General features: G+C 59.7%; 48 protein-coding genes (1 of these 48 running past the window's edge). 24 read left to right on the forward strand and 24 right to left on the reverse strand.

Translation table 11 applies throughout. From position 1 onward, the window contains the following. The coding region (locus tag Q0K10_RS01105; RefSeq protein WP_294502034.1) for a hypothetical protein at window positions 1-181 on the forward strand (181 nt) is incomplete at its 5' end. A gap of 99 nt (window positions 182-280) precedes the next feature. Further along, a complete protein-coding gene (locus tag Q0K10_RS01110; RefSeq protein ID WP_294502036.1) occupies window positions 281-883 on the forward strand; it encodes a DUF1559 domain-containing protein in 603 nt (200 codons plus the stop codon). 78 nt (window positions 884-961) lie between these two features. Here the strand turns inward: Q0K10_RS01110 and Q0K10_RS01115 are convergent, their stop codons facing one another. From Q0K10_RS01115 to Q0K10_RS01140, 6 genes are all read right to left on the reverse strand, one after another. Next, a complete protein-coding gene (locus Q0K10_RS01115; protein WP_294502039.1) occupies window positions 962-2,605 on the reverse strand; it encodes a glycosyl hydrolase family 28-related protein in 1,644 nt (547 codons plus the stop codon). Next, window positions 2,602-4,047, reverse strand: coding sequence for a glycosyl hydrolase family 28-related protein (locus Q0K10_RS01120; protein ID WP_294502042.1), 1,446 nt, complete (start codon window positions 4,045-4,047; stop codon window positions 2,602-2,604). The genes Q0K10_RS01115 and Q0K10_RS01120 overlap by 4 nt, the downstream gene beginning before the upstream one ends. A 47-nt stretch (window positions 4,048-4,094) precedes the next feature. Beyond that, window positions 4,095-5,006: a DUF1559 domain-containing protein gene (locus Q0K10_RS01125; protein WP_294502044.1), complete on the reverse strand. Its 912-nt coding sequence runs from the start codon at window positions 5,004-5,006 to the stop codon at window positions 4,095-4,097. Window positions 5,007-5,152: 146 nt separating this feature from the next. Continuing rightward, complete coding sequence (locus Q0K10_RS01130) at window positions 5,153-6,259, reverse strand: LacI family DNA-binding transcriptional regulator (protein WP_294502047.1); 1,107 nt, start codon at window positions 6,257-6,259, stop codon at window positions 5,153-5,155. Between the two features lie 153 nt (window positions 6,260-6,412). Beyond that, window positions 6,413-8,026 carry a HAMP domain-containing sensor histidine kinase gene (locus Q0K10_RS01135; RefSeq protein ID WP_294502050.1) on the reverse strand — a complete coding sequence of 538 codons (1,614 nt, stop codon included), beginning with the start codon at window positions 8,024-8,026 and terminating at the stop codon, window positions 6,413-6,415. Further along, a complete protein-coding gene (locus tag Q0K10_RS01140; RefSeq protein ID WP_294502054.1) occupies window positions 8,013-8,681 on the reverse strand; it encodes a response regulator transcription factor in 669 nt (222 codons plus the stop codon). The genes Q0K10_RS01135 and Q0K10_RS01140 overlap by 14 nt, the downstream gene beginning before the upstream one ends. A gap of 190 nt (window positions 8,682-8,871) precedes the next feature. Between Q0K10_RS01140 and Q0K10_RS01145 the strand changes: the two genes are divergently transcribed. Further along, window positions 8,872-9,261, forward strand: coding sequence for a helix-turn-helix transcriptional regulator (locus tag Q0K10_RS01145; RefSeq protein ID WP_294502057.1), 390 nt, complete (start codon window positions 8,872-8,874; stop codon window positions 9,259-9,261). Window positions 9,262-9,464: 203 nt separating this feature from the next. Here the strand turns inward: Q0K10_RS01145 and Q0K10_RS01150 are convergent, their stop codons facing one another. The 3 genes from Q0K10_RS01150 to Q0K10_RS01160 form a co-directional block, all read right to left on the reverse strand. Continuing rightward, window positions 9,465-13,199, reverse strand: coding sequence for a glycoside hydrolase family 2 protein (locus tag Q0K10_RS01150; protein WP_294502060.1), 3,735 nt, complete (start codon window positions 13,197-13,199; stop codon window positions 9,465-9,467). A gap of 118 nt (window positions 13,200-13,317) precedes the next feature. Beyond that, on the reverse strand, window positions 13,318-14,079 hold the full coding sequence (locus tag Q0K10_RS01155) for an AraC family transcriptional regulator (protein WP_294502063.1): 762 nt from the start codon (window positions 14,077-14,079) through the stop codon (window positions 13,318-13,320). A gap of 48 nt (window positions 14,080-14,127) precedes the next feature. Then, on the reverse strand, window positions 14,128-15,423 hold the full coding sequence (locus Q0K10_RS01160; RefSeq protein ID WP_294502067.1) for a S41 family peptidase: 1,296 nt from the start codon (window positions 15,421-15,423) through the stop codon (window positions 14,128-14,130). A 134-nt stretch (window positions 15,424-15,557) separates the two neighbouring features. Here Q0K10_RS01160 and Q0K10_RS01165 point away from each other — a divergent pair, with 134 nt between their 5' ends. Genes Q0K10_RS01165 through gatA form a run of 3 tightly spaced genes read left to right on the forward strand, consistent with a single transcriptional unit; the run spans window position 15,558 to window position 18,974 of the window. Further along, complete coding sequence (locus Q0K10_RS01165; protein WP_294502069.1) at window positions 15,558-17,207, forward strand: diphosphate--fructose-6-phosphate 1-phosphotransferase; 1,650 nt, start codon at window positions 15,558-15,560, stop codon at window positions 17,205-17,207. A gap of 13 nt (window positions 17,208-17,220) precedes the next feature. Then, the gene (gatC, locus tag Q0K10_RS01170) at window positions 17,221-17,526 is read left to right on the forward strand and encodes an Asp-tRNA(Asn)/Glu-tRNA(Gln) amidotransferase subunit GatC (protein ID WP_294502072.1); all 306 of its coding nucleotides are present in this window, start codon (window positions 17,221-17,223) and stop codon (window positions 17,524-17,526) included. Between the two features lie 2 nt (window positions 17,527-17,528). Then, a complete protein-coding gene (gatA, locus tag Q0K10_RS01175) occupies window positions 17,529-18,974 on the forward strand; it encodes an Asp-tRNA(Asn)/Glu-tRNA(Gln) amidotransferase subunit GatA (RefSeq protein WP_294502076.1) in 1,446 nt (481 codons plus the stop codon). A gap of 84 nt (window positions 18,975-19,058) precedes the next feature. Here the strand turns inward: gatA and Q0K10_RS01180 are convergent, their stop codons facing one another. The 3 genes from Q0K10_RS01180 to Q0K10_RS01190 form a co-directional block, all read right to left on the reverse strand. Continuing rightward, window positions 19,059-20,018 (reverse strand): alpha/beta hydrolase, encoded by a 960-nt coding sequence (locus Q0K10_RS01180; protein ID WP_294502078.1) that lies wholly within the window; start codon window positions 20,016-20,018, stop codon window positions 19,059-19,061. Between the two features lie 152 nt (window positions 20,019-20,170). Further along, window positions 20,171-20,710 carry a flavodoxin family protein gene (locus Q0K10_RS01185; protein WP_294502080.1) on the reverse strand — a complete coding sequence of 180 codons (540 nt, stop codon included), beginning with the start codon at window positions 20,708-20,710 and terminating at the stop codon, window positions 20,171-20,173. A gap of 17 nt (window positions 20,711-20,727) precedes the next feature. Next, window positions 20,728-21,501 (reverse strand): SDR family oxidoreductase, encoded by a 774-nt coding sequence (locus Q0K10_RS01190; RefSeq protein WP_294502084.1) that lies wholly within the window; start codon window positions 21,499-21,501, stop codon window positions 20,728-20,730. 248 nt (window positions 21,502-21,749) lie between these two features. Here Q0K10_RS01190 and Q0K10_RS01195 point away from each other — a divergent pair, with 248 nt between their 5' ends. After that, window positions 21,750-22,676: a LysR family transcriptional regulator gene (locus tag Q0K10_RS01195; protein WP_294502087.1), complete on the forward strand. Its 927-nt coding sequence runs from the start codon at window positions 21,750-21,752 to the stop codon at window positions 22,674-22,676. Here the strand turns inward: Q0K10_RS01195 and Q0K10_RS01200 are convergent. Genes Q0K10_RS01200 through Q0K10_RS01210 form a run of 3 tightly spaced genes read right to left on the reverse strand, consistent with a single transcriptional unit; the run spans window position 22,658 to window position 26,480 of the window. After that, the gene (locus Q0K10_RS01200; RefSeq protein ID WP_294502090.1) at window positions 22,658-24,751 is read right to left on the reverse strand and encodes a hypothetical protein; all 2,094 of its coding nucleotides are present in this window, start codon (window positions 24,749-24,751) and stop codon (window positions 22,658-22,660) included. The genes Q0K10_RS01195 and Q0K10_RS01200 overlap by 19 nt on opposite strands. A gap of 8 nt (window positions 24,752-24,759) precedes the next feature. Further along, window positions 24,760-25,476, reverse strand: coding sequence for a type II secretion system protein (locus Q0K10_RS01205; RefSeq protein WP_294502092.1), 717 nt, complete (start codon window positions 25,474-25,476; stop codon window positions 24,760-24,762). After that, entirely contained in the window at window positions 25,473-26,480 is a 1,008-nt protein-coding gene (locus Q0K10_RS01210; protein WP_294502094.1) for a LacI family DNA-binding transcriptional regulator, read from the reverse strand. Before Q0K10_RS01210 ends, Q0K10_RS01205 begins: the two co-directional genes overlap by 4 nt. 279 nt (window positions 26,481-26,759) lie before the next feature. Between Q0K10_RS01210 and pyrR the strand changes: the two genes are divergently transcribed. Genes pyrR through Q0K10_RS01230 form a run of 4 tightly spaced genes read left to right on the forward strand, consistent with a single transcriptional unit; the run spans window position 26,760 to window position 30,674 of the window. Beyond that, window positions 26,760-27,320 (forward strand): bifunctional pyr operon transcriptional regulator/uracil phosphoribosyltransferase PyrR, encoded by a 561-nt coding sequence (gene pyrR, locus Q0K10_RS01215; RefSeq protein WP_294502096.1) that lies wholly within the window; start codon window positions 26,760-26,762, stop codon window positions 27,318-27,320. An 8-nt stretch (window positions 27,321-27,328) separates the two neighbouring features. Continuing rightward, a complete protein-coding gene (locus Q0K10_RS01220; RefSeq protein ID WP_294502099.1) occupies window positions 27,329-28,255 on the forward strand; it encodes an aspartate carbamoyltransferase catalytic subunit in 927 nt (308 codons plus the stop codon). After that, a complete protein-coding gene (locus tag Q0K10_RS01225; RefSeq protein WP_294502102.1) occupies window positions 28,252-29,529 on the forward strand; it encodes a dihydroorotase in 1,278 nt (425 codons plus the stop codon). The genes Q0K10_RS01220 and Q0K10_RS01225 overlap by 4 nt, the downstream gene beginning before the upstream one ends. Next, on the forward strand, window positions 29,526-30,674 hold the full coding sequence (locus Q0K10_RS01230) for a M20 family metallopeptidase (RefSeq protein ID WP_294502105.1): 1,149 nt from the start codon (window positions 29,526-29,528) through the stop codon (window positions 30,672-30,674). Before Q0K10_RS01225 ends, Q0K10_RS01230 begins: the two co-directional genes overlap by 4 nt. On the opposite strand, the gene Q0K10_RS01235 is transcribed toward Q0K10_RS01230, so the two are convergent. Next, window positions 30,646-31,995 (reverse strand): Na+/H+ antiporter NhaC family protein, encoded by a 1,350-nt coding sequence (locus Q0K10_RS01235; protein ID WP_294502108.1) that lies wholly within the window; start codon window positions 31,993-31,995, stop codon window positions 30,646-30,648. The two genes, Q0K10_RS01230 and Q0K10_RS01235, sit on opposite strands and share 29 nt — an antisense overlap. A 2-nt stretch (window positions 31,996-31,997) precedes the next feature. After that, window positions 31,998-33,896, reverse strand: coding sequence for a helix-hairpin-helix domain-containing protein (locus tag Q0K10_RS01240; protein ID WP_294502110.1), 1,899 nt, complete (start codon window positions 33,894-33,896; stop codon window positions 31,998-32,000). Between the two features lie 159 nt (window positions 33,897-34,055). Between Q0K10_RS01240 and Q0K10_RS01245 the strand changes: the two genes are divergently transcribed. Then, window positions 34,056-35,060: an aspartate-semialdehyde dehydrogenase gene (locus tag Q0K10_RS01245; RefSeq protein WP_294502112.1), complete on the forward strand. Its 1,005-nt coding sequence runs from the start codon at window positions 34,056-34,058 to the stop codon at window positions 35,058-35,060. A gap of 83 nt (window positions 35,061-35,143) precedes the next feature. Here the strand turns inward: Q0K10_RS01245 and Q0K10_RS01250 are convergent, their stop codons facing one another. The 7 genes from Q0K10_RS01250 to Q0K10_RS01280 form a co-directional block, all read right to left on the reverse strand. Further along, window positions 35,144-35,488: a hypothetical protein gene (locus Q0K10_RS01250; protein WP_294502115.1), complete on the reverse strand. Its 345-nt coding sequence runs from the start codon at window positions 35,486-35,488 to the stop codon at window positions 35,144-35,146. A 30-nt stretch (window positions 35,489-35,518) separates the two neighbouring features. Next, a complete protein-coding gene (locus Q0K10_RS01255; RefSeq protein ID WP_366942925.1) occupies window positions 35,519-37,615 on the reverse strand; it encodes a glutamine synthetase III in 2,097 nt (698 codons plus the stop codon). A gap of 43 nt (window positions 37,616-37,658) precedes the next feature. Further along, the gene (locus Q0K10_RS01260; protein WP_294502121.1) at window positions 37,659-38,102 is read right to left on the reverse strand and encodes a DUF2752 domain-containing protein; all 444 of its coding nucleotides are present in this window, start codon (window positions 38,100-38,102) and stop codon (window positions 37,659-37,661) included. A gap of 18 nt (window positions 38,103-38,120) precedes the next feature. After that, window positions 38,121-38,474, reverse strand: coding sequence for a hypothetical protein (locus Q0K10_RS01265; RefSeq protein ID WP_294502124.1), 354 nt, complete (start codon window positions 38,472-38,474; stop codon window positions 38,121-38,123). Window positions 38,475-38,613: 139 nt separating this feature from the next. Then, entirely contained in the window at window positions 38,614-39,261 is a 648-nt protein-coding gene (locus Q0K10_RS01270) for a hypothetical protein (RefSeq protein WP_294502127.1), read from the reverse strand. After that, window positions 39,258-41,099 carry a hypothetical protein gene (locus Q0K10_RS01275; protein WP_294502129.1) on the reverse strand — a complete coding sequence of 614 codons (1,842 nt, stop codon included), beginning with the start codon at window positions 41,097-41,099 and terminating at the stop codon, window positions 39,258-39,260. The genes Q0K10_RS01270 and Q0K10_RS01275 overlap by 4 nt, the downstream gene beginning before the upstream one ends. Window positions 41,100-41,168: 69 nt before the next feature. Beyond that, entirely contained in the window at window positions 41,169-42,443 is a 1,275-nt protein-coding gene (locus Q0K10_RS01280) for a sn-glycerol-1-phosphate dehydrogenase (protein ID WP_294502132.1), read from the reverse strand. Window positions 42,444-42,652: 209 nt separating this feature from the next. Between Q0K10_RS01280 and Q0K10_RS01285 the strand changes: the two genes are divergently transcribed. The 12 genes from Q0K10_RS01285 to tyrS all read left to right on the forward strand — a co-directional run. Continuing rightward, window positions 42,653-44,590: an aconitate hydratase gene (locus Q0K10_RS01285; protein WP_294502135.1), complete on the forward strand. Its 1,938-nt coding sequence runs from the start codon at window positions 42,653-42,655 to the stop codon at window positions 44,588-44,590. 15 nt (window positions 44,591-44,605) lie between these two features. Beyond that, window positions 44,606-45,265, forward strand: a complete 660-nt coding sequence (gene ung / locus Q0K10_RS01290) for a uracil-DNA glycosylase (protein ID WP_294502137.1) — start codon at window positions 44,606-44,608, stop codon at window positions 45,263-45,265. An 89-nt stretch (window positions 45,266-45,354) separates the two neighbouring features. Next, complete coding sequence (gene hisA / locus Q0K10_RS01295; RefSeq protein ID WP_294502139.1) at window positions 45,355-46,125, forward strand: phosphoribosylformimino-5-aminoimidazole carboxamide ribotide isomerase; 771 nt, start codon at window positions 45,355-45,357, stop codon at window positions 46,123-46,125. A 228-nt stretch (window positions 46,126-46,353) separates the two neighbouring features. Next, complete coding sequence (gene gyrA / locus Q0K10_RS01300; protein ID WP_294502142.1) at window positions 46,354-49,050, forward strand: DNA gyrase subunit A; 2,697 nt, start codon at window positions 46,354-46,356, stop codon at window positions 49,048-49,050. Then, complete coding sequence (gene folP / locus Q0K10_RS01305) at window positions 49,050-49,880, forward strand: dihydropteroate synthase (protein WP_294502144.1); 831 nt, start codon at window positions 49,050-49,052, stop codon at window positions 49,878-49,880. The genes gyrA and folP overlap by 1 nt, the downstream gene beginning before the upstream one ends. 33 nt (window positions 49,881-49,913) lie before the next feature. Continuing rightward, entirely contained in the window at window positions 49,914-50,777 is an 864-nt protein-coding gene (cdaA, locus tag Q0K10_RS01310) for a diadenylate cyclase CdaA (protein ID WP_294502145.1), read from the forward strand. Continuing rightward, window positions 50,774-51,742 carry a YbbR-like domain-containing protein gene (locus Q0K10_RS01315; protein ID WP_294502146.1) on the forward strand — a complete coding sequence of 323 codons (969 nt, stop codon included), beginning with the start codon at window positions 50,774-50,776 and terminating at the stop codon, window positions 51,740-51,742. The genes cdaA and Q0K10_RS01315 overlap by 4 nt, the downstream gene beginning before the upstream one ends. Before the next feature lie 45 nt (window positions 51,743-51,787). Further along, the gene (locus Q0K10_RS01320) at window positions 51,788-53,422 is read left to right on the forward strand and encodes a SurA N-terminal domain-containing protein (protein WP_294502148.1); all 1,635 of its coding nucleotides are present in this window, start codon (window positions 51,788-51,790) and stop codon (window positions 53,420-53,422) included. A 23-nt stretch (window positions 53,423-53,445) separates the two neighbouring features. Continuing rightward, window positions 53,446-54,279 (forward strand): adenosylmethionine decarboxylase, encoded by an 834-nt coding sequence (gene speD, locus Q0K10_RS01325; RefSeq protein WP_294502151.1) that lies wholly within the window; start codon window positions 53,446-53,448, stop codon window positions 54,277-54,279. Between the two features lie 56 nt (window positions 54,280-54,335). Continuing rightward, window positions 54,336-55,433, forward strand: a complete 1,098-nt coding sequence (rdgC, locus tag Q0K10_RS01330; RefSeq protein WP_294502154.1) for a recombination-associated protein RdgC — start codon at window positions 54,336-54,338, stop codon at window positions 55,431-55,433. Continuing rightward, window positions 55,423-56,064, forward strand: a complete 642-nt coding sequence (locus Q0K10_RS01335) for a methyltransferase domain-containing protein (protein ID WP_294502157.1) — start codon at window positions 55,423-55,425, stop codon at window positions 56,062-56,064. Before rdgC ends, Q0K10_RS01335 begins: the two co-directional genes overlap by 11 nt. A 61-nt stretch (window positions 56,065-56,125) precedes the next feature. Then, window positions 56,126-57,068, forward strand: the 5' portion of a protein-coding gene (gene tyrS / locus Q0K10_RS01340) for a tyrosine--tRNA ligase (protein WP_294502160.1). It continues 341 nt past the right edge of the window; the window shows 943 of its 1,284 coding nt (coding positions 1-943); its start codon is at window positions 56,126-56,128; its stop codon lies off the right edge, out of view.

The raw sequence follows: 57,068 nt of genomic DNA on the forward strand, positions 1-57,068 counted from the left end.
CCGCGACTTGCGCCAATGGCTGGATCAACCATTTACCAAACCACCGGAGCCGGAATCATTTCAACCAGAGTTCGCTTCTGCAATTTTCTGCAATTTTTGTGACGTATCAATGAATAAGGGAGGCAAACTGAGCTCAAATCATGAAAAAAGATCAGTCTGGCAAGATTGCAACTCGGCATAAATATAAACAGAGGATATGTGTTGATGATAAAGAAAATATGATATAAAATTTGTTTATTGCATCATCATTACTATAGCGATCATCGCGATACTGGCGGGGATGCTGCTGCCGGCGCTGAATCGGGCGCGGGAGCGGGCGAGGAGTACGAGCTGCCTCAACAATCTCCGGCAGACGGGATTGGCGCTTTCGATGTATGCGGACGGGTTTGGTGGAGTTTATCCGGTGGTGCACCGTGGAACATACGATCATCACCATGAGCTTGAACCGGCGGTGGAATGGTTTCAGCCGCTGACGGAGGTGGATTATGATCTCGATTATCTGCATTGTCCGTCGGACATGGGATTCGATGACGAAAACGCACGGCAGAGTTACATCATGAACAGCATGCTGACATTCGGTCGGAAGATCGCGACGCTGCGTCGGGCGAGTTTCTACATTGTTCTGTCGGAACGGGGCGGGGAGACGAAGGAGAGTGCGGTGGAGCACCAGTGTTACGATGCGATGTGTGAACCGCACGCGTGGGAACAGAATCTGGCGCAGACGCGTCACGGAGGTTCTTCGAACTACCTTTTTGCGGACGGTCATGCGGAACAACTGGCGTTTCGGGAGACGGTCGGAGGCGAAGCGATCGAGGAGAACCATCATTATGTGTTCGAGTGGGGGAACGGCGGCTATTACGCCGCTGGCGAACACGAACATTGAAACTGACACCGGGCGGGCGACATCATTCTGCCGTCCGCCCGTGAGAAGAGAATATATGCCACACGCCTGTCGGCCGGCCTACCTGCCGGCCTTTGTGAGGATGGAACAGTTTTCCGGAGCGTATGGGCCGCCCTGCATGAGGACGGGGGAGAGGTTCGGCGCGTTGAGCTTCTTCACGGAGATGTTGCCGCTGCGGAGTTTTTCCGTGCCGCCGCCGATTTCGAAGACGGCGGTGAGCGGGTGAGCGGCGGAAACATTGACATTCTCCCAGTCCAGAGAACGGCTCTGAAGCAGCTGGATGGCGAAAGCGCGCGGTTTGTTCTGCCAGTTGACGTTGTTGAGTTTGATGTCCGCAAAGCTGCTGTTGAAGGTCATGTGAAGGAAGAACGCTTCGGCAGGGGAATTGTGGATCGTGATGTCGTCGAATTCGACGTCACGGCATTTCTGGATTTCAATTTTCCCGTCGGAGAGGGTGATTTCTTCGAATTCGGAACGGTTGGCGGTGACACGGTCGGGATCGGCTTCGAGCTTGGCGTCGTCACCGATCACGAGGAAGGAGGCGTTGTAGATCGAAGCGTTCTTCACGGAGCAGTTGCGGAAAGTGCGGAAACGCCAGCGGCAGCCGTCGGTGACGAATTTTTCAAGTTCGACGCCGGAGACTCCGCTCAGGTGGACGCTGTCGTTGGTGCATCCGGTGATGGAGAAGTTTTCGCATTCGACGTCAAACTCCGCGAATGCCGGAGTGTTCAGCGAGGAGTTGAACTGCCAGACATAAAATCCGGTGTCGCATTTGCGGAGGGAGGCATTTTTGATTTTGATGTCGCGACTGGCCAGATACTGCCAGCCGTGGTTGGGTCCGACAAGTCCGGCGTCGACGATGATGCCGCAGCTTTTGCCTTCGACTTCGACGTTGGAAATTTCGAGATCCCAGGCCCCGGCGATGCGGATGCCGTTGGCGCCGCCGCCGATGGCGCTGATGCCGCTTGCGATCGAATTGGAGTTGTTCCACTTTCCGAGATCAGGCAACGAGAAGACGCCGCCGACTTTACCGGTGAATTCCGGCGAATAGTAGGTGACGAATGCAAGCGTGTCGTCGCCGGTCCGGATTCCTTTGACGCCTTCGACGGAGATGTTGCAGCAGGCGTTGAAGTGAAGTCCGTCGGCCCAGCTGTTCTCGATGGTGAAATTCTTGACCGTGATGTCGGAACAGCCCATGAGGACGGCCCCGGTCTGGGCGCTGGCTTCCACGCGGCAGCCGTCTATGAGGATGTTGCGGATGGTTTTGTCCTCCTGCGGAAATCCTTCGAATCGGATTCCGTCGCCCATGCTGCGCTGCCGGGGTTTGTTTTTCCAGACCACGTTGACGTTGTGGAGTTCAATGTTTTCGGCGGGGGCGCGGAAGGTGAATCCATGGCCGCCGCCGTTGCCGTTCGGCTCAAGGTTGTCCATGAGCAGAACCGCGCCGGAGGCGAAATTGATTTTGACGTTGCTGATTCCGTCGAACACGGGGCCGCCGTTCCGGGTGGCGATGCGGTAAGTTCCCGCGGGAAAGTCGAGGGTTCCGCCGCCGTCGGCCTTCAATTGAGAGACGGCTTTCTGAATGGCGGCGGAGTCATCGGCGACGCCGTCGCCGACGGCGCCGAAGGTTTTGACGTCCAGCCCGGAGAGCGGCAGAGAGACCGCCAGCAGAGCGGGGAAAAGAGCAAAACTGATGCGTTTCATTTGAGAAGGTTCCCGTTGAGTTGAATGGTTTCACTGTTGCTGACTGCCGGTGCGGAGGCGGCTTTTACATTGCGCAGCTCCAGATCGCGGCAGGTCCGGATGGTGACGGTCGAGTCGGTGCGGCTGTCGACGAGAGAAAGTCCGGAGAAGCGGTCGATCGAAAGCGGGGCGTTTCGCAGGTCGAGTCCGGTCAGGAAAAGGTTGCCTTCCGCCAGCTCGGCGGGGGAGGCCGCTTCGATCGGGCGGGGTTCCATGTTGCGTTCGAATCCGAAGAATTTCGCACCTTGGATTCCGAGGAGTTCGAGCGGGGCATTGCTCTGGGAGTAATTCGCGATGGAGACTCTGCCGCGCAGATTCTGCAGCTTGACCCGGCTGTCGGAGCGAACTCCGGTGAGCGTCACTCCGCCGACACTCTGTATGTCGATGCCCAGAACCTTGATTTTGCTGACATTCAGGTTGCTTACGTTGAGTCCGAACTCCCAGAACCCGGCGTCGGCGTCGGGAAGGATGTTCAAACTGCGCACGATGAGCCCCATGTCGCAGTCGCGGATCGTGGCATTGGAGATGTTGATGTTCCGGGATGCGAGATAGGACCAGCCGACGGCCCGGGTTTCCGTGGTGGCGATTGCGGAGTCGAGCTGGATGCCCGCCCACTTGCCGGAAACCGCGATGTTCGAAACATTGATGTTGAGTCCGCCCGAGATGCGCATCCCGTCCGCGCGGCCGTTGTGCGAAGTGATGTTGACCGCGTTGCTGTCGGAGTTGCACCACTCGTTCAGCTCCGGGAAGGAGAATACCGTGCCGATCTTTCCCGAGAATTTTTCGGTGAAATACGTGACGAATGCGAGCGTGTCGTCGCCGTTGCCGATGCCGCGCACGCCGTTGACGTTGACCCTGCGGCAGGCGTTGAAGTGCAGGCCGTCCGCGAGCGTGTTCACCGGGCTGAAGTTATTGACGAAAATGTCGGAACACCCCATGAAGACCGCTCCGGTCTGGGGACTGTTCTCGCCGATGCAGTTCAACAGATAGATGCGCGAGAGGGTCTTGGCATCGTCGGGAAATCCTTCGAACCGGAACGCATCGCCGTGGCTGCGGTTTTTGGCCCGGACCGGCCACTGGACATGGATGTTTTCCAACCGGATATTGCTTGCCGGTCCACGGACCACGATGCCGTGTCCTCCCCCGTTCCCGTCCTCCTGCAGGTTTTCCATGAGCAGAACCGCTCCCGGAGCAAAACGGATTCCGACATTGGAAATCCCATCCAGAAAAATCGCCGCATTGCGGCGGGTCGTGATGCGATACTTCCCCGCCGGAAAGTAGAGTTCTCCGCCGTTCTGTGTTTTGAGTTCCCGGACGGCCGCGTCGAAAGCGGCGGCATTATCGCCGGTTCCGTCGTTTTTCGCGCCGAATTTCGTGACGTCGACCACCGCGGCATGCAACATGGTTCCTCCCAGAAGTAAGGCCGTGAGCCAGAAAGAGCATTTCATTCTTATTCGATTCCTTTGCAAAAGTTGTTGGTGAGCGGATTCTGGCTGGGTTGCGTCGCATGCCCGTCGAAGAATAGCACTCCGGCCTTCTTCTGGTGCGGATAATCGACCCGGCTGATCCAGGCGTAGGTGAATTCAAAATTGTCCGCTCCGTCGACCAGCAGAGGCGCCGCGGAAGGACGAGTCAGCTTCGTGACCTTGAAGTTCCAGCCTTTTGTCTGGCTGGTTCCGGTTTGTGTGGGCGCGATCATGAGTTCGACGATAACGGTGTTGTAGATGTAGGTCACCGCCTGATAAAGACCGCCGTCTTTTGTGTAGGCGCGGTTCCCGGCCGGGCACTTGAGCACATTTCTGACTGCGGATGCCAGGGCCGCGCCGTTGCCGTTCGTTCCGTCATCGTTGAAATTGTAGTTGCCGCCGTTGGTGGTGGTGTTGATGGAGCCCAGATACCGGGTGAGTGCAGTGTGCCAGCGTCCGCTGCCCCAGCTCCCGGCCCGCGGACCGGTGGTGTAATCCTCGTTGTCCTGGACATAGCTGGCGTGCGCGAGACCGAGCTGCTTGAGGTTGCTTGTACAGTTGATGCCGCGTGCACGCTCCCGGGCCTGATTCAAGGCGGGCATGAGCATTGCCGCCAGAATCGCGATGATCGCAATTACGACGAGGAGCTCTATCAAGGTAAACGCCGCTTTGACCGTTGCATGGCTGTGGGAGGCAGGGGGCGTTTCCGCCGCCCCCCGCACCCCCTGCGTCCGGCAAGGTGCCGGTGCCGGGTACGGAGCGGTTCCGGACGTGGCCGCGGTCGGCCGACGAGAGGGGAAAGAGCCGCTTGCCGAGCGGAGACTTTGTTGCGGGGCGATGACTGGCCGATGGGGAGTTTGATGGTTGTTCGGTACGGGGAGAGACGCGGCTGCCATAGCCGCTTTCTCTCCCCCGAACCCCTCTCTTGACTGCCGGGTGCAAACAAGGAAAGAATGGTATATTTGACAAGTTTTCACCACAAGAAGTTCGATCAATGTAAATTTTCCCGACTTCCGGATATGCCTGTGCGTAAAGGGATGATTTACTGGCATGTCATGCTCCTTTCGGTTGATGTTCTTTCCCGTGGGTTCAAGGTTGAAATCTGTTTTCCCGAGATGGTTTTGTTCCACGATTTTCGGGAACAGGGATTCCGGTCGGCGACGGAGTTGCGGATTACCAGCGGCATTTCCAGGGAGATTTGCCCGGGCGGGAGAGTTTCGTTGCGCAGCTTGGCGATCAGCAGCTTCACCGTATGCGCGACGATTTCCTGCACCGGGAAACGAACCGTGGTCATCGGGGGGATGAGGGTCGCTGCCTGCGGGACGTCATCGAATCCGATTACGGAAAGATCGTCCGGGATTTGAACCCCGTTCAAATATGCCCATCGGTAGATTCCGAAGGCGGTCTGATCGTTTCCCGCGAAGATCGCGGTAACGTCTCCATGATTCATGATCTGTTCGGTCCCGGAAACGCCTCCTTCGATGGAGTCATCCCCCTCCACGACCAGGCGCGGATCGAATTCTTCGCCGTATTTCTGCAGGAATTCGGCCATGATCTGGCGCGTCGCTTCGGAGTCGGGCCGCCGGGGATCACGGGTCGGCGAGGAGATGTAACCGATTCTGCGGTGGCCAAGATCGCGGAGATAATGGAGGATTGTCCACGTCAGTTTATCGTAATCGAGACGAATCGGAATCGACCGGTCGCGGATGTTCGTTACGACCGGCGTCGAGCCGCAGAGAACTTGCGCTTCTTCCGGCGTGATCTGCGGCAGCAGATTGAAAACTCCGTCTACGAGCCCGGCCGAGAAATGGCGGAGCAGTTCCGCTCCCTTCCGGTGGTTCAGCCCGGCCAGTCCGACCACGATTTTGTAGGAGTATTTTTCCAGTTCTGCCGCAAGGGAGTCGATGAACAGCGAAGTCCCCGGATTGCGGCACTCATTGACCACCACCCCGATCATGCCCGTGGAGTTGCTCTTCATCGCCTGCGCATAGAAGGAGGGGCGGTAATCGAGTTCCCGGATCTTTTCAAAGATCCGTTCCTTCACCGGTCTGCTGATTTCGCGTTTACCGCTCAGCGCATGGGAAACCGTGCTCGGAGAAACCCCGGCCGCTTTTGCCACATCCACGATTGTCACTGCCTGTTTGCCCATTCTCCGGAATCTTCATCCTGTTATCGCAGGTTTTCTGCGCAATCAAAACGTTTTGACGGTTGTTTATAATTATGGTTGAATTTTGATTGTTTGTCAAGATACGGAAATGAAAAAAACGTTTTTTTTCGTGTTTTTCCGGTTTTTTGCGGGGATTTACGGCGCGATTTCACCGGATTCCGGCGGGAAAATAACCGAGAAACAGCTTCCTTTCCCGGGGGTGCTGTCGAGTTCGATTCTGGCGCGGTGGGCGTTGGCGATCGCCTGCACCATCGCGAGGCCGAGACCGTTTCCGGGAAGTGTGCGGCTCGCGTCGCAGCGGTAGAAACGTTTGAAGATCTTCTCCGCGTCCTCCGGGGCGATTCCGCAGCCCGAGTCGCGGACCGCGATGACGGCGGCCGCGCCGTCCCGCTCCGAGAGCGACAGGGTGACCGTTCCGCCGGCGGGAGTGAATTTCAGCGCATTGTCGAGCAGATTCGCCACGAGACGCTGGATCTTGACCTTGTCCGCCCGGATCCTGATCTCGTGATCCGCCGGAAGCCGGGTTTCCAGCCGGATCTTCCGGTCTTCCGCGAGCTCGCTGAAGAGTGTGCCCGCCTGCCGGATCAGTTCCGTCAGAGAGAATTCACTCCGTTCGAGCCGGTTGATGGAAGATTCGGTCCGGGTGATTTCGAGCATCTCGTTGATGAGCTGCATCATCGAATCGCACTCCTCTGCGACCGCGCCGCACATTTCGCGGAAACTCTCGATGTCCGGCTTCCCGGCCGCCGTGACCTCCGCAAGTCCGCGCATGCGCGTGAGCGGCGTGCGCAGATCGTGCGCGATGTCGTCGGTGACGGTGCGCAATTCGGTGACCAGCGCCTCATTGTTTTCGCTCATCGCATTGAAGGCGTTCACCAGCTGGTCGACTTCGTCCGCCTCATGGCGGAGTTTGACCCGCAGGGAAAGATCGCCGCCGGCAATGCGCCGCGCGGCATCGCTGACGCGCTCGATTCCCGCTGTCAATTTCCAGGCGATCAGGTAGCCGGCCGCCGTTCCGAAAAGGAGAACCCCGGCGAGAAACAGCAGAAAAATCCGCGTATAAGCGGTCAGCCTCTCATCGATCTCCTGAAGCGAACGGCCCGCTTCGATCACCGACCCGTCGAAGAGCGGCTGCCGCATGACCCGGAATTTCCGGCCGTTCTCCGTGATGGTCGAGAGTCCTGCGGAAGCTCCGCCGCCGTTGCCCCGGCGCAACTCGTTGCTCTCGAAGCCGGTTCCATCCGCCGCCCGGAAACGGAAATAGATGTTGTCGGAGCCAAACGATTGGAGCTTGTCGGAGAACTCCTTGCGCAGAAACGGCAGATTCTGTTCCGGATGCAGCAGCCGGCTGTACGCCCGCCCGTCCGAGCCGAGCCGGAATTCATACAGCTCCTTCCCCCGGCTGCCGAACAGCGTGTAGAATTCCTGATCCCCCAGGGTGCTGCGGTAGGCCGCGAGCAGCTGCCCCCCCGTCAGATGGGATTGGAACGCGGCGACATCCAGCTGTGGAACTTCCGAAAAGGGAACCTGCTGCCCGTAACGGGCGGTATTTTTTCCGGTCAGGTAGGAGGCCGTGAAATCGCGTACGGTTGACTCCAGCAGCCAGTCTGTGATCCGGAACATATCGTTGGCCACGTAGTGTGAGACAAGGAAAAACAGCAGCACCGAAGAGGCCGCAAACAGCACCAGAAACCAGAATGCCGCCTTGAAGCGGAGCTTGAAAAAGATCCGTCCCTTATTCCAGAACATATCCGAACCCCCGGACGGTCCGGATCAGTTTTCTGGGGAAAGGTTTGTCCACCTTGTCGCGCAGACGGCAGATCCGGGTCTCCACGATATTGGTCTGAGGGTCGAAATTGTACTCCCAGACATGTTCCATGATCATCGTTTTGGAAACCACCCGCCCCGCGTTGCGCATCAGAAACTCCAGAAGTGAAAACTCCTGCGGCTGGAGATCGAGACGCACTCCGCCCCTGTTTGCCTTGCGGCTCAAAAGATCGAGCGTCAGATCCTCATAAGTCAGCACGGTCGGCTCGGCAGCGGCGGAGGCCCGGCGCAACAGCGCATGAATCCGGGCCAGCAGTTCGACGAAGGCGAACGGTTTGGTGACATAATCGTCGCTGCCGCACTGCAATCCCTTGACCCGGTCTTCGACCGCGTCGCGTGCGCTCAGAATGATGACCGGAACCGTGGGTTTGGTCTCCCGGAGTTTCCTGACCACGCTGAATCCGTCAAGGCGCGGAAGCATCACATCGAAAATCCCGAGATCGAACTCCTCCTCCTGCGCCATCACGAGCCCGGATTTCCCGTCACTTGAATGCGCTACGGTAAACCCCGCCTGCTCAAGTCCCTTTCGGATGAACGCAGCTGTCTGCAAATCATCTTCCAACAGCAGTATCTTCATAATGCGGCAGCCTTTTGATTTGTGTTTCTTCAATGTATCCCGAAAAAGCCTTCTTTTCAAGCGGCAGGAACAATAAAATTGTAATTTGTCAATCAATGGATATAACATTTCCGCCGCAGCACTTGACTTCGTCAATAAACATATTATATTGCCTTTCAAAAGGACGGCATTTTACAGAGGAACAAAAAACATGTCACCATATCTGGACAAACGGCGGGAACTGGGTGTCTGGCTGAAGGTGCTGCTGGCGAAGTACGGCATCCGTCAGACGCAGATCGCTTCACGGCTCGGGATCACGCGGCAGTATGTCTGCCAGATCTGCGGCGGGAAGAGTCCGCTTGCTCCGGAACATTTCAAGACGATCTATGAGATGCTTCTGGAGATGCACGCGGCCGAGGCGGATCTCCGTCGTTTTGTGCAGCTTCACGTCGATTCGAAGATCATGATCCCGTACATCGTCGGCGCCGACCTTGCCGACATCGAGATCACGCTGCTGCGGAAATTCCGCAAGCTCCCGCCCGCCCGGAAAGATCAGGTCATCATCTACATCGAAAACTGCCTTGAATCCGATGAACCCTGATTTCACGGTTTTCCGCTGTCTGGAATCAGGTCGCTGCAATGATCCCGCTCTTTCCTCCGGTTTGAAGAGATTCTTGTTCTCGCTCCGGAAAAGGTGACGTTTTCGGGCGACGGGATAAGGGGTCGGGCTGGGTGCCGCCACTTTTCCGCGGAACTTCGGAACGGGGGCGTGCTTCATCGAGATGATTCATCGTGGCCGGCAACTCAATCAGCATGAATGTGGCCGCACTCTTTATGATCGAACTCCCTGTCGGAAATGATGGATGAGGGGATGGAAATATCGGGAAGCTGTTTTCTGTCGGACCGGATCCGAACCGTTGCGGCATCGGTACAGCCGATTCCGATTTCGATTCCGTTGAAGAGAGTGACGCCGTTGTTGCCGGGAACCCGTACAACCATCCCGATACGGAACTCTTTTCCAGTCAGAAGTTCCGGCATTCCCTCCTCCTCCGTATCAAGCTCAAGCCGATAGAGCTGAAGTGCTTCCGTTGGAGAGTGGAAGATCGAAAGCCGGTGCCCCCGGGTACGCAACCCCGCCGGGAATTCTCCCGAGCCGCGCCGCAGAAAGATCTGCGGCCCATCCACCGTCTGTGCGAGCGAGTAATCCCGGAATACCGAGTTGTCCGAATAGCCGAGCAGAAGCTCCACGCAGCTGTCCTGAAATACCGCCTCTCCGGAAAAACGCTGCCGGAACGGCACCCCCGTGACAAACAGATCCAGGTAAAACCGCCGTTCGCGGTAGAAGAGGAAGAGCAGAAGCTCTCCGTTTGATTCCCCGCCCCGGAACAGCCACGGCGCCTCCGGAGATCCCATCCGGAAAGAGATTCCCGATCCCTCCAAAACCGGTTCCGGAATGCTGCCGGAGAAGGGGAACGCTTCAAGCTCCCTGCCGCCGGAAGCGAAGTGCAGTTTTTTCCGGAACTCCGAAAACGGCATGGCATCCTCCCAGAATGAAAACAGCCGCTCCCGTCCCCGGCGGAGTTCGCTCCGGTAGGGAATCAGGTCGGGAGGAACGGAAAAATCCATGACCGGGGAGGGGGCTGCATTCGCGTCTTCCGGCCGGACTTTCCGCTCAAACTCCATTCCGTTGCAATGAACGCCATGATAGGTGACGGCGTCCGGATTGGAAAACGAAACGCCGGAATGGTACGCCCCCCTTGTCATCACGCCGGGGAAAAGGCCGGAACACCCTTCCCGGATCACCTCTCCGCCGATCCGCAGATCGACAGGTGACCGGAACGGATAATCGTGGAGCGGTTCCGGCGACACGGCCAGCTCAAACGTCGCGACCGATTCCGGAGGCAGTTCGAGCGCGGAGGGCTTCGAAACCCGACAGAGCGCCGATTCCGCTTCCGGCACGACCGTCCGGGCGTCGGGTGCGGGATTGTACAGTGTGACAAACCAGCGCTCCTCCTCCGTACCGGAACAACACTTCTCTTTTCGAAATCCGCAGACGTAAGGCTCCCGCCCCGGCGGATTTTTCCACTCCGCCGTCGGAGCAGTGACGGGGCCGGTAAAGCGGACCCGCTTCGGAATGCCCGGATAGAGGTCGAATCCGTTGTCGTCCGGATAACACCCCGCCTCCCATGGTGAAAGCACAACTCCCGCGGCAAAACGGGAGCTCTCCAGAATGAATGTCCCCGGATTCTCCGGCTCCGGCCGCAGCGAGAGCCGCGCCTCGGGCAGCCGCAGTTCACGCGGGGAGACGAGAAAGCGATGATTCCGAACCGTCTCCTCCCCGAAAATGGCAAGCTCTGCCAGGATAAAGCATTCCGCGGGATCCACTCCCGCGCATTCGCCGCGATCGACGCAGAGGAGCTGTGCGGTCGCTCCCGCCGGAATTTCCACTTCGATTTCCCGGCGGAACACCGTCTCCCCGGTGAATCGGATGCAGCCGGCGCGCAGTTTTCCCCGCCTCATCCGGGCCGTGTCGTTCGAGACGTGAAAAACGATCTTCTCATCGTAAACGGCGATGATCGGCAGCACTGCCCGGCAGGAGCGTTTCAGCGCGTACCAGGCGGCTTTGGGAGTGCCGTAATAGTCGACCACGCCCCATCCCATCATCGGATAGGCGTTGTTGTACATCCAGAAAGCCGCGCCGCCGCAGAGTTCCCGTTTCCGGCGCAGAAACTCGAGATAGCGCCGGATCAGTTCGCAGTGCGCTTCCGCGAAAAACGCAAGACTCTGCCGGACAGGATATTCGAAGCCGCGCTCCCGGAGCCCGAATGTCAGGTGGCGGAAGAACAATCCCCATTCGTCGTTGCGTTGAAGATCGAGAACGTGGTGATCGCGCAGCACCGGATTCTCCCAGCTGTCCAGATCGCCGTCGGCCAGATATCGGTGCAGACTCGACGCCGGATCCCCGGAAACGCCGTACAGTTCGTTGTCGAACGCGGGGACTGCCGCTTCCGCGTCGAACTCGGCGTCGGAAGCGTATTGATGTGCGGCCGGATTGCCATGGAAGGTTCCGACTCCCGGCGCATTCGGCCTCCCTCCGCACTTCCCCGGTGACGGGCAGGAGGGCAAATAGAGCGCGTCCGGCGCAAATTTGCGGACAATCTCCGGAAAATCACGGTGGAAGAGCCGCCAGCCGGCATAATGGTTCGGCCGCCGGCGCGGACAGACGTCTGCGTAGAATCCGTCCGTTTCATTCGATCCGCACCACAGAATGATGCAGGGGTGGTTCCGCAGACGTTTCAGAACGGTTTCACACTCGAGCCGGCACTCCGCCCGGAACGCCGGGTCGAAATCCGGCACTTCCGGTCCGCCGAACATGAAATCCTGCCACACCATGATGCCGAACTCATCGCACAATTCGTAGAAAAGCTCCTGCTCGTAACAGCCTCCGCCCCAGATCCGCAGATAGTTCATCTCTGCGGCGGCGGCGAGTTCCAGCAGGGTGCGCAGGTGATCGCGCGTGACCCGTCCCGGGATGATGTCCGCGGGAATCCAGTTTGCCCCTTTTGCAAACACCCTCACCCCGTTGACGAGGAAACGGAACACGTCCTGTTCCGGCGCGATGTTCCGCCAGTCGAGCTCCACCTTCCGGAACGCGAACCGCACATTCCGGCTGGTCTCTTCCCCGCCGTGTGAAATCGAGATTTCGAGTTCATACATCGGCTGTTCCCCGTATCCGCGCGGATACCAGAGCGCCGGGTTGTCGATCCGGAGAGTCTGTTCATACTCCCAGCAGCCCGGTCCGAGCACGGCCGGAACTTCTTTTTGCGCGGCGATCTGCCCCCCGTGCCGCACGGTCAGACGCAACATTCCGTCGACCAGCTTCGTCAGAACCGATTCCAGCGTAAACATGCAGCGCACCGTTCCGTCGATGCCGGCCTGAATGTGCGGGTCGCGAATCCGGGCGAACCGGAGAATCTCCAGCCCGCAGTCGCGCCAGATTCCGCAGACCGGCAGCCCCTGCGCCCAGTCCCAGCCGTAGGTGTAGTCGGCTTTCCGCCCGGCGCCGCGTTTCCGGCAGAGTGTCCGGTCGTAAATCGCGTCCGACCAGCCGGTCAGATGAAAGTCGACCAGCGGAACTGCCTTGATCCCGGAATCGAACGGATTCAGCCGCACTTCCAGATGATTTTCTCCGTCCCGCAGCAGAGCGGTGATGTCGAGGCGGCAGGGGCGGTGCATGCTTTTGTGATGCCCGGCCGGAGTGCCGTTGACCAGGATTTCCGCGACATAAGCCAGCCCGTCAAACCACAGAATATATCGCGTTCCGGGATGGAGCCGGAGAGAAAAATCCTTCTCGTAACTCCAGATATGTTCCCCGAGTTCTCGGCATTCGCGGAAGTTGTCGCGGATGTTCGGATCCGAAACCGCGCCGGCGCGCATCAGATCGAGAATGACATCACCGGGAACGGTCGCAGGAAACGTGCGGCCGTCGTCGCACGTCAGTCGCCATTGCCCATTCAAAGAGAGATCGTTGCTGTTCATTGCTTTTCCTGTTCCGGATGGTTGCATTTGCTATAATTATACCGGAACGGAATGGAAATCGCAATGGGTAAAAGTGACTTTTTTAGATTGTGAAAATACAAAAAAGCCAATATGGAATTCAGCGGGATTCACTCTTCTGCCGATTTCCCGTGCGGTACTCCCCCGGGGTCATGCCGGTGTGTTTGCGGAACATGCGGTAAAAATTTTTCAGGTCGTGAAACTTTGTTTTCTCCGCGATTTCCGCAATCGGCGCGCCGGTTTCCCGCAGGAGTCGGCAGGCTGTGTCAAGCCGGAACAAAAGCCGGTAACGGCCCGGAGAAACGCCGAATTCCCGTCGGAAAAAATGGCGCAGATAGGAGGGGCTGTAACCGGCGTAGGCGGAAAAATCCTGCCAGTTCTGCGGCCGGTCAAACCGTTCGAGCTCCTTGCGTGCGATGTAGACCTCCTTCGCGATCAGCGGATCCTGCTGTTCCGGCAGCTCGGAGAGATTCAGCCGCAGAGCGGAGAAAAGATATTCCGAGAGCAGTTTCCGGTCGGCGGCCAGATGGAAATCCTCCAGTGCGTCGTGCACGAACTGGTCGAGCATCTCCAGATGCCGCCAGATGCCGATATGCGGGAGCTGCCAGCGCGATTTGCGGTAGTTGTTGAAAAGCAGCATCAGAACCCGATAGGGATTCTCCTCCGGAAAATCATGGAGGGTCGTGTCCCCGCACGTGTGGCAGAAAACCGTTCCCCGCTGATACTTCCCCCCTTCGTAAAAGACGGTCCCTCCTGTCATGATCTCGACGTAAAGGAGATTTTTTCCGACCAGGGTCGGGCGAAACGGACGTTTCGCCGAAGCGCGGAAATAGTAGATTTCAACGATTTCTGGATTCGCCATGCCGTTGGCCCTTTTCTCTTTTCATTCTGTTCCGGAAGATCAGTTGATTTACGGACAGGGCGTACGAAGGGCTTCCGGCTGTGGTGTTGAGTCCGGCGCGTCGTCCCGCGCGGAGAAGAGTTTCAGCGCGGCCTCCAGCTGGGTGTCGCGCACGGCATCTTTTCCCGTTGGAAGAACAACACCGGGAGTGCGCTGAAGTTGCGCGTTGAGTTTCCACTGGGTCGGCAGGTCGAGTTCGACCGGTTCGTCCGGGTTGAGTCCGCTGCCCTCGATCGCGCGCCCGGATGGCGTCAGATAGCGTCCCGCCGCGAAACGCAGCGCTCCGCCGTTGTCGAGCGGCAGAATTTGCAGCAGCGTACCCTTGCCGAACGTTTTCGCCCCGACGAGTTTCGCCCGGTTGTGGTCGCGGAGCGCCCCCGCGAAGAGTTCGGCGGCGCTTGCGGTGTAAGCGTTCGTCAGAATCACGACCGGGAGCGTCTCCTCCCGCAGTTCGCCCGCGACTGAGCGGACGACTTCCGCTTCCGGAGAATTGCGATGTTTCGCCGAGAAGAGAACGCTCCCCTCCGGCAGGAACAGAGAAGCGGTTTTCGCGGCGCCGTCGACGAGACCGCCGGGGTTGTTGCGCAGGTCGATCACGAGCCCGCGGCTCATTCCGGCCGCGCGGAGTTTCCGCAAAACCTTTTCGACTTCATCCGGCGTATGGGCGTTGAAACTGCTGATCCGGAGATAGCCGATGTCGCCGTCGATCAGATGAGCCGCCTCCGGCGGAACGGAGCTGCGCACGACTTTTTCGCGCCGGAGTTTCACGCTGCGGCTGCTTTTCCCGTCCGATGCGAGCAGTTCGAGTTCGAGTTCGCCGCCTGCCGGGCCGTGAAGAAGTTTCATGCACTCTTCGAGCGGCAGCGTCTCGATCTGCCGTCCGTCGATGCGGTGGATCTGTTCGCCGGGCAGGATGCCCGCTTTGTCCGCAGGACCGCCGGGAAGCACCGCCGTGATCAGCACCGGAGCGTTTTCCACTTTGACCGCGTCGATGCCGATGCCGGACTGTTCGCCGGTGCGGGCCTCCTCGTTGACGGTGAATTCCGCGGGCGGCTCGTACCCGGAATAGGGGTCGAGCTCACGCATCATGCCGCGCAGCGCGGCTTCGAGCAGCCGGTCGTAGCCGGCTTTGCTCTCATCGACATAGTTCCGGTTCAGGAACTCCATGACCTGCCCGAGCCGTCCGGCCTTTTCGTAGGTCGAAGCAGTGTGAAGCGGTTCCGGTTTTGACCGCTGCCCGCCGGCTGCGCATCCGGCCAGCGCCGCAGCAAGACAGGAAATGAAAAAAAACTCCGATCTCATCATATGGTGTTTCTTCCTCCTTTTGTGGAATATAGTGCTTCTCCAGATAAAATCCAGCTTGATAAATCAGCTTTTAAGGATTATTTTATAGAGAGTGTCGCAACCGGACAATATATGAACTTAACAGGATGGATATTATGAGCATCTCTCCGCTGCAGAAGGCGCGTGCCGCCTACGCCCCGAAACTCCCCCCCGCTCTTGCGAAAGGCGCGAAAGTCAAAGTCCATGAAGGCGCGCCGACCACGGCCGTCGCCGATGTCGACAAGATCAAGGCGATCTTCAAAACCACGTTCGGCAGCCCCGTGCTGACCTTCGAAGCTGCCGACGGGGGCGAACTTCCCGCAGTCAACGTCGGAGTGATCCTCTCCGGCGGCCAGGCCCCCGGCGGGCACAATGTCATCGCCGGGCTCTACGACGGACTCAAGTCGCTGAACAAGGGGTGCCGCCTCTACGGCTTCCTCAAGGGACCCGACGGGCTTGTCAAGGATGAGTACGTGGAACTCACCGATGCGATCATCGACGCTCACCGCAACACCGGCGGTTTCGACATGATCGGCTCCGGCCGCACGAAACTCGAGACCGACGAACAGTTCGAGGCTGCCCGCAAACATTGCGAAGCGCTGAAGATCTCCGCGCTGGTCATCATCGGCGGTGACGACTCCAACACGAATGCCTGCATGCTCGCGGAATACTTCAAGTCGCACAATATTCCGATCCAGGTCATCGGCTGCCCGAAGACCATCGACGGCGACCTCAAGAACGAGTGGATCGAAGCGAGCTTCGGCTTCGACACGGCCTGCCGCGTCTACAGCGAACTCATCGGCAACATCGGCCGCGACGCGAACTCCGCCAAGAAATACTGGCACTTCATCAAACTGATGGGCCGTTCCGCTTCGCACATCGCGCTGGAGTGCGCGCTGCAGACTCAGCCGAACATCGCGATCATCTCCGAAGAGGTCGCCGCGAAGAAGATGACCCTCGGTCAGATCGTCGACGAGATCGCGTCGGTCGTCGCGGCCCGTTCCGCCGCCGGGATGAACTTCGGCGTGGCGCTGATTCCGGAAGGGCTCATCGAGTTCATTCCGGAGATCAAGGTTCTGATTGCCGAGCTGAACGAACTCCTGGCCGCCAATGCGGAGAAGGTCGACGCGATGGAGAAGGCCGACAAGGTCAAGTTTGCGCTTGAGAACCTCTCGAAGGAGTCCGCCGCCGTCTTCGCGACGCTTCCGGCCGGAATCCAGATGCAGCTCTGCAACGACCGCGATCCGCACGGCAACGTCCAGGTCTCTCTCATCGAGACCGAGAAGATGCTCGCCGAAATGGTCGCCACGAAGCTCAAGGCGATGAAGGCCGAGGGGAAATACAACGGCAAGTTCAGCACGCAGGTTCACTTCTTCGGCTACGAAGGACGCTGCGCAGCTCCATCGAATTACGACGCCGACTACTGCTACAGCCTCGGCTACAACGCCGCGGCGCTGATCGGCGCGGGTCGCACCGGCTACATGTCGAGCGTTCGCAATACGACGAAGCCCGCCTCCGAGTGGATCGCCGGCGGCATTCCGATCACGATGATGATGAACATCGAGCGGCGTCATGGCCACGACAAGCCGGTCATCCGCAAGGCGCTCGTCGAGCTCGACGGCAAGCCGTTCCTCTACTTCGCCTCGAAGCGCGGCGAGTGGGCGAAAGAGACCGCCTACGTCTATCCCGGTCCGATTCAGTATTTCGGGCCGTCGGAGGTGTGTGATCTCGTCACCAAGACGCTGATGCTTGAGCAGGGCAAATAATCCGGGCTGAACGATGGAAGAGGCCCGAATCGACATCGGATATGTGGCGGCTCTCGCCCGGCTGGAGATTTCGGAGGAACAACTCCCGAAGCTCCAGAAGGATCTCGACAACATCGTCGGTTACATCGCTTCGCTGAGCGAGCTTGATCTGACCGGCGTGGAGCCGACCGCGCACGCGGCCGCGTTGACGAACGTCTGGCGCGAGGATGAAGCGAAGCCGTCTTATGACCGCGACCGGATGCTCGCAAATGCTCCGGCGCTGATCGACGGGGATTTGATCCGGGTGCCGCAGGTGCTGCCCGGCGAAGGGAGCAACTGACCATGGCGATTCCGGAAACGAAGGAGCGGCCGATCCATGTGCTTGCGCAGGAGCTCGCCTCGGGCGGCTGCACGGCGGTCGAACTTGTGTCGTCCTATCTTTCGCGCATCGACGCGGAGGACGGCGTAATCAAAGCGTTTTTGAAACTCGACCGGGAGCGCGTTCTGCGCGCCGCGGAAGAGTCCGACCGCCGTCGCGCGGCGGGGAAAACTCTGAGCGCTTACGACGGCATTCCGATCGGAATCAAGGACTGCATCGTTGCGGAGGGGGAGACCTGCTCCTGCGCGTCGAAGATTCTTGAACCGGTCGTTTCGCCGTATGACTCGACGGCGGTGGCGCGACTGCGTGCGCAGGGATTCATCCCGTTCGGCCGTTTGAACATGGATGAGTTCGCAATGGGCTCCTCCTGCGAGAACAGCGCGTTTCAGAAGACTGCGAATCCGCGCGATCCGCAGCGGGTTCCGGGCGGTTCTTCGGGCGGCTCGGCGGCCTGCGTGGCCGCGAGTTTCGCGGCGGGAGCGCTCGGAAGTGACACCGGCGGGTCGATCCGCCAGCCGGCCGCGTTCTGCGGCATTGTCGGATTGAAGCCGACCTACGGGCGTGTGTCGCGCAGCGGACTCGTGGCGTTTGCATCGAGTCTCGACCAGATCGGGCCGATGACGCACGACGTGGAAGACGCGGGAATTCTGCTCGATGCGATCGCCGGGCACGATCCGATGGATGCAACTTCGCTGCCGGATCCGGCGGGCGGTTTTGCCAAGGCGGCGCGGAATGCTCCGGAGTCGTTCCGCGGCGTGAAAATCGGGCTGCCGAAGGAGTATTTCGCCGAAGGCGGTCTCGCTTCCGGCGTAGAGAAAGTTGTGCGCGAGAGCATCGAGAAGGCGAAGTCGCTCGGAGCGGAACTCGTCGAAGTTTCGCTGCCGCACACAAAGTACGCGGTTGCGGTCTACTACATCATCGCAACCGCCGAGGCGAGTGCGAATCTTGCGCGCTTCGACGGCATGCGCTACGGGAAACGCGTCGATGGAAAAGATCTCGTCGACACCTATTTCAAGTCCCGCGGCGAGGGATTCGGCGACGAGGTCAAGCGGCGGATTCTGCTCGGCACCTACGTGCTTTCGAGCGGATATTACGATGCGTATTACCTGCGGGCGCAGAAGGTGCGCACGCTGATCCGGCGCGACTTCGAGGAGGCGTTCAGGCAGTGCGATGTATTGCTGACTCCGGTCACGCCGACGGTGGCGTTCAAATTCGGGGAAAAAAGCGATCCGTTGCAGATGTATCTTTCGGACATCTTCACCATTGCGCTGAATCTCTCCGGAAACTGCGGAATCAGTGTGCCCGCCGGGATCGATGCGGAAAGCGGCATGCCGGTCGGCGTGCAGCTGCTCGCACCGGCCTTGGGCGAGGCGAAACTGCTCAGCGCCGCGCAGACGCTCATGCGCTGAGTTTGGGTTCCGAAGGAAAAACAAAACAGGGGGAGGACGACGGCTTCGTCCTCCCCCCTGTTTCTGTGCCCGGCGGCTGCCTTTTCAGAGTTTTTGAAAAAACGCGTCGATTTTATCGAAGGGAATCTTTTCGAAATTATCGTAGAGATCCACATGACTGGCGCCGGGAACGATGAGCAGTTCCTTGTTGTTTCCGGTCAGTTTTTGAAACGCATCTTCGCTGAAATAGCGGGAGTGTGCCTTTTCTCCGTGAATCAGCAGACACGCGGAACGGATTTCACTGCTGTATGTCATCAGCGGCGTGTTGAGAAACGACAGGGTTGAAGTTTTGTTCCAGCCCTGATTTGAGTTCAGCGAACGGGCGTGGTAGCCGCGGGGAGTCTTGTAATAAGCGAAATAATCTCTGACGAACTGCGGTGCATCTTCCGGCAGTACGTCCGGAACTCCGCCGGCGGTTTCATACTTTCCGTTTTTCGCGTCGACCAGGCGTTGGGCGTTGAGCTGTTTGCGCAGTTCATAACGGCCGTCGGCATCCATGGAGTCGAAATAGCCGTTGGCGCTGACCCGGCTCATGTCGTACATGGTGACCGCCACGGTTCCCTTGATGCGCGGGTCGTTGGCTGCGGCATTGAGGGCCAGCCCGCCCCAGCCGCAGATGCCGAGGATGCCGATCCGGTCGGCATTCACGAAGGGCAGGAGGGAGAGGCAGTCGACTGCGGCGGAGAAATCCTCCGTATTGATGTCGGGCGAGGCGACATACCGTGGTTCTCCGGAACTCTCCCCCGTGTAGGAGGGGTCGAATGCGAGTGCAACATAGCCGCGTGCCGCGAGTTCCTGGGCATAAAGTCCCGAGGATTGCTCCTTGACCGCGCCGAACGGCCCGCATACGGCCACGGCGGCATATCGTTTCGCCGGATCGAATCCTTTCGGCAGATAGAGATGGCCTGCCAGTTCGATCCCGAACCGGTTTTTGAAGCGGATGTCCCCGGCCCGGATCTCCGGATTGATCCGGAATATGCGGGTGTCATTTGCGATGGTGTTCATACGGGAGTCTCCTTCTTTTGTATTGTCCGCTCCGGCCGTTCCGGCAGCGGAGAGCAAAGCGCATACTGCAGCTGTGAAAATCCACTTTTTCATACGAATCCTCCAGAATTGGATTGTTTTCTTTCCCCGCGGCCGGTGGCCGGAAGGGGGCGTCAGATGTGTTGTCCCATCTCGCAGGCTTCCTGGTAGACCGGCGTACCCATCACCTCTCCCTTGTCCATGACTCCGAGGCCGAGGAGGACTCCTTTTTCCCGAGAGCCTTCAAGACAATCCTCGGTGAAGCCGCGAAGGCTTTCCAGGGTCCGGGTCATCGCGGCACGGTTGGAATCCGCCGCAGTCAGGATAAAGTAGAACTCCTTGTTTGAGATTGCCGTGTAACGCGGACAGCTGCGGTCGATCAGGGTTTTGAGCTGGGCGCACATCGTGTAAAAATAAACCGGCGTTGCCAGCACAATGACATCGGCCTCCACCATTTTTTCGAGGATTTCCGCAACGTCGTCATTCTGGACACAGGGGCGTGTCCCATTCGCGCAGGCGCCGCATCCGGTGCAGTAATGAACTTTCTTTGCCGCCAGAAAAATCTTTTCCGCCTGATGTCCGGCATTGATTGCGCCCTTCATGAACTGATCGCAGAGAAGATCTGAATTCCCCGCTCTCCGGGGGCTGGATGAGATCAACAGAAGTTTTTTCATTCGATGCCTCACGAATTTTATCGAATTGTATAACCGCCGTCCACGGCGATTCCCTGGCCGACGATGAAACTTGCCGCTGGACTGCAGAGCCACAGTACGGTCGACGCGACCTCCTCCGGCTGACCGAAACGGCCGATCGGTTCAGCAACTCCCTGAATCGCGCCGCAGGCAAGCATTTTTTCGACCATCGGAGTCTCTATTGTCGCGGGGCAGACCGCATTGATCCGGATGCCCCGTGCGGCATATTCCAGCGCCGCACATTTGGTCATGCCGAGAACCGCGTGTTTGGAGGCATGATAGGCCACCCGTCCCGGCAGGCCGATCAGACCTCCGATCGAGGAACAGTTGACAATCGCATAGCCGTTTCCGCCCTGTTTCAGCATCTGGCGCAGCTCATATTTCATGCAGAGGAACATACTCCTCAGGTTGACATTGATGACTCGGTCGAACTCGGAGCTTTCGAGTTCGGCGGTTTCCACATCATCGCTCATGATGCCGGCATTGTTGTAGGCGCAATCCAGTCTGCCGAAGGTCTCTGCGGTGAACTGGATCATGTTTTCAACCTGTTTTTCATCCGTCACGTCACAGACGACATATGCCGCAGTGCAACCGTCCTTTTTCAGAGATTCGGTAATTTCTCCGAGCAGATTTTCCCGGCGTCCCGCCAGTACGACGGAGGCCCCGGATCGGGCAAACATCTCCGCTGTCGCCTTGCCGATTCCGCTTGTGGCTCCCGCAACCAGAGCAACTTTGCCCGTCATCCCCATTCCCATTTCGGCCATGCAATCCATTTCGATGACTCCTTTGAAGTTTACCGTGTCAATCTGGCATTCGGGTGACTTCAGAGAGCATCACACCTCTCCGGCACCCGCGATTCCGGCTGTTCAGAAATGTGAGCCCTGATCCGGTTCACACCTCGTTGCCTGATTTCAATATAATGGATCCCGCTAAAATAGCAAATACTTATTTATTATGGAGTGATATGCTTGAAAGTTATATCATGAGCTGTTATTGTAATGAATCAACGTGGAGGGAATTCATGGAACTCAGAGTATTGCGCTATTTTCTGGGGGTTGCCCGGGCGGGGAGCATGACGGGAGCCGCCCGGATTCTGCACATCACCCAGCCGACATTGTCGCGCCAGCTGCAGGAGCTGGAGGAGGAGCTGGGGCAGAAGCTCTTTATCCGAAACAGTCACTCGCTGTCCTTGACGCCGGAGGGGATGCTGTTTCGCAAACGAGCCGAAGAGATTCTCGAGATGGTTCACAAGACGGAATCCGAATTCAGTTCAATGGGAAAGACGGTGGCCGGAGAGATCTGCATCGGCGGCGGGGAGACCGAGGCGATGCGGCCGATTGCACGCATGATCCGGGAAATCCGGACCGATTATCCGAAGATCCGATTCCACATCTTCAGCGGCAATGCGGAAGATGTCATGGAACGTCTGGACAAGGGAATTCTTGATTTCGGCATTCTGATTCAGCCGGTCGATATCAGGAAATACAACAGTCTCACCTTGCCGGGTCGAGCCGTCTGGGGAGTTGTTTTACAAAAGGACAGCCCGCTTGCCGAGAAGCAATTCGTCACCCGTAAGGATTTGCGGGAAATTCCGCTGATCTGTTCCCGGCAGGTTGTGAAGCGTTTGTCCGAGAAGAACGAATATTCCGAGTGGTTTGGAGAAGAGCCCGATGCCGCCTGGAACATCGTCGCAACCTACAATCTGGTTTACAACGCCGCGCTGATGGTCGAGGAGGGCGTCGGCTGCGCGATCGCCCTCGACGGGCTGGTCAATGTGACGCGCCACCGCGGCCTCTGTTTCCGTCCGCTCGAACCTCGCGTGGAGTCCGGAATGGATCTTGTCTGGAAAAGGGATCAGGTTTTTTCCGCGGCGGCGCAACTGTTTCTGGAATGGACTTTGCGGAACCTTTCGGCTGCCGGAGTGGGAAATCATTCCGACCGCGCATAACGAATCCGCACGAGCGATTTCTCCGGGATAAGGAGTTGAGCCCCGGCGTCCGGCGCCCGGCGGATTCTCTGGAAGGGATTGTTGTCGACCGTGCAGTGCGATTCCAGGGCGGGAGCGGTGAGGATTTCCATCTCCACCGGCGTCCAGTTCGAATCGGCAAACTGCACTGCGACTTCCCGTTTCGAGCGCGGCAGGCGGTTGTTCAAATAGAGGTCGAGTTTCTTCCCGTCTTCGGAGAGAATCGCGCAGCTGGTGAAGTGAAACGCCTTGCCGCGCGGATCACATCCTTCTCCGCTCAACGTGGTCGCCACGACGTTGCCGTGATGGGCGGGTTCGAAAAAGCGGAACAGTTCGGCGAGGCCGGTCCGATAGTAATTGCCGCTCTCCTTGTCGCGGTAGACGACCCCCCACGGTCCGGCGGAAAACGCGTGATAGGTCTGGGCGCCCACTTCGGGACGGTTGAGCATCAAAAGCATCCATTCCGCCGTGTCGAGCACGCCGACCAGCGCATGGGTCTGGTACCAGTAATCCGACCAGTTTTCGGAACCGTATCCCGGAGGCCATTTCGCGTGTTCGGAATTGAGCACCTGCAAGGCCGGGTTCGGCCCGGAAGCGATGTCGTCGCGCAACTCATCGAGGTAGTTGAGCATCTGTCGCGGAGCCAGGCCGCGGTAGTAGGGGTGAAACGCCAGATAGCGCAGGTCGCTTCCGAGTTCCCGGATCACGGTCTGGTTCCAGTTCCGCCACTGTCCGGCCCGGGAGGGATCCCACGGGGCGGTGATCACGTGCGCCGCGAACTGCGCGTCCGGCAGCACTGACCGGATCGCTTCCAGGTGGGCGCGGCAGGCGTCGATGTAATCCGGCAGATCCAGATGCTTGGCGCCGCCGAGATCCATCTCGTTGCCGAGTTCCCAGACCGCAGGGAAGACACCTTCCGATTTGAGGAATTCAGCCAGCGCCGCGCTCTCCTGCGGGGTTGAGTCGTAAAGTTTCACCACATAGATGAATTCCGCCTCGGGATATTGTTGCCGATACCAGTTGAAGTGTTCGCGCAGTCCGTAGTAGCGGGGGGTGCCGCCCGTCTGTCCGAACCAGAGGGAAAACGGTTTCCGGTCGCGGTTCGGACCGATTGCGTCGCGCCAGCGGAACAGCTGCGAATCGGTGCCTGCCGTGCGGTTGAGCGGGAGCGGAACTCCTTCCAACGCGGCGCCGAGCCGCGGATCGACCGGATTGACTTCGGCATCCGGATCGATCGAGGCCGGATCGACCGGGCGGAGCCCCTCATATCCATGCCAGTCATTGTTGAATCCGAAGAGCCGGGGGGTGGAGCTGCGCAGAATGCGGGCGGGATCGATCCGGAGTTGCGCTGCGAGCAGCGGAGCGGCGTTTTTCTCCTCCTCGGAGAGTTTCACATGACGGTATTCGTCTCCGCTGCCCTGGATTGCGGCGGTCTTCTGCGGAGTCTCCGGACGGCGTTCGGTGATGGTCAACCGGGCGGTGAATTTCGCTCCCCTGGCCGGATCATATCCGGAGAAGTAATTCAGCCTCAGATGGCCGAACCAGTCGACATTGCGCATCTCCTCAAATTTCCAGTTGCCGTCCGAGCCGGTAAAATCGAAATAAAGCGTTCCGGTGTCCGGTTTCACCTCGATCCATGTCCGGCTCGAAACGATCGTGCGCTTCCCCGAAACCGGGGTCGATTTCCAGGCATTGGCCGGTGCGGTCAAGGTGAGCTCGATGTAACGCCCGTCGGTGATGCCGGGAGAGAACTCCGCTTCGTAGAGGATCGATTCGGTCCCGTCGGCACGCAATTCGATGGTGCGGACCAGACGGGCATTGTCCGTCTTCCAGCGGTAGATGATTTTCTGTTCGGTCCGCTCGATTTCCGGAACCGCCTTCAGCGGATCGGTAACGATCTTCCAGGAGGCATTCTGCAGAGTGAGAGAGTCGTTGAGCAGAATGGTTTTCCCGTCGCGCCGAATCTCCAGCCGCCCGTTCTTCTGAATGGTGATCTGGCCGAAAGCGGTCGCTGCGGCGGCAACCAGCAGCGTTGTCAGGCAGAAAAGTCGTTTCATCAGTGCTCCTATTGCAACATTGGTTCAATGGTTTCCCGGTCGTAATATCCCTGTTTCTTCTCGCTGCGCTTGAAATTCGTCACGTGGCCGTCAATCATGCCGGCGTTGACGCCGTCGCTGTGCCGCGGAGAAACCTTGTAAGTCGCCTCGGTCTGATCGAGGTTCAGATCCCAGTCCCAGGTGCCGCCGGAAAACACATTGTAGTAGAGCGTCGCATCGGCGATCAGCAGTTTCGCCGACGGGTTGACCGCCTGCTTGAGCGAGATGAACCGCGCTCCGCTGGTGTAGGTGTCCGTCGGAGCACGCCGTTCATTCATGCCGTAGCCGCGCGGTACCGCGCGTGTGGAGGGGCAGAGCGCTGCGCCGACCGTGGTGAAGGCACCGGTTCCGGTCGGTGCCGGCGGCAGCGTTCCGGTATCCTGCAGCAGCCGGAACCATGCGACTTTCGTCCCGTCCAGCGGGCTCGGAAGGTTGTTTCGGGGAATCCGGTCGAAGGTCTGGTCATACATGATGATTGCGGTCATCATCTGTTTGACATTGCTCTTGCACTTGATGTCCCGCGCCCGCTCCCGCGACTGGTTGAGCGCGGGCAGCAGCATCGAGGCGAGAATCCCGATGATCGCAATAACGACCAGAAGCTCGATCAATGTAAAATTTGGAAAGCCTTTTGGGGAGTCGGGAACGGACGATCTCAGACCGCTGCAGGGGAACATTGGAACTTTCATACGTGTAACTCCTTTGTTTGGATGGAATTGCCTGTTTTGAACCGGGTCGGAATCCGGATTTCGCCTTCGCGCTGCTGCAACAGTTGAAACGCCGCCTGCATGAGTTCGCGCGGATCCTGGACGATCTGCGCGAGGCCGGGGCACGTGAAATGGCCGAGGCGGTCACAGCCGAGCCCGATCCACTCATACTCTTCCGGGACCCGGAATCCCCGGCGGAGAGATTCATTGAGGACAAAAACGGCGCATTCCCCGCCGCAGACGATCCACGCCTTCGGCATTTCCGGGGCAAACAGCTGCTTCAGATCGACCCCCGCGGGATAGTCCTCAAAATCGAATCCGGTATGTTTGAGCAGTACGCCTTCGACCTGGTATTTGCGGCAGGCCGCAAGAAATGGTTCGGCCTTGTCTGCCTGATCGGAACGGTGCACCAGACAGCCGATGCGCGTATGCCGGGGAACCAGAGCCGCGACCGCCTGTTCCATCCCCGGCTTGTAGTCACTGAAAAAACCAGAAGTCCCATCAAGACGGTAATCGAACGTCACCACCGGTATCGCTTCCTGACGAATCACCTTGAGCAGATCTTCGTGCATCGCGAGACTTCCCGGCAGGAAAATGATCCCGTCCACCCCTGTGTCGAGCAGATTTTTCAACGCATTGTGCTCCTGTTCCGGAGCCCATCTGGTCGCGGCGACCAGCAACTGCAAATGGAGGCTTTCCGCAACCTGCAGTGCCGTGGCGGTCATTTCCGAGTAGAAAATCGAGGAAATATCTCCGACGACGATTCCAACCATGCCGCTTTTGCCGCTGCGCAACGTGCGGGCAGCCCGGGAGGGACGGTAATTCAGCTCTCTGGCGCAGAGCTCGATCCGTTTCCGGGTTTCCTCCTTGAGTTTTGCCGCCAGCGGCTTACGGTTCAAAACCAGTGAGACCGTCGACGCATCCACCCCCACTTTAAGCGCGATATCCTGCAGGGAGGTTCTTTTTCTGCGGATGACTTCACTCATAAACTCTTCTTGCTGATTATTCAAAGGTTTGAATTACGACTATAATTATAATCGATTTTCCAGGAAATGTCAAGAGCGAATGAGAAAAAATTTGATTTTTGATTTTTCTGGGCCTTTTTCATGATCGTTTGTCCGAATTCGAACGCGCGCAGCGGAGAATGCCGGGCGGTCGACCGGGGGAAGTGGGAAAATCAGGGATTTTTTCCCTGCTGCCGATTGTGAAAAAGGGGAAACGGGATTATATTTTATCAACATACGTTATTTTACCCGGAGTGATTCATGACGCTCAGAAAACGACTCTACTCGCCGGAGGAGATCTCCGGGGCGGTCGAACGGATGGCGGGCGCCATCCGGGAGGACTGCCGCAACGCCGGCTGCGACGATTATGCGCTTGTCGGCCTCTACCAGCAGGGCGTGCCGCTGGCCGAACGGCTCTGCGACGCGCTTGAACGCCTGACCGGGCGTCGCCCCAGGATGGCGAAACTCGACATCTCCCTTTACCGTGACGACTTCGGCAAGCGCAGCGCGCTGCCTCTGATCCGTGAAACCGTCATCCCGTTCGATGTGAACGATACGCGCATCATCCTCGTCGATGATGTGCTTTCGACCGGACGGACGATTCGCGCCGCTCTCGACGCGCTGACCGACTACGGGCGACCCGGTGTGATCCGTCTCGCCGTGCTTGTTGATCGCGGGAATCCCGAGTTCCCGATCCGCGCCGATTTCGTCGGATTTGACTGCAACCCTCCCGCGGACCACAAGGTCGCGGTCCAGTTCGATGCCGACGAGCCCGCAGAGAACGGCATTTTCGAAGTGGAGTGGAAAAAATTTAACGAATGAGTCGCCTTATGGAATGGACCAGAAAAGATCTGCTCAGTCTCTATGACCTGAGCGCCGAGGAGATCACCTTCCTCCTCGATACCGCCGAAGAGTTCAAGAAGGTGTCGGAACGGAAGGTGAAAAAAGTTCCGGCTCTGCGCGGCAAGACCGTGGTGAACTTCTTCGTCGAACCAAGCACCCGCACACGGGTCTCGTTCGAACTCGCCGAACAGCGGCTCTCCGCCGACATCGTGAACATGCAGGCGCAGGTCAGCAGTCTCCGCAAAGGCGAGACGCTGCTCGACACCGTGCGCAACATCGAGGCGCTCCAGGTCGACCTCGTGGTCATGCGCCACAGCACGCCCGGCGCACAGGATTTCATCGCGCGCCATCTCAAATGCGGCGTGGTGAATGCGGGCGACGGCGCCCACAGTCATCCGACCCAGGCGCTGCTCGACATCTTCACGATCCGCGAAAAGCGGGGGCGTATTGCCGGGCTGAACGTCACGATCCTCGGCGACATCCTGCACAGCCGCGTCGCGCGCAGCAACATGTGGGGACTCCTGAAACTCGGTGCGAACGTCACGCTCGCGGGGCCGTCGACGCTCGTGCCGCGCGAATTCGAGTCGGTCGGCGTGAAGGTGTGTCACAATCTCAAGGAGGCGGTCCGCGATGCGGACGTTGTGAATCTGCTGCGGATCCAGCATGAGCGGCAGGCGTCGGGATTCTTCCCGAGCACCTCCGAATATGCGCGCTTCTTCGGCATCAACCGCGAGACGCTGAAGCTTATGAAACCGGATGCGCTCATCATGCATCCCGGTCCGATCAACCGTGATGTGGAGCTCACCAGCGAAGTCGCGGACGGGCCGAATTCGGTGATTCTCGAACAGGTAACGAACGGATTGGCGGTCCGCATGGCGGTGCTTTTCCTGGTAGCGGGGTGTGTGAAGAAATGAGTGACACGAGTTACATTTTCAAAGGGGCGCGGGTCATCGACCCGGCGCACGGAGTCGATGCGGTCATGGATGTCGGCGTTGCGGATGGGCGCATCGTCGATCCGGGTGAAATCGCGAATCCGGAGGTGGTCGACCTGAGCGGAAAAATTCTTTCGCCGGGATTCATCGATCTGCATGTCCATCTGCGGCAGCCCGGCAACAACATGGCAGAGACGATCGCCTCCGGGACGGCCGCGGCCGCCGCCGGCGGATTCACGAGCATCGTCGCGATGCCGAATACGAATCCTCCGGCCGACAACGCCGGCGCGATCGAGTTTCTGCGCCAGACCGCCGCCCAGAAAGGGGTCGTCCGCGTTCTGCCGTGCGGCTGCATGACGAAGAATTACGAGGGAAAGGAGATGGCCGGAATCGGCTCGCTCAAGGCCGCCGGCGTGGTCGCGCTGAGCGATGACGGGCGCTGCATTCAGGATCACTCGCTCATGCGGCATGTGGTCGAATACGCGAAGTCGTTCAATCTGCCGATCCTCGACCACTGCGAGGAGCAGACGCTCGCGGCGGGCGGCGTCATGCACGAGGGCAAATGGTCGGTTCTGCTCGGAATGAACGGCATCTCCGGCGCGGCCGAGGAGCTGATGGTCGCGCGGAACATCATCCTCGCGCGGCAGATCGGCTGGAAGATCCACATGCAGCATGTGAGCGTCAAGGAGAGCGTCGAACTTCTGCGCAATGCGCGGGCGAAAGGGATTCCGGTCACGGGCGAGGCGACTCCGCACCACATCACGCTGACCGACGAGTGCATCAAGAGTTACGACACGAACTACAAGATGAATCCGCCGCTGCGTTCGGAGGAGGATCGGCTCGCGCTCATCGAGGGAATCGCGGACGGCACGATCACGGTGATCGCGACCGACCACGCCCCGCACACGCGCACGGCGAAACTTGTGGAATTCGACTATGCGCCGTTCGGGATCATCGGGCTCGAAACCGCGCTGAGCCTCTGCTACACGGAACTTGTGGCGAAGGGCGTCATCAATCTCGCGGCGTTCGTGAAGCTCCTGACGACCGGACCGGCGGAGGTGCTCGGCATCGAGAATTACAGCCTTGCCGAGGGGCGTCCCGCCGACATCGTGATCTTCGATCCCGCCCGGAAGTATGTGATCGACGCGGACAAATTCAAATCGAATTCCCGTAACACGCCGTTCAACGGGCGCGAGGTCGTCTGCAAGGTCTGCAAGACGCTGGTCGGCGGCAAAGTGGTCTACAGCGAAGAATGAAAACCGTCGAAGAGGTTCTGCCGGGAATCATCGGATTCCGCCATGCGCTGCACCGGATTCCGGAGCTCGCCGGAAAGGAGTTCGAAACTTCCGCGCTGATCCGGGAGCGGCTTTCCGGGCTCGGCGTGGAGCTGCTTGATCCGTTTCTCGGAACCGACGCGGTCGCGCTTCTGCGCGGCGGACGCGGCGACGGGAAGAACGTCACACTTCGCGCCGACATCGACGCCCTCGCGCTTTCCGAGGCGACCGGAGTTGCCTATGCGTCGGAACACGCGGGACGGATGCACGCCTGCGGCCATGACGGCCACACCGCGATGGTGATGGGCGCGGCGGAAATTCTCGCCTCACGGCGCGATGAATTCGCCGGGAGCGTGCGGTTCGTCTTTCAGCCCGGCGAGGAGAACGCCGCGATGGGGCGCGACCTTGTCGCGGCCGGGGCGCTCGAAAAACCGGCTGCCGACTTCGTGACCGCGATGCATGGGATGCCGGGGCTTCCGCTCGGCGTGCTCGCATTGCGGGACGGGGCGATGATGGGCTCCTGCGCGCACTTCAAAGTGACGCTCACGGGGAAGGGCGGCCACAGCAGCCGTCCGCATCTCGCGCAGAATCCGGTGACGGCGGCGGCCGCGATCGTCTCGGAACTTGAGGGGATGAGTTCCCGGCTGGTGAGCTCCCAGCGTCCGGCGGTGCTGACGATCTGCCGCATTGCGGGCGGGGAGCTCGCAAACGTGATTCCGGATACGGCCGTCATCGAGGGAACCGCCCGTTCGCTCTCCCCCGAGAGTGACGAGATTCTCGAACGCGGCTTCCGTCAAACGGTGGAAACGATCGCGAAACTTCGCGGAGTCAAAGCTGAAATCGAATACCGTCTCGCCTACCCGGTGACGCTGAATGCCCCCGGTCCGGCCGAACTTGCGCGCCGCGTGATCCGCGAGGCGGGGCTGCCGTACTTCGAATTGCCGGAGTCTTCGCTCGGAGCGGAGGATTTCGCCTGGTATTGCAAACGCTATCCCTGCGTCTATGTGAAGGTCGGGACCGGTGAAAATTGTGCCGCTCTGCACAATTCGAAGTTCGACTTTCCGGATGCGGCACTTTCGGCCGGCATCCGTTATCTGGTCAACTTTGCGCTGGCGGCTCTGGCTTGACGGCGGGTCGGCGGTCGAGCACGATTGAGATCAACAGACAGATCCCGAGCAGATAGGGGTATCCGAGAAACCGGATGACTTCGAGCGGGGAAACGGTCAGCCCCACTGCCGACGCCGCGCCGATCGCGGTCAGGATCTGCGCCCCGTAGGGGAGCATCCCCTGAATGATGCAGCTTGCGCTGTCGAGGATGCTGGCCGTCCGGGCGGGGGGGATTCCGTAGCGCTTCGAAATGTCGCGCGCGATCGGTCCAGTGATGACGATCGCGACCGTATTGTTGGCGGTGAAGCAGTTCACGACGCTCACGAGGAGGAACGTTCCGAGTTCGCCGCCGCGCCGTCCGCGGATGTGCCGCTCGATGGTCTGGAGGAGATAGGCGATTCCGCCGTTGTAGCGGATGACCTTGAGCAATCCTCCGGCCAGCAGCGCGACGATCAGGGTTTCGGACATCGAGAGCGTTCCGGAGCCGATTGCACTGAGAAATCCCCAGAAATCGAAGTGCCCGGTCGCCATGCCGATGACTCCGGCAAAAGCGGTTCCGAAGATCAGCACGGCCATGACGTTCATGCCGCAGAGTGCGAGAACGAGCACACTGATGTAGGGCAGCATCGCGGCGAACCGTTCCCAGGAGGCGCCGCCGGGGAGTGCCTCCGGCCGCACCGCCGGACTGATGCACAAGTAGAGCAGTACGGAGAACACCGCGGCGGGGATGGCGATTTTGAGATTCGCCTGGAATTTCCGGTGCATTTCGACCCCCTGGGTCCGGGTGGCCGCGATGGTCGTGTCGGAGATCATCGACAAATTGTCTCCGAACATCGCGCCGCCGACCACCGCCCCGAGACAGAAGCCCGCCGGAACACTCAGTGACTGCGAGAGTCCGACCGCGATCGATCCGAGCGCGGCGATGGTTCCGACCGAGGTCCCGATCGCGAGCGAGATGAAACAGGCGACCACGAAAAGCCCGGTCAGCAGCAGATTCGGAGGGATCACCGCGAGCGCAAGCTCGATCGTCGCATCGACCGCCCCCATCGCCTTCGCGGTCGATGCGAACGCTCCCGCGAGGATGAAGATCAGGCACATCGTCATGATGTCGACGTCGCCCATGCCGTGCGCGAAGAGTTCGATCTTGCTCTTGAGCGTGGCCTTCCGGTTCAGCAGGAGCGCCGTCGCGGAAGCGACGAGGAATGCGACCGGCATCGGCACCTTGTAGAAGTCGTTCGACCAGATCGAGAGTCCGAGGTAGAAGACGAGAAAAACCCCGAACGGAATCAGTGCCCGGGCGTGCGGAGAACGTGTGTGGGAGAAATCCGTGATGTCCGTCATGTTCACAACCCCAGTTCCAGTTGGCCGTCGGGCAGTTCGTCCGGCGCGGGTGAAGTCGCACGAACGCCCGCTTTATCGAGTTCGTTCAGGAACTCGTCGAGCGGGACGACCCGGATCCCGAGTTTCGCGGCCTTCTTGAGTTTGCTGCTCGTATCGTTCACATCCGCGGCGACGAGCAGCGAGAGGTGGCTGGTCACGTCGTCGGCGGGGGCGTAGCCGTGCGCTTCGGCGAGTTTTTCATAGTAGCTTCGTTTTTCCGGCATCTTGCCGGTGAAGCAGACCGTCGGGCGCTCCCCGGAGGTGGCGGAGCCGTGAACGAGTTTCACGGCAGCGAGCAGCTCGTCGAGGTAGTCGGACTGCTCGGCGAGTTCCCGTACGAGGGCGCTCGCGCGTTCCGGGCCGATTCCGGGGATGGCCGCGAGTTCGTCCGCCGTCATTTTGCGCAGTCCGGCGAAATCGGTGTGGTTGAAGATCACTTTTGCCACGTTGACTCCGATGTTCGGGATGTTCAGCGAGGCGAGCAGCTGATAGTCGTTGACCACGCGTGCCTTCTGGATCTCCTCAATGAGGTTCGAGGCGGACTTTGCCGCGAATCCGTTGAGTTTCAGAATGTCCATCGGTTTGAGTTCGAAGAGGTCGGCGGGGTGTTTCACGCCGGAGTTCTCCATAAGTTTGCGCAATGTCGGTTCTCCGAGCCGTTCGATGCCGAGACTGCGTACGGCTGCCGCAAGTCGTTGCAGTGCGGTTTCGGAACACTCCGGATTCGGACAGCAGAGCTCCGGGCCGCGCCGGACAAGTTTCGTGTGGCAGCAGGGGCAGTGGTCGATGAGGGCGCTCCGGCGGGTTTCGCCGGGTTCGCTTGCGACGATGTACGGAATCACGTCACCCGCGCGTTCGACCGTGACCGTGTCGCCGATTTCGATGCCGAGTTCGAGGATGTTCTGGACGTTGTGGAGCGTGGCGCGTTTGATCGTCGTCCCGGAGATCTCGACCGGTTCAAGCAACGCCACGGGTGTCAGGCAGTTCTTGCCGAAACTCCACTCCACGCCGAGCAGTTTCGTTGTGCGGCGGATGTTCGTAAACTTGAAGGCGATCTGGCCGCGCGGATGGTGGGCGGTGTTGCCGAGCGACGCTTCGTAGTCGTGATCGGCGAGTTTCAGCACGACGCCGTCCTGCGGGTAGGGGAGCGCCTCAAGTTCCGCGAGCAGCTCCGGCCACTTCGCCTCGAGTTCGGAGAGCTTGACCCGATAGGAGATCATATTGTAGTCGACGAGCGTGATCTTCGCCCCCTGCGCGACCATTTCGGCGATCTCCTTGAGCCCCATGATGCCGGCGACGGCGTTGCGGGAGTTCTTGTAGGTTCCGCCGCCCTTTTTGCGGATATGGCTGTAAAGCGTCCGGAAGTCGTCGTCGCGGATGACGAGTTCGCCGCGCACGGGGCGGTCGAGCGGACCTTTGTAGCCGGTCGTTTCGAGCTCGACAAGCGGGAGTTTCGCGGTGATGTTCTCCCCGTATTCGCCGTCGCCGCGGGTCGAGAGGACGCGGCCGTCGTATCCGGCGGAGATGCCGTCGTACTTCGGTTCGACCAGCAGCAGTTCATCGGGGGTGCGTGCGTATTTGTTCGCCCACTTCATGACCTCCTCGAGCGAATAGGCTTTGTCGAGCGAGAGCATCGGGACGGCGTGGTGAACCTTGCCGCTGCCGGCGACGGCGGGAGCGTAGACGCGGGTCAGAAGTTCATTGTCTGGGTCGAGTTTCGCGAGCGCCCGCATCAGTTCGTCGTAGCGGGTGTCCGGGATTTCCGGTTCTCCGAGCTCCCAGTAGCGCCGGTTGTGATACTCGATGAGTTCGACCAGTTCCGGCAGCGTCAGACGCTCGGCGATAAAGTTCTTTGTATCCATGGAATCGCCTTTTTTTCGTGAAATAATGCTTATCCAATATACTCACGGGATTGCAAATTTTCAAGAGTGTTGTATAGTAATAAGATATATGTGTCAATCGGCCGGGCAGGGTGTCTGCGGGCGAAGAGGGCAACTTTTACTGGGGATGAAGGTTTGAAAATGGCGAATGGTTATAATGTTGCGGTCGCCGGTGCGACCGGCGCGGTCGGCGTCGAAATGGTCAAGACGCTTGAGAAGCGGAATTTTCCGGTGAAGAGTCTCAAACTTCTGGCGTCGGCCCGTTCCGCCGGCAAGACGATGAAGTTCAAGGGCGAGGATGTGGTCATCGAGGAGATGAAGCACGACTCGTTCAAGGGCGTTGACATCGCGCTCTTCAGCGCGGGCGGCGACATCTCCCGCGAATACCGGCCGTTCGTGGTCGATGCCGGTGCGGTCATGATCGACAACTCCAGCGCATTCCGCATGGATGACGATGTTCCGCTGGTTGTTCCGGAGGTCAACGCCGAGGACATCAAGCTGCACAAGGGCGTGATTGCGAATCCGAACTGCACGACGGCGATCATGCTGGTCGCGGTCGCTCCGCTGCACCGGGCCAAAGGGCTGCGCCGCATCGTCGCGGCGACCTACCAGGCCGCGAGCGGCGCGGGTGCGAAGGGCATGCACGAACTCGTCGAGCAGACCCGCGAGGTGCTCGACGGCAAGGCGGCCCAGCCGAAGGCGTTCGCGCACCAGATCGCGTTCAACCTGATTCCGCACATCGACGTGTTCAAGGAGAACGGCTACACGAAGGAAGAGCTCAAGATGCTGAACGAATCGCGCAAGATGCTGCATCTGCCGAATCTGCTGGTCTCCTGCACCTGCGTCCGGATCCCGGTGCTGCGCGCGCACTCCGAGGCGCTGAATCTTGAGTTCGAGAACGAGATCACGCCGGAAGAGGCGCGTGCGATCATCGCGGCCGCGCCGGGCGTGCAGCTCGTGGACGATCCCGCGAACAAGCGTTACCCGATGCCGCTGGATGCGACTGAAAAGTACGACGTCCTCTGCGGCCGCATCCGTCAGGATATTTCGCGCAACGACAAGCGCGGACTGGACATCTTCGTCTCGGGCGACCAGGTGCTCAAGGGCGCGGCGCTGAACGCGGTTCAGATCGCCGAGCTGCTCTGAGGCTGTTTCGCGGAATAACGCGGCGAAAGAAAATGCGGCCGGGCGGGTTTTTCACCTGTCCGGCCGCGTTTTGTGTACGTGTTTCAGAATTCGCCGTAGTAGATCTGGTAGAGGCGCGGGCCGAGAAGGGTTCCCGCGACGACGATCAGCATCAGAACCGAGACCGTGCGGATCACCATCGAGAGCCAGAGCATCCGGTGCTTCTCGTCCGCGAACCAGAGCCGCAGCGCATCGCAGATGAGCACGGCGATCATGACGAACGGCGTTCCGTAGAAGATTGCCGCCCGCACGCCGGAAAAATCCGGATCGATCTCATGAATCTTCAGCAGTCCGCTCGCACAGAGTGCGATCCAGAGCAGCCAGACGGCGACATGCAGCCCGTCCGATAGAATCGCCGCGGCTTTGAAGAATTTGATGAAAATGCTCATTGCTAACCAGTTGTGACAGGCTTCCCCACGTCAGTAGATGAACAGCATCTCCCGGTATTTCGGCAGCGGCCAGAGTTCGTCGTCGATGAGTTTTTCGAGTCGGTCGACGATGCGGCGCAGTTCGAGCTGCGCTTCGCGGATCTCTTCCGGCTCTCCGGCGGGGAGCGTCTTTTCGAGTTTTGCTTCGCTGTGGACGAGTGCGGCCATGAGTTTTCCGATCTGCTCGGCTTCGGCGAACTGTTCGGGGAGTCCCGCTTCGACGCCGGTCTGCTGCAGCACCTGGATGTTCCGGCCGATTCGCCGCAGATACTCACCCGCGGCGGGATGGATCAGCGTCCGGGCCATCGTGAGCGAGAGTTCCCCCTCGATGCGGGTCCTCGCGCAATACTCCTCGAAGTAGACCTCGTGGCGCGAGAGCAGTTCTGCGCGGGTGAAGACGCCGTAGCGCTCGAACATCGCGACGTTCTTCTCTTCGACCAGCACCGCGAGCGCCTCCGGGACGGTGCGCAGAATCGGCAGTCCGCGTTTTTCCGCCTCCGCGACCCACTCCCGGCTGTAATTGTCGCCGTTGAAAATGATGCGACGGTGTTTGCGGACGATGCGGCGCAGCAGGTTCTGGAGCGCCGCCTTGAAATCGGCTTTCGGGGCTTTTTCGAGTTCGGTCAGGATGTCGTCGAGAGACTCGGCCACGATCGTGTTGAGGATCACGTTCGGACCCGCGCACGACTGGCTCGACCCCGGCGCGCGGAACTCGAACTTGTTGCCTGTGTAGGCGAAGGGGCTCGTTCGGTTGCGGTCGGTCGCGTCCTGCGGCAGCGGCGGGAGCGTGTCGACGAAAAGCTGCATGGCCGGTTCGCCGCGGCGGACTTTGCCGGGAGTTCCGGACTCGAGCTCCTCGATGAGCCGTGTCAGTTCATCGCCGAGATAGATCGAGATGATCGACGGCGGCGCCTCGTTCGCGCCGAGCCGGTAGCTGTTGCCGCTCGAAGCGGTGGACATGCGCAGCAGTTCGCCATGGCGGTCGACCGCCTGGATGACCGCGCAGATCGCGGTCAGGAAGATCGCGCCGCCCTCGGGACTTCTGCCGGGCGAGAGGAAGTTCATCTTCGTCGTGCCGAACGACCAGTTGTTGTGTTTGCCGGAGCCGTTCACGCCGTCGAACGGTTTCTCGTGCATGAGGCAGACGAATCCGTGGCGGTCGGCGGTCTGGCGCAGAACGTCCATGGTCAGCATGTTGTGGTCGTTTGCGAGGTTCAGCTCCTCGAAGACCGAGGCGATCTCGAACTGGGCCGGAGCGACCTCGTTGTGGCGGGTCTTGGCGGGGATTCCGAGCCGCCAGAGCGTCTGGTCGACTTCGGTCATGAAGGCGAGAATCCGCGCCTTGATCGTGCCGTAGTAGTGGTCGTCGAGCTGCTGGTGTTTCGGCGGCGGCGCACCGAAGAGCGTGCGTCCGGTCTGGATGAGATCGGGACGCGCGAGGTAGAAGTTCCGGTCGATGAGAAAATACTCCTGTTCTACGCCGAGCGTGACCTCGGGAGAACCCGCATCCTTCACGCCGAAGAGATCGAGCATGCGGCGGATCTGGTCGGAGAGCGCGCGGATCGAGCGCAGGAGCGGAGTCTTCTTGTCCAGCGCCTCGCCGGTGTAGCTGCAGAAGGCGGTCGGGATGCAGAGCGTCGCGCCCGCGGGGGAACGGCGGAGAAAGGCCGGGCTGGTCGGATCCCACGCCGTGTAGCCGCGCGCCTCGAAGGTCGAGCGCAGTCCGCCGGAGGGGAAGCTCGATGCATCGGATTCGCCGACGACGAGGTTTTTCGCGGAGAACTTCATGATGACGCCGCCGGAACCGTCCGGTTCGAGGAATGCGTCGTGTTTTTCGGCGGTGCCGCCGGTCAGCGGCTGAAACCAGTGGGTGTAGTGGCTTGCGCCCTTGCCGAGCGCCCAGGTTTTCATGGCGCTTGCGACGTCACCGGCGATATCGGGGTCGAGCGGTGCGCGGTTGCGGACGGTATCGACCAGTTTCTCGTAAGCCTGCGGAGGCAGGAACTCCTTCATGGATGCGAGGTTGAAGACATCCTCCCCGAACAGCTCCGTTGCGCTCTGAGACGCGATCTTGTCGGTGACGCACATGGCCGCGGAGGCCGTGACATTCTGAATCGCCTGCCGTCTGGCTTTATCGCTCATAAGAGATAACTCCCGTTTTTACATGATGTTCAGGGGGAAATATATCACCGTTTCCGGGAAAATCAATCCCGCAGACCAGATAGCTTCCCAGAAGCAGCGAGAGGAGTGCAATGTGGATCGCAAGATCCCACCACGGGAGATGCTGCGACGATTTCCGGCACAGAAGCAGCACAATCCGCCATGCGAATTCCGCGAGGAGGAACGCCGCCAGATACGGCGTGACCGGATTGAGAAAATCGAACTCCCCGCGCCAGAGTTTCGCGAGGTCACGGGTCGTACCGCAGAAGGGACATGGATTCCCGGTCATGCTCCGGTAACTGCACTTCCAGACGGCCGGGAACAGAAACCGCATTCCCCGGGCGATGACTGGCAATGCGGCGATGTAACAGAGCAGTCCGAAAACCGTCCAGTTCAGAATGCGGTATCGTTTCATACCGGGGGCGGCGCGGGATCAGTCCCAGTCGAATTTTCTGTTGTCGGGATCCTTCGTCTCAATGATTTCTTCCTCCTGCGCTTTTTGGATTTCGATCTGAATCGCTTCCTGTAAGCTCGGATCGTTGGCAACGGCAGCCGCCTGTGCCGCGACCAGCAAAGTCCAGATCAGGATGAAGACGAGGGCCAGGGCGTTCAGCACCGTTCCTGCAATGCCCATTCCTTTCGACTGACCGTGCTTATGCTTCACAATGATGTCCCCGATGCCGAGCCCGAGGCCGATCAGGCACGGGAGGAGGGCGACGATTCCGCAAAAAGGAATCACGGCGACAATGAGACTTAAAATTCCCAGAATCAACGCTGCTACACCCATCTGATGACCTCCCTGATTGGTTTTGCGGGGTTCGTTGTTTGCCGGAATTACGGCGCTCGATCAGAAATATACCATCATATTCGCTCCCTGCAAGTGCCGGGAAAGAAGATTTTGCTTAAATCCGGACTTTGCCGGTGATTCAGCGGGGGACGAGCGTTGCGGGCAAACTGGTCGTGTTGGCCGGTTTCAGGGTCGCAGGCAGAGTTGTCGCGTTGGCCGGAGTCTGAGTGGCGGGCAGGCTGGTCGAGTTGGCCGGTTTCAACGAGGGAGGCAGACTGGTCGCATTGGCCGGTTTCTCTTCCCGGTGCGGGACAGAACCGGCGGTTGCAGGGGGCGCCGGTGTTTCCGACTTCACCGGAGGAGCGGACGGTTCCGGGAAGGCCGGCTTTTCCGGTGTTTTCGGGACTTCCGGTGTTTCCGGTTTCACCGGAGGAGCGGGCAGTTCCGGTTGTGGCCGGGAGGGTTCCTGTTTGATTTCCGATCCCGGTTCCGGCTGAGAGGGCGGCGGACCGGATTCCGGTTTCTGCGGCGGGAGTGGTGGTGTTTCTGGCCGGACGGGCGGCTTCTCCGGGCGTTGCTCTCCCGGCGGAACAGATTCCGTAACCGGAAGTGGCGCGGAGGATGTCGGGCGGAACAGCGAAAGGAGGATCAGCAGCGCTCCGAGCAGGATTCCGAGGAGCCCGGGCCACGCGGGCTTCCGGTTCCGCCGGGCGTGAAGCAGCACCGCCGCTCCGAGGAGTGCGACGATGATTCCCGCCGCGGGCATGAGCAGGGGAAATCCCGTCATTTCCGCTCCTCCTGTTCCGGCGTCTCTTTGCCGCCCCACGGGATGAAGAAGATGTGGCCGGATTTCCTGCCGTTGTCGTTCTCATAGCTGAAGACGCGGTAGAGGAAGCTCCAGCGGTAACGGCCCGGCGCCTCTTTCACATCGATGAAGAGCGGGTAGAGCGTTTCGCTCGAATCGCCATCATGCTTTTCGCGGTAGAGGTAGCCGAGGATGCGGAAATCGCTTTTGTCCCGGTATTTGCGCATGAACAAGGTTCCGAATCCGAACAGCCCCCAGTAGTCGTCGCCGAACCGCTCGTACCACGAGGTGATGCCGCCGAGCGTCCGGTGTTCAAAGTAATCGACTTCGCTGCAGTAGCGTTCGACGATCGTGCGGGTTAAAGTTTCGAGTTCCTCCGGATTTTCAGGAACCGGCAGCGCGGAATCGAGCCGGGCGAGCTGTTCGGCGACTTTTTGTTTTCTTTCGACGATATTCGCTTCCGCTTTTTTCCACTCCTCCGATTGAGTATCCTTTTTGATCCAGCTCCGGCGCTGGAATGCCCAGTCGAGGTGACTCAGAGCGTTTGCCAGTTTCTCAAGTTCCAGCCGGGAATCGGCCGACTTCCAGACGCGCGCAGTGCCGGACTCGTGGAATGCGAGGATCGTGCCGAACCAGCTTTTGGTGGATTCCAGTTCGTTGCATGGCACCTTCTCTCCAAAGGAGAACCCTTTCCCAAACGGCGTGTAGGATCGGTTCGGCAGCAAATCCGCGTTTTTTTCCTTGTCGGTTCGGGAAATCTGTAGCACGGGTGAATACCAGTCGAAATCGTTGTAAGTCACCAGCGGCCAGATTCGCCAGGTTCGGATCGCACCGTCACTCCGGATATACCATCTGACAACTGGCCAGAGCACATGCCCCTCGCTTTCATCGTCCGACTGTTCGATCTGAAACAGCGGATAACCGATGGTGAAATCAAATCCGTTTTTTCGTTTTTTCCAACCGTAAAGCGGAAAGACGCCGTGGTTTCCGTTCTGCCACCACACCGGCCCGATGTGGCAGAAGTTGTTTCCGTAGCGTCCTATCAGCGGGAAGACTCCCATTTCAGCCCCGTTCCTGCGCCACCACACCGGTCCGATCATCCGGAAATCATTCGTCATCCATACGATCGAGAAAATACCCCAGCTCAGATGGTCGGAAGAGTTCCACCATACTGGCCCGATGATGTAGAAATCGTCCATCCTCCATACGATCGGGAAAACACCCCAGTACGGCCGGTCGGAAGAGCGCCACCATACCGGCCCGATGACCCGATAATCGTCCATGACCCATACGACCGGAAATACGCCCCAGTCATCGCGTATTTTCCAGGCCGGGCAGAAAGACCAGCTCCGGAAAGAGTCTTCCCAGTAGGCGATAGGAAAGATCACCGTTTCGTCGGTGGGGGTTCTCCATACCGGTCCGAACTGGCGGATCTTACCGCTCCAGATGAAAAGAGGAATCGCGGCGAAAAAACCGTCCCCCCAGACGCAGTTCAGCGCCCAGCCGCCGTCGTGATCCCACCCCGAGAGCGGCCAGAGGAGTGAGGCTTCATTCCCCTCCTGGCAGTAGAACGGGCGAACTGCGAAGCCGCGGCTGTCCACGTCGAACAGCGGCCAGAGCACCGAAGTGAAGTCGTCGTTGTGATAGTAGAGCGGCCAGACGTTGACGGTCTGATTGTCGAACCGCACCCGGATCTCTCCGCTCCCCGCGGGGGAGTTCCGCCATGCCCGCTCACTGCTGATGCAACCGGATAACAATACCAGCGCTCCCGCCGCCATCGCAGCGAACGCCGCCGCCGTCAAACCTCTAGAGTTTCGCATCGCTCCGCCTCCTGTTCCGGATTTACCATAGCACGTCCCCGCGTTGGTTGCAAGGGCGTATTCACCGGATCAGAGAAACTGGAGCAGAACTTTCAGCAAACCGAGTTCGTAGACCGCGTCGAGGACCGTGTAGCGCGTGCGGATCAGCTGCGCCGCCGCGACGCCGTGGAGGAACTGTCCCGCCGGGAGGCCGATCTGCGCCGGGAGAACCGGGCAGTGCGCCGCTTCGAGTTTCTTCCGGAGTTCCGCGAGCGGAAAGAGCTGCCGCCGCGTCGCTTCGCGCAGGAACTCCCACGAGTCGTAAAGCTGTTCGCGCCGTTCGCGCAGCGCGTCGCCCTCGAGGAACTTGCTCATGGCGATCTCCTTCGCCTCGGAGCCGTAGCAGCCGCGCATCAGCAGCGCGTCGATCTCCGCCTCGCGCGCCGCGCGGTTGAGGCCGGGTTCGGCGAAACGGCGCGCCTCGTCGACGCTCAGAGAGAAGAGTTTTTCAAAGAGCGCCGTCGAGACGACCGTCCCGAGCGAAACCTTGAAACCGTGCGACACCGATTCCCCGTTGAAACAGAGATCCTCCATCTCCCAGACGTGGCTCATCAGGTGTTCCGCGCCGGAGGCCGGTCGTGAATCGCGGCAGAGCTGCATCGCGTACCCGGTCGCCGCAAGCCCCATGAAGACGCGCGTCACATCGGTTGGGTCCGAAAGGTTGTCGCGCAGCGGCACCTGAACGAGCTCCCACACGTCCTGCCGGATCGGGTGCAGCCCGAGCCGGTCCGCGAGAATCCAGTCCGCTCCCGCCGGAATCTTCGCCATCAAATCGGCGTAACCGGCCGCAAACATGTCGCCCGGCGCATTTGCGAGCGTCTCCGTATCCGCAACGATCGCGAGCGGCGCGGGGCACGGCAGCGTCTTCTTGAGGCCGTCCACATTCAGCGCCGCGCCGTAGGAGGTGTAGCCGTCGACCGAGGGCGCCGTCGGCACGCAGCAGTAGCGGACTCCCTTGACGCCCGACGCCCGTTTCACAAGATCGTTGACCGTTCCGCCGCCGACTGCGACCGGAACGCACTCTTCCGGAAACACCGCGAGCAGTTCGTCGACGTGCCCGGTCGTCGCATGCAGCGTCGGGCTCCCCGGGAAGAGGTACGGTTCGCAGCAGGCGATTCCCGCGGCTTTCAGAATTCCGTTGAGCTTCTCCCCGGCGGCGCGCCAGGTGTTGTCGTCCGCGACGATCCACGCCTTCGGGGCGGAGCCCCAGTGTTTGCGCAGAATCTCCGGTGCGTGACGCATCGCCCCGGCTTCCAGTACAAAGCTCTCCGTCTCAAGTCCCGGCGGAATCGGAATCAGATTCATCTTTCACAACCTCCATGCGGCTTGTTTGTTTCGTTTCTGATATTATATCATGAAACTTGGAAGAAAACAAGCGATTCGGCTTTTTTTGCATGAAAAAACTTCCGGAAGAATTGTGACGCGGAAAGTTGCGAAAGAGTGGAGGCTGTGTTATATTACTGATTTAAGATTTGTTTTGTTCACCATCTATTTCGCGACAGGAGTTGGATATTATGGCCAGAGGCACCGTTGTTCAGAAGATCATTGAAGCGCATTTCGTGGAGGGGAGCCGCGAACCCGGCAAGCCCGTCGCGATCCGGATCGACCAGACGCTGACGCAGGACGCGACCGGCACGATGGCCTACCTTGAACTTGAGGCGATGGGCGTGCCGAAGGTCAAGACCGAACTCTCGGTCTCCTACGTCGACCACAACATGATGCAGAACGGGCCGGAAAACCGCAACGACCACCTCTACTTGCAGAGCGTCGCGGCGGCGAAAGGCGTCCGCTTCTCGCCTCCGGGCAACGGCATCTGCCACCAGGTTCATCTCGAGCGGTTCGGGGTGCCGGGCCGGACGCTGATCGGTTCGGACTCGCACACGCCGACGGGCGGCGGCATCGGCATGCTCGCGATCGGCGCGGGCGGTCTCGACGTGGCGCTCGCGATGGCGGGCAAGCCGTTCCGGATTCCGTACCCGAAGGTGATCGGCGTGAAGCTGACCGGGAAACTCGCTCCGTGGTGCGCGGCGAAGGATGTGATTTTGAAACTGCTCTCGATCCTGACCACGAAAGGGAACGTCGGCTCGATCGTCGAATACTTCGGCCCCGGCGTTGCGACTCTCACGGTTCCGCAGCGCGCGACGATCACGAACATGGGCGCGGAACTCGGCGTGACCACGAGCGTTTTCCCGTCGGATGAATCGACCCGCGTCTTCCTGAAGGCGCAGAAGCGCGAACAGGATTTCGTCCCGCTCGCGGCAGACGCGGATGCCGAATACGATCAGGTCATCGAGATCGCGCTCGACGAGATCGAGCCGCTCGCAGCCTGCCCGTCGAGCCCCGACAACATCAAAACCATCCGCGAACTCGCCGGAAAAAAGGTCGGCCAGGTGCTGATCGGCTCCTGCACGAACTCGAGCTACCGCGACCTCGCGATGGTCGCGATGACGCTCAAGGGACGCAAGGTGAGCGACTCGGTTACGCTGTCGATCGCCCCGGGCAGCCGCCAGGTGCTCGAGATGCTCGCGCGCAACGGCATGCTTGCGGACATCATCGCCGCCGGTGCGCGCATTCTCGAAACCGGCTGCGGCCCGTGCATCGGGCAGGGGCAGAGCCCGGCGGACGACACCGTGACGGTTCGTACCTTCAACCGCAACTTCGCTGGACGCACCGGCACGAAGGGCGACCAGGCCTATCTGGTCAGTCCCGAGACCGCCGTCGCGATCGCGCTCGCCGGTGAATTCATCGATCCGCGCACGACCGGGATCGAATATCCGCATGTGGTCGAACCGGAGGTGTTCGAAATCAATGACAACATGATTCAGCTTCCCGGCGGATCCGGTGAGATCGTGCGCAAGCGCACCATCGGCGCGCCGCCGGTCAACCAGCCGCTGCCGGACGAACTCGACGGTGTTGTGGTCATCAAGGTCGGCGACAAGATCACGACCGATCACATCATGCCCGCCGGAATCCACCTCAAACACCGCAGCAACATCCCGGTCTATGCGAAAGTTGTCTTTGAGTGCTTCAACGAGCCCGGCAAACCGACCTTCGCCGAGCGCGCCGCCGCCGTGCGCGATTCCGGCAGGGCGGGCGTCATCGTCGGGCGCGACAGCTACGGACAGGGGTCGAGCCGCGAACACGCGGCGATCTGCCCGATGTTCCTCGGCGTGAAGGTTGTGGCGGCGCTCGCGATCGAACGCATTCACAGTGCGAACCTCGTGAACTTCGGCATCGTGCCGCTCTTCTTCGCAAATCCGGCCGACTACGACGCGATCGAGGAGAGCGATTCGCTCGTCTTCCACAAACTGCGCGAACAGCTCAAGCCGGGCGAAACGGTTCGCGGCGAACTCACGAAGGCGGACGGCACGAAGAAGGAGATCCTCTTCCGTCACCGGCTGTCGGACGAGGATATCCAGATCATCCTCGCGGGCGGCATGTTGAATCTCTGAGAGAAGAGGAAGCGCATGCTGGACGAGCTGCCGCGCTGCTGGCGCGACTTCATGGGGGAGGAACTTGACTCCGCCGGACTGAATGCGACGCTCGAACGGGTCGCAGAAGAGCGTACGGCCGGTGTTCAGGTCTTTCCGCCGGAGGGGGCGCTCTTCACGGCGCTTGAACTCACGCCGCCGGAAGAGGTGCGGGTCGTGCTGCTCGGGCAGGATCCGTATCATGACGAGGGGCAGGCGGAGGGGCTGGCGTTTTCCGTCGCGCCCGGCGTGAAGTTTCCGCCGAGTCTGCGGAACATCTTCCGCGAATACGCTTCCGACCTCGGGCGCGCAATTCCGGAATCGGGTTCGCTGCGCAACTGGGCGGCGAACGGCGTGCTGCTGCTGAACAGTGTTCTCTCCGTGCGGGCACACGCGGCCGGGAGTCACCGGAAATTCGGGTGGGAACGTTTCACCGACGCGGTCATCCGGTCGCTGAACCGGAAAGGGGAGAAGGTCGTGTTTCTGCTGTGGGGGAACTTCGCCATTGCGAAGCGGCCGCTCATCGACGAATCGAAGCACGTGGTTTTTGAGAGTGTCCACCCGTCGCCGCTCTCGGCGCACCGCGGTTTTTTCGGGAGCCGTCCTTTCTCGCGGGCGGAACAGGCGCTGGGAAACTGGAGATGGCCGGAACTGTGAGACGGGGAATGGTGCGGCTTTCCGGCAAATTGAACATGAGCAATTCCGGCGCCCGGAGAGGTGCCGTATCAACTTCTGGAGCCGTTTGAATGAGTTTGTTTCGTCCGTGTATCGATCTTCATGATGGAAAAGTCAAACAGATTGTCGGCAGTACGTTGTCCGACTCCGGCGACGCGCCGGAGACGAATTTCGTTGCGGGGCGCGATGCGGCGTGGTACGCCGAACTCTACCGCTGCGACAATCTGACCGGCGGGCATGTCATCAAGCTCGGTCCCGGCAACGACGAGGCGGCGAAGCGGGCATTGGCGGCCTGGCCGGGCGGACTCCAGATCGGCGGCGGAATCAACTGCGACAATGCGCGCGAATGGCTCGACGCGGGAGCCGCGCAGCTCATTGTGACAAGTTACATCTTTTCCGACGGGGAGCTGCGGCTGGACAACCTTGCGCGGCTCTTCGACCTCACGGGGCGCGACCGGCTTGTTCTCGATCTCTCCTGCCGCCGCCGCGAGGACGGGAACTACTACATCGTGACCGACCGCTGGCAGAAGTTCACCACGACCACGATCAAGGCCGAGACGCTCGCGTTTCTCAGCGACTTCGCGTGTGAATTTCTGATTCACGCGGTCGATGTGGAGGGCAGGCAGTCCGGAATCGACGAGGAGCTGCTCTCGCTTCTTGCGGAGGCCAGCCCGATTCCGTGCGTCTACGCAGGGGGCATCGCAAGTTTCGGCGACATCGGAAAAATCGAGCGCGCCGGACAGGGGAAAATCGCCTACACGGTCGGTTCGGCACTCGATATTTTCGGGGGAAATCTCTCCTACTGCGAGCTGGTTGCGCACGCGCAGCGCCCTCGGAAATAAGGGGCGCAAACCGGCGGGGCCGGAAGAACGCAAAAAATTCCGATATTCCCCGGCAAAAAGCGGCTTGCGGCTTGTCAAAACGCGCGAATTGCTGTATATTACCAGTGCCGATTGCAAATATTGTTTTGCCTGCCGTCGACGCCGGACGGACAGGAGGCTCCGCAACCGGCCCGGCGCGGTTGAATGGAATGGTTTATCGATAACGAATGATCTATACGGGAAGAGGTTATGAGCGACTTGGAGAACAGGGATATTCCGGTAAATATTGAAGACATCATGCATACCGCGTATCTGCAGTATTCATTGAGTGTCAACGTCGGGCGCGCGATTCCGGATGTGCGCGACGGCCTCAAGCCGGTGAACCGCCGCATTCTCTACGCGATGAAAATGCTCAATCTCGGCAAATCGCACGCCACCGTCAAGTGCGCGCGCGTGGTCGGCGAAGTCATGGGTAAATATCACCCGCACGGGGACGCGGCAATCTACGACGCGCTCGTGCGTCTCGCGCAGGATTTTTCAATGCGCGCGCCGCTCGTGGAGGGGCAGGGGAACTTCGGCAACATCGACGGCGACCCCGCCGCTGCGAGCCGGTACACCGAGTGCCGTATGGAGCGTCTCGCGGAAGAGCTGCTCAGCGACATCGAGAAAGATACCGTCAACATGGTCCCGAACTTCGACGAATCGGAAAAGGAGCCCGAGGTTCTTCCCGCCCGCTTCCCGCAGCTGCTCGTGAACGGTACGACCGGCATCGGCGTCGGCATGGCGACCTCGATCCCGCCCCACAACCTCGGCGAAGTGATCGATGCGACGGTCTGTCTGCTCGACAACCCGAAGGCGACGGTCGATGAACTCATGGAACATCTTCCCGGTCCGGACTTTCCGACCGGAGCGATCATCCGCGGCCGCTACTCGCTGCGTCAGTTCTACCAGACCGGCCGCGGCAGCGTGAAAGTGCGCGCGAAGGCCGACATCATCGAAAAGGACGGCGTGGAGCAGATCGTCATCACCGAGATTCCCTATGCGGTCAACAAGGGTCAGCTCGTCGAGAAGATCGCCGAACTGGTCAAGGAGAAGCGGATCACCGGCATCACCTCGATCACCGACGTGTCGAGCAAACGCGTCGGGCTCCGGATCGAAATCGGCATCAAGCGCGGCGTCATGGGCAGCGTGATTCTGAATCAGCTCTACAGCCAGACCCAGCTCGAAACCGTCATGGGGTGCACGATGCTCGTGGTCGACCACAACCGTCCGCGCACGATGAACCTCGTGCAGGTGTTGCAGGCGTACATCGATCACCGGCTCGAAGTGGTGCTGCGGCGCGCGATCTTCGACCTCAACAAAGCCGAGGCCCGTTCCCACATCCTCGAAGGGCTGCTCAAGGCGCTGGCGAACATCGACGAAGTGGTTCAGATCATCCGGGAGTCGAAGAACCGGCAGGAGGCGCAGGAGAATTTGATCGCGCGCTTCGCATTTACGCCGATTCAGGCGGACGCGATCCTCGACATGCGGCTGCACCAGTTGACCGGACTGGCGGTCGAAGTGGTTCAGGCCGAATACGATGAACTGCAGATCCGGATTGAGTATCTGCGCCGCCTCGTCGCGAGCCGCGAGATGCGTCTCGGTGTGATCCGCGAGGAGCTGCTTGAGATCAAGGAGAAGTACAACGATCCGCGCCGTTCGGAGATTACGGCGGATGACTCGGATTTGAACATCGCGGATCTGATTCCGCGCCACAGCTGCGTGATCACGGTCTCGAACACCGGTTACATCAAGCGCGTTCCGGCCGACACCTACCGCACGCAGCATCGCGGCGGCAAGGGAATCATCGGCATGGAGACGAAGGAGGAGGATTACGTCGAACATTTGTTCAATGCGGACAGCCACGATCTGATTTTCTTCTTCACGGACCGCGGTTTCATGTACTGGCTGAATGTCTACGAGATTCCGGAGGGGTCGCGCACCGGCAAGGGCAAGGCGATCGTGAACATGATCAAGGTCGAGCCGGGCGAGAAGATCTGTGCGATGCTGACCGTTTCTCCGGACGAGTTCGACGATCCGAACAAATATATCGTCATGGCGTCGCGCCGCGGCTACATCAAGAAGAGCGAGCTTGCGCTCTTCAAGAATCTGCGCCGCACGGGATTGCGTGCCCTGGTGATCGAGGAGGACGACGATCTTATCGGAGCGGGAATCAGTGAGAACGGTAACGAGATTCTGCTTTCGACCCGGCTCGGTATGGCATGTCTCTTCGACCAGGATGATGAACAGATCCGGCCGATGGGACGGACGGCACGCGGCGTGACCGGCATGCGGTTCAAGCTCGAAGGCGACTCCGTTGTCAGCATGGAGGTGATCCGCGAACACGTCTACACCGAAGCGGAAGTCAGCGGCGAGGAGGGGGAAGTCGAGCATGAAACTGAAGTGGAGACCGATGAGGAAGCCCCGGTCTACGGCAGCGGCCCCGAAGTTCTGGTTGTGACCGACGGCGGTATGGGAAAACGCTCCTATGTGAGCACCTACCGCAAGACGAACCGTGGCGCCAAGGGTGTTGTGAATATCAAGCTGCGCGAGGGCGAGAATGTGCTTTCCGTCGTTCAGGTGACTGATGACGATGAGATTCTGCTGACGACCGAACGCGGTCAGCTCGTGCGGATTCCGGCGGGCGAGATCCGGGTGGTCGGCCGTGCGTCGAAGGGGGTTCGGATCATGAATCTCAACAGCGGCGACCGGATCACGGGTGTGGCGCGTCTTGTCAAGGTCGAGACGGAAAAGCATGTCGACGTGATTCACGGCGATGTGGAAAATAAGGCGGATACGGCGCTCGCACAGGCTGCGGAGTTGTCGGGGGCCGGCGTGAACGCGGAAGAGCCCGCTGCGGAAAATGAGAAAAAGCCGGCGGAGAACTCCGGGGAAGGTGAGGAGTGATGTCCCGGCTCAATGAAATGTTGCGCGACCGCACCCGTCCGCTGCTGATGGGGATCGTCAATGTGACCGGCGATTCCTTCAGCGAAGGGAGAAGCTCGTCGCCCTCGACGGCGGTCGACCGGGCGCTGGCGCTGCTGGATGACGGTGCGGATATTCTGGACATCGGAGGGGAATCGACCCGGCCGGGCGCCGCGGTGATTCCGGCGGACGAGGAAGCGCAGCGGGTGGTGCCGGTGGTGCGTGAACTGCGCAAGCTGCGGCCGTCGGCGATTCTTTCGGCGGATACGCGCAAGGCGGAGGTGGCCCGTGCCGTGCTCGATTACGGGGTGGAGATGATCAACGATGTTTCGATGTTGCGTTTTTCTCCGGAGATGGCGGATGTGGTGGCCGCCTCGAGGGCGGCGTTGATCGTTGCGCATTCGCGCGGAACTCCGCAGACGATGAAGAATCCGGAGTTTCACGATTACGGCGACGATCCGGTTGCCACCGTGGTTGCGGAACTGGCGGTGGCGAAGGAGAAGGCGTTGCGCGCAGGTGTAATTGAGGAGAATATTTTTGTGGATCCTGATTTCGGATTCGCCAAGACTCCGGAGCAGGATTGGGAGATTCTGAAGCGGATTGATGAGTTGCATCAGCTCGGGCCGGTGGTTGCCGGGATGTCCCGGAAGTCATTTCTCGGGAGCTTTCTTGAGCAGCCCGATCCGCTGCAGCGTCTTGGGGGGACGATTTCGGCCGCGCTCTATCTTGCGAACCGTGAGGTGGAGATTCTGCGTGTACACGATGTCCGGCAAGTGAGAGATGCCTTGAGTGTGTGGGATAAACTCCGCTGAAGCGGGGAATTTTGAGGGAAGAAACCGGGAATCATGCTGGATTCGCTCTTTTCGGTTCCGAGTGCGGTGATCGTGGATTACCTGAAAATGATCTTGGAGATCCTCATCCTGACGGTGGTGATCTACAAGACGCTGCATTATCTGCGCGGTGCGCGCGGAGCGTCGGTGCTGGCGGGGATCACGATTCTGCTGCTGGTGCTGACCTGGCTGTCGAAACAGCTCCGACTCGATGTGCTGAACTGGCTGCTGACCGGTATCTGGGGGACGGTGGGGGCCGCTGTGGTCATCATCTTTCAGCCTGAACTGCGTCGGGCATTCGCGCAGCTCGGGAGTTTCAGCTTTTTCAAGGGGAAGCGGCAGCGGGAGGTGCTGACCGAAATTGTGAATGCCGCCGCGAACATGGCGCGCCGGAAATGCGGCGCATTGATGGTCATTGAGCGGCGTATCGGGCTGCAGAATTTGGTGGATGACTCTGTGAAACTCGATATCAAGGTCAATGCGATGATTCTCGAATCGATCTTTTATCCGAACTCTCCGCTGCACGACGGTGCGGTCATCATCCGGGACGACCGGATTGTGGCGGCGCGGGCGATTCTGCCGCTGACGCGGGCGGAGAATATCTCGATCCGGCTCGGAACGCGCCATCGGGCGTCTCTGGGGATTTCGGAGGAGACCGACGCGGTGACGGTGGTGGTCTCCGAGGAGACCGGTGCGATCAGTGTCGCGTGCCGCGGAGTGCTGTACCGTGATCTTTCGCCGGAGGAGCTTGCGAACTATCTGGAAAAACTCGTCATTCTTGAACAGGATGATGCCGATCTGGCCGAAACGGTACAGATGCTTGAGGAGCAGGCCGATCGGCGTGAAGCGCCGGAGAATCGGGGAGGGCGGTCATCATGAATCTGAGCCGTGGCCGTTCGCCGTTCAACATGCTTGTGCAGCTCGTGAAGCGTGATTTCTGGCGGAAACTCATTGCGCTGTTTTTCGCATTGCTGCTTTATTTCTATGTTTACAACGAGATCCGTTCAACTCCGCAGAAGATTGACAGCGTACCGGTGGATATCACGCTGCCGCAGGGGTTGATGGATGTCGATCCGAAACCGCATTTTGTGACGTTGCACATCAAGAGCAACCGGGACGCGACGGTGGCGTCGTCGATGCTGCGGGGACGGGTTGCCGTGGATTACAGCCGTTATATTCCGGGCAAGCCTTACGTGCTGACGCTGAAGCCGGAACATTTCATGTCGCCGTTCGGCGTGCGGATCGAAGGGGCGGATCCCGGGGAGATTGTCTTGAATCTGCAGCCGCGGATGTCGCGGGATGTGCCGGTGAGCATGACGTTTTCGAACCGTTTGTCGCGGGATTACAAAATTTCGCTGGCGAGCTGCATTCCGTCGACGGTCCGGGTGACCGGACCCGAGCAGCTGGTGCGGGATCTGAAGCAGGTTTCGACTCAGCCGATTCCGCTGTCGGAGAATGTGACGGAACGCTTCGAGTATGTCGCGACGCTTGAGGCGCCGAACGGGACGACGATATCGCCCGGGACCGTGACCTGTCAGATCGATGTGGTGAGAAATTTTGAGGAGCGCAGTTTCCCGTCGTTGCCGGTTCAGTTTCTGACGCAGGCCGGAAGCAGCCGGTTCAAAACGGAGTTTCTGGGTTCGCCTCAGGTGGAGGTTGTTGTCCGCGGTCTGGCCGGTTCGGTATCGGCGCTTTCCGCCGCCGAGGTGCGGCCGTATCTGGACATTTCGCACATCGACAAGCCGGGGATCTACGAGATCTCGGTCGGCTGTTACGTAAAGGGAGAGGGGCTTGATGTGAAGGAGATTCGTCCCGCCCTGTTGAAAGTCAAAATAACGGAATAAGCAAGCGATCACATTCATTATCAACCCGGAAGGATACCCCGAAAGATGATTATCAAAAAACTCAACTCCATGTTTCACAAGCACAGCCGCTGGTTGTTCGGTGGATTCACCATTGTGATCATTGTTTCATTCATGGGGTTTCTGACCCCGGGGCAGTTCGGTTGTGACGGGCTTGGTTCGGGGCTCGGCCGCAGCGTCGGTTCCGTGTACGGAGAGAATGTCACTCTGCGTGATCTGCAGGACCGGATGCGGGACGGTGAACTTCTCGCGTACATCGGAATCGGCATGGGCGGCAACTTGACGCCGGTGCAGGCGTTCCAGCAGCAGGCGCTGATGATAGCGGCCCGGCGGCAGGGGCTTGCGGTCAGCAATGACGAGGTCGTCAAATTCCTTCAGCAGCTGCCTGTGCTGCAGGAGAACGGGAAATACAGCCCGGAGCTTTACAAGAAATTCAAAGATGCGCTGGTTCGGCAGGGAATTGGCGATGAACAGCTTGTGGACGCGGTCCGCGGCGTGTTGCTGATCGGCAAGCTCGAAGCGTTTCTGGGCGGAGAGGCGATTGTGACCGACAACGAGCTTGAGACCTACTTCCGCCAGTTCAACGTGAAATACGATGTCAAGGCCGCCGCTTTCAATGCGGATGCCTATCTGAAAGATGTCAAGAACGACGGCGCGGCGATGAAGGCATATTTTGAGGAGAACATTGCGAACTATCAGATTCCCGGCAAGATTTCCGGGCTGGTTGTGACGATCCCGAACGCCGGATTTACGAAGGCCGCGACGGATGCCGCGACGGACGCGGAACTCCGGAAGTTTTTCGAGACGCGTCCGTGGCTCTTTGAGAAGAACGGAAAGGACGGCAAGGCGCCCGAGTTTGAAGAGTGCAAATCCGAGGTGAAGGCCGAATATATCAAGAATGCGGTTCGTGATCTGGCGCTGCGTCGCGCTTATGAATTTGCCTCGGTTGCTTACGATGCGGTCAACAACACCGAGGAAGCCCGTGATGTGGCGTTCCGGAAGGCAGCTGCGGATGCGAAGTTCAATCTGGTTGAAACCGGGCTGGTTGATTTCAATGCGACCACGGTCGGCAAGATCAACTCCCCCGAGCTGCTGAAGAATCTGATTGCCGCGTTTGAGACCCACTGGGTGACGAATCCGGTGGCGGATGACGAGGCGGTGTATGTGGGGTTTGCGCGGGAGCGGATTCTGCCGCGTCCGGCCGAATTCAACGAGGTATCCGAGCAGGTTGCGAAGGATTACCGCCGCTCCGAGGCGATGAAACTGGCGGTTGAGGCTGCCATGAAGGCGGAGGAATCCCTCGCCGTCATTGAGGACGGAAAGGCGCGACTGAAGGCGTTCGGCGAACTCAAAGGTTGTGAGTTCAAGGATTTCAGTTTCGTTTTCGGCAGCGAGATGCCGCCGATGGAATTCATCGACTCGGCCCTGGCGGCCGCGCGTCTGCGGGTGGACGAGGTGTCGAAGGTTTTGAACACGGCCGACGGCGCTCAGCTTGCGATTCTCGTGAAGCGCACTCCTGCGGACATGAAGGGATTCGCGGAGAAGAAGGAGGCGCTCCGTGCCGGGGTCGCTGCGATGAAGCGGCAGGCCGTGCAGGGGGTGTTCTGGGAGGAACTGATGGCTCAGAGCCAGCTTGAGCCCGAGCTGGCGCAGCAGCAGTAAGGATCTGCGGGAGCGGATGCGAAATGGATTCAGAAGAAAAATCGTTTGAGGGACGGTGTCATGGAGCGTGCTGCGAAGGCGGCTTCGCTCTCGGCCGTCACATGACGGTTGAATTTTACGATTGCGATCCGAAGGCGCTGGCGGATGCCGCGCTGGTGAAAGAGGTATTTCTGCGCGCGGCCCGGGAGTCGGGGGCGACGGTGATCGACGCGAATTTCCACGAATTCAAGCCGCAGGGAGTGAGCGGCGTTGTGGTGATTTCGGAGTCGCACTTCGCCGTGCATGCCTGGCCGGAGCACGATTATGCGGCGGTGGATCTCTTCACCTGCGGAGACAAGGTCGACTTCGACGTGGCGATCGAGGTGATTGCGAAGGGGATCGGGTCGACGCAGTGGATTGTTTCAAGCGTGATGAACCGCGGCATCGTGGGCAACAACGGGTTTGAACGTCTGGTTCCGGTGATTGAAGGACGCGACTGCCGTTTTTCGCTCTCGTGGGAGGAGCGTTTTCGTTCGAGCCGTGCGCATGCGCTCTCTGCGTCGATCGACATCTACGAGTGCAAAGTCCCATGGATCGGGGAGTCGTCGAACCTGCGTGAATTTGCGCGGGATTTTGCGCAGAAACTCGGGCTGGAACCCTGCGGCGAATGGCGGGAAAATCCTTCGGAAGCCGGATTTTTCGCATGGAGTTTTCCGCTCGCCGACGGGGCGCTCTCCGGACGCATTGATCTCGGGCGGAAAGTCGCCTATCTCGATCTTTTCGTCTCCGGGTACTTCGATCCGCGGCAGGCGGCCGAATTTGCGATCAGCGCACTCGAAGGAAGCTACTATCGTCTGCAGCCGCATGTGCGGCAGTAACACAACACAAGAGGGACGGGCCGGAATGTGTTTCGTCCCGGAAGGATAAGAGAATTATGCCATTTGAACGTGGAAGCGTCACATTTGCTATGTTTGAACTCAACGGCGAACTGCCGGAGGATCTGCTCGAATTGTTCGCCGCGAAGAAGGCGGGACCGCTCGATGCGGTTGACGCCGAGCCGCAGTTCGGCTGGGTGACCGGACACCATCTGCTTGATACAACGATCGACGAGGCGTCGGCGCAGTTCGGCGGCTGCTATTATCTGACGCTGCGTCAGGCGGTCCGGAAAATGCCGGGATCGCTGCTGAATGCGATCTGCAAGCGCGAGGAGCAGGCGTACATGCGCGCGAACAACCTCGAATACGTTTCCGGGAAGATGCGGAAACAGATTCGCGAGGAGGCGTTCGAAAAGCATATCCAGAAGATGCCGCCGGCTCTGTCGGGGATTCCGATGGTGCTTGACCCGAATGAGAAGCTGCTGTTCGTCGGAGCGACGAGCCGGACGCAGCTTGATCTTTTCATCGAACACTTTTTCCAGACCACGAAACTTGAACCGCTGCAGCTCACGCCCGGGCTGTTGATCGAGAAACTTCTCCGGAGCACGGAGGCGTCATTTCCGATCCTGAACATCGCGAATCTGCCGGGAACAGGTGCGGAACCCGCGGTCGGACGCGATTTCCTGATGTGGCTCTGGTATTACAGCGAAACGACCGGCAAGATTCGTCATCCGCAGTACGGGGAGTTCGACGTGCTGATTGAGGGGCCGCTGACCTTTGCGGATGAGGGCGAGGCGAAAGGCGCGGGCGAGATCACGGTCAAGAAAGGGGATTCTCCGCTGCGCAGCGCCGAGGCGAAAGCCGCGCTCGAGGTCGGCAAGAAACTCAAGAAGGCGAAGCTGAGCTTGACGCGCGAAAAGCAGATCTGGAGCGGGACGTTCGATGCGGATCAGTTCGCATTCAGTTCGTTCAAGCTGCCCGAGGGCGAGGAGATGAATGCCGACGAGGTGTTTGCCGAACGCGTGCAGAATCTGATTGTGTTCCGCGAGGCGATCTCGCTTTACTTCCAGAAATTTGCCGAGACGATGACGGGGATGGAGTTCCCGAAGTTCGAGTCGGAAATCCGTGAATGGGCCAGGGATCGTGATGCCGTCTGATTGGATTGGAAATCACCCGGAGGATGCGCAGATTCGCTTCTTCACGGGTACGTGGGAGCTCTATCCGGCGGCGGAACTTGCCGCTTCGCCGGTGGTGGAGCTCGATCTCGGCTGCGGCGTGGGGTCTTACACGGCCGAGCTGGCATTGCGGTACCCGGAGCGGAAAGTTCTCGCCGCGGACGTGATGGTCGGCCGGCTGCGCAAACTCGTGAAACGGTGTCGCCGGCTCGGAATCGAAAACATGACGATTCTGCGGACGGAAGCGCGCCATCTGGTCGCATTCATGCTGCCGGACGAGTCGATCGACCGGCTGCATCTGCTCTGCCCGGATCCGTGGCCGAAGGGGCGGCACAGCGGTCACAGACTGCTCACAAGCGACTTTGTTTCGCAGCTGCACCGGGTGTTGAAGAAGGATGGGGTTTTTCATTTTTCGAGCGATGACGAACCCTACTACACGGCGGTCCGCGGAGTGCTCGCCACATCGAATCTCTTTGTGGAAGCACCGGAGGCGATCGCCGATCTCGCCGGGATTCGCAGCGATTTCGAGCAGCGCTGGAATGAGGAGGGGAAAGAGGTGCACCACATCGCATACCGTCGCATTCCGCGTCCCGCGCATACGGTGGGGCATTAGATTTGAGAGTGGAATGATCCCCGGAATCGGGGCAATGTTAAAAAAAGAAGCAATGGATACGATGAACATTTTTCAGGAACTCAAGGCACGCGGTTTCTGCTATCAGCAGACCGACGAGGAGGCGATCGAAAAACTTCTGAGCAGTGAGCGGGTCAAGTTCTATGTGGGGTTCGATCCGACCGGGAACAGTCTGCATGTCGGCCATCTGCTGCCGGTGATGGCGATGCGGCTGCTGCAGAAAGCGGGACACATTCCGATCGTGCTCGTGGGCGGAGCGACCGCCCGGATCGGCGACCCGTCGGGCAAAAAGACCGCCCGGCCGATGATGACGCTCGAAACGATCGCCGAGAACGTCGCGTGTCTGCAGAAACAGCTCGCGCGTTTCATTCGGACCGAGAACGGCGAAGCGCACTTCGTGAACAACGCCGACTGGCTCTGTTCGATCGGCTACATCGACATGCTGCGGGAGGTCGGGACGATCTTCAGCGTAAACCGGATGCTTGCGCAGGAGTCGGTCAAGTCACGGCTCGAGGACGGGCTGAGTTTTCTTGAGTTCAACTACTCGATTCTGCAGGCGTACGATTTCATGGTGCTGAACCGTGATTACGGCTGCAAACTTGAGATGGGCGGCCAGGATCAGTGGGGGAACATGGTTGCGGGTACGGAATTGATCCGGCGCAAGCTCGGCAACGAAGTGCATTGCATGACGATTCCGCTGCTGATGAACAGCAACGGAGAAAAGTTCGGCAAGACGGCGGGCGGCAACAACGTCTGGCTCGACGTGAACCGCACGAGCGTGTTCGACTACTATCAGTTCTGGCGGAACAGCGACGACGCGCAGGTGGAGAAACTGATGCTCTACTTCAGCCCGCTGCCGATCGACGAGATCCACCGGCTCTGCGATCCCGCGGGAAACATCAACCGCGCCAAGGAGATTCTCGCTTACGAGGCAACGAGTCTGGCCCATGGCGAAGAGGCGGCGCGCGAGGCATTTGTGACGGCCG

Origin of the sequence: uncultured Victivallis sp., assembly GCF_944391105.1 — a bacterium.
Lineage (GTDB): Bacteria > Verrucomicrobiota > Lentisphaeria > Victivallales > Victivallaceae > Victivallis.

What these genes read in the sequence shown, in the direction of transcription:
- Q0K10_RS01120 (WP_294502042.1), bottom strand. Translation starts at nt 4,047, where the DNA reads ATGTTGCATGCCGCGGTGGTCGACGTCACGAAATTCGGCGCGAAAAAC.
- ung (WP_294502137.1), top strand. Translation starts at nt 44,606, where the DNA reads ATGCTGGACGAGCTGCCGCGCTGCTGGCGCGACTTCATGGGGGAGGAA.
- Q0K10_RS01165 (WP_294502069.1), top strand. Translation starts at nt 15,558, where the DNA reads ATGAGCATCTCTCCGCTGCAGAAGGCGCGTGCCGCCTACGCCCCGAAA.
- Q0K10_RS01265 (WP_294502124.1), bottom strand. Translation starts at nt 38,474, where the DNA reads ATGGGTGTAGCAGCGTTGATTCTGGGAATTTTAAGTCTCATTGTCGCC.
- gatC (WP_294502072.1), top strand. Translation starts at nt 17,221, where the DNA reads ATGGAAGAGGCCCGAATCGACATCGGATATGTGGCGGCTCTCGCCCGG.
- Q0K10_RS01220 (WP_294502099.1), top strand. Translation starts at nt 27,329, where the DNA reads ATGGAATGGACCAGAAAAGATCTGCTCAGTCTCTATGACCTGAGCGCC.
- Q0K10_RS01110 (WP_294502036.1), top strand. Translation starts at nt 281, where the DNA reads ATGCTGCTGCCGGCGCTGAATCGGGCGCGGGAGCGGGCGAGGAGTACG.
- gatA (WP_294502076.1), top strand. Translation starts at nt 17,529, where the DNA reads ATGGCGATTCCGGAAACGAAGGAGCGGCCGATCCATGTGCTTGCGCAG.
- Q0K10_RS01285 (WP_294502135.1), top strand. Translation starts at nt 42,653, where the DNA reads ATGGCCAGAGGCACCGTTGTTCAGAAGATCATTGAAGCGCATTTCGTG.
- Q0K10_RS01255 (WP_366942925.1), bottom strand. Translation starts at nt 37,615, where the DNA reads ATGTGCGTCACCGACAAGATCGCGTCTCAGAGCGCAACGGAGCTGTTC.
- speD (WP_294502151.1), top strand. Translation starts at nt 53,446, where the DNA reads ATGGATTCAGAAGAAAAATCGTTTGAGGGACGGTGTCATGGAGCGTGC.
- Q0K10_RS01315 (WP_294502146.1), top strand. Translation starts at nt 50,774, where the DNA reads ATGAATCTGAGCCGTGGCCGTTCGCCGTTCAACATGCTTGTGCAGCTC.
- Q0K10_RS01180 (WP_294502078.1), bottom strand. Translation starts at nt 20,018, where the DNA reads ATGAACACCATCGCAAATGACACCCGCATATTCCGGATCAATCCGGAG.
- Q0K10_RS01335 (WP_294502157.1), top strand. Translation starts at nt 55,423, where the DNA reads ATGCCGTCTGATTGGATTGGAAATCACCCGGAGGATGCGCAGATTCGC.
- Q0K10_RS01275 (WP_294502129.1), bottom strand. Translation starts at nt 41,099, where the DNA reads ATGCGAAACTCTAGAGGTTTGACGGCGGCGGCGTTCGCTGCGATGGCG.
- Q0K10_RS01225 (WP_294502102.1), top strand. Translation starts at nt 28,252, where the DNA reads ATGAGTGACACGAGTTACATTTTCAAAGGGGCGCGGGTCATCGACCCG.
- Q0K10_RS01155 (WP_294502063.1), bottom strand. Translation starts at nt 14,079, where the DNA reads ATGGCGAATCCAGAAATCGTTGAAATCTACTATTTCCGCGCTTCGGCG.
- cdaA (WP_294502145.1), top strand. Translation starts at nt 49,914, where the DNA reads ATGCTGGATTCGCTCTTTTCGGTTCCGAGTGCGGTGATCGTGGATTAC.
- Q0K10_RS01130 (WP_294502047.1), bottom strand. Translation starts at nt 6,259, where the DNA reads ATGGGCAAACAGGCAGTGACAATCGTGGATGTGGCAAAAGCGGCCGGG.
- Q0K10_RS01235 (WP_294502108.1), bottom strand. Translation starts at nt 31,995, where the DNA reads ATGACGGACATCACGGATTTCTCCCACACACGTTCTCCGCACGCCCGG.
- Q0K10_RS01190 (WP_294502084.1), bottom strand. Translation starts at nt 21,501, where the DNA reads ATGGATTGCATGGCCGAAATGGGAATGGGGATGACGGGCAAAGTTGCT.
- Q0K10_RS01230 (WP_294502105.1), top strand. Translation starts at nt 29,526, where the DNA reads ATGAAAACCGTCGAAGAGGTTCTGCCGGGAATCATCGGATTCCGCCAT.
- Q0K10_RS01250 (WP_294502115.1), bottom strand. Translation starts at nt 35,488, where the DNA reads ATGAGCATTTTCATCAAATTCTTCAAAGCCGCGGCGATTCTATCGGAC.
- Q0K10_RS01185 (WP_294502080.1), bottom strand. Translation starts at nt 20,710, where the DNA reads ATGAAAAAACTTCTGTTGATCTCATCCAGCCCCCGGAGAGCGGGGAAT.
- Q0K10_RS01260 (WP_294502121.1), bottom strand. Translation starts at nt 38,102, where the DNA reads ATGAAACGATACCGCATTCTGAACTGGACGGTTTTCGGACTGCTCTGT.
- Q0K10_RS01140 (WP_294502054.1), bottom strand. Translation starts at nt 8,681, where the DNA reads ATGAAGATACTGCTGTTGGAAGATGATTTGCAGACAGCTGCGTTCATC.
- Q0K10_RS01205 (WP_294502092.1), bottom strand. Translation starts at nt 25,476, where the DNA reads ATGAAAGTTCCAATGTTCCCCTGCAGCGGTCTGAGATCGTCCGTTCCC.
- Q0K10_RS01195 (WP_294502087.1), top strand. Translation starts at nt 21,750, where the DNA reads ATGGAACTCAGAGTATTGCGCTATTTTCTGGGGGTTGCCCGGGCGGGG.
- Q0K10_RS01270 (WP_294502127.1), bottom strand. Translation starts at nt 39,261, where the DNA reads ATGACGGGATTTCCCCTGCTCATGCCCGCGGCGGGAATCATCGTCGCA.
- Q0K10_RS01150 (WP_294502060.1), bottom strand. Translation starts at nt 13,199, where the DNA reads ATGAACAGCAACGATCTCTCTTTGAATGGGCAATGGCGACTGACGTGC.
- pyrR (WP_294502096.1), top strand. Translation starts at nt 26,760, where the DNA reads ATGACGCTCAGAAAACGACTCTACTCGCCGGAGGAGATCTCCGGGGCG.
- Q0K10_RS01160 (WP_294502067.1), bottom strand. Translation starts at nt 15,423, where the DNA reads ATGATGAGATCGGAGTTTTTTTTCATTTCCTGTCTTGCTGCGGCGCTG.
- Q0K10_RS01280 (WP_294502132.1), bottom strand. Translation starts at nt 42,443, where the DNA reads ATGAATCTGATTCCGATTCCGCCGGGACTTGAGACGGAGAGCTTTGTA.
- folP (WP_294502144.1), top strand. Translation starts at nt 49,050, where the DNA reads ATGTCCCGGCTCAATGAAATGTTGCGCGACCGCACCCGTCCGCTGCTG.
- Q0K10_RS01145 (WP_294502057.1), top strand. Translation starts at nt 8,872, where the DNA reads ATGTCACCATATCTGGACAAACGGCGGGAACTGGGTGTCTGGCTGAAG.
- Q0K10_RS01200 (WP_294502090.1), bottom strand. Translation starts at nt 24,751, where the DNA reads ATGAAACGACTTTTCTGCCTGACAACGCTGCTGGTTGCCGCCGCAGCG.
- Q0K10_RS01245 (WP_294502112.1), top strand. Translation starts at nt 34,056, where the DNA reads ATGGCGAATGGTTATAATGTTGCGGTCGCCGGTGCGACCGGCGCGGTC.
- rdgC (WP_294502154.1), top strand. Translation starts at nt 54,336, where the DNA reads ATGCCATTTGAACGTGGAAGCGTCACATTTGCTATGTTTGAACTCAAC.
- Q0K10_RS01125 (WP_294502044.1), bottom strand. Translation starts at nt 5,006, where the DNA reads ATGGCAGCCGCGTCTCTCCCCGTACCGAACAACCATCAAACTCCCCAT.
- gyrA (WP_294502142.1), top strand. Translation starts at nt 46,354, where the DNA reads ATGAGCGACTTGGAGAACAGGGATATTCCGGTAAATATTGAAGACATC.
- hisA (WP_294502139.1), top strand. Translation starts at nt 45,355, where the DNA reads ATGAGTTTGTTTCGTCCGTGTATCGATCTTCATGATGGAAAAGTCAAA.
- Q0K10_RS01240 (WP_294502110.1), bottom strand. Translation starts at nt 33,896, where the DNA reads ATGGATACAAAGAACTTTATCGCCGAGCGTCTGACGCTGCCGGAACTG.
- Q0K10_RS01135 (WP_294502050.1), bottom strand. Translation starts at nt 8,026, where the DNA reads ATGTTCTGGAATAAGGGACGGATCTTTTTCAAGCTCCGCTTCAAGGCG.
- Q0K10_RS01210 (WP_294502094.1), bottom strand. Translation starts at nt 26,480, where the DNA reads ATGAGTGAAGTCATCCGCAGAAAAAGAACCTCCCTGCAGGATATCGCG.
- Q0K10_RS01320 (WP_294502148.1), top strand. Translation starts at nt 51,788, where the DNA reads ATGATTATCAAAAAACTCAACTCCATGTTTCACAAGCACAGCCGCTGG.
- Q0K10_RS01115 (WP_294502039.1), bottom strand. Translation starts at nt 2,605, where the DNA reads ATGAAACGCATCAGTTTTGCTCTTTTCCCCGCTCTGCTGGCGGTCTCT.